The 57,671-nt window shown below is 69.8% G+C and carries 38 protein-coding genes and 1 pseudogene (2 of these 39 cut by a window edge); 26 read left to right on the top strand and 13 right to left on the bottom strand.

Annotated elements, in window-relative coordinates; translation table 11 throughout:
- The 4 genes from LUX31_RS09200 to LUX31_RS09185 all read left to right on the top strand — a co-directional run.
- Positions 1-419, top strand: the final stretch of a protein-coding gene (locus LUX31_RS09200; RefSeq protein WP_235474294.1) for a dihydrodipicolinate synthase family protein. It extends 481 nt beyond the left edge of the window; the window shows 419 of its 900 coding nt (coding positions 482-900); its start codon lies beyond the left edge, outside the window; it ends in the stop codon at positions 417-419.
- Between the two features lie 41 nt (positions 420-460).
- Positions 461-1,462: a proline racemase family protein gene (locus LUX31_RS09195; RefSeq protein WP_235474293.1), complete on the top strand. Its 1,002-nt coding sequence runs from the start codon at positions 461-463 to the stop codon at positions 1,460-1,462.
- Between the two features lie 68 nt (positions 1,463-1,530).
- A complete protein-coding gene (locus tag LUX31_RS09190; protein ID WP_235474292.1) occupies positions 1,531-2,202 on the top strand; it encodes a GntR family transcriptional regulator in 672 nt (223 codons plus the stop codon).
- Between the two features lie 101 nt (positions 2,203-2,303).
- Entirely contained in the window at positions 2,304-4,397 is a 2,094-nt protein-coding gene (locus LUX31_RS09185; RefSeq protein ID WP_235474291.1) for an ATP-binding SpoIIE family protein phosphatase, read from the top strand.
- Between the two features lie 16 nt (positions 4,398-4,413).
- Here LUX31_RS09185 and LUX31_RS09180 read toward each other — a convergent pair whose 3' ends face one another.
- The gene (locus LUX31_RS09180; RefSeq protein WP_235474290.1) at positions 4,414-5,781 is read right to left on the bottom strand and encodes a lanthionine synthetase LanC family protein; all 1,368 of its coding nucleotides are present in this window, start codon (positions 5,779-5,781) and stop codon (positions 4,414-4,416) included.
- Positions 5,782-5,916: 135 nt separating this feature from the next.
- On the opposite strand from LUX31_RS09180, the gene LUX31_RS09175 reads away from it, so the two are divergent.
- Positions 5,917-6,441: a MarR family winged helix-turn-helix transcriptional regulator gene (locus tag LUX31_RS09175; protein WP_235474289.1), complete on the top strand. Its 525-nt coding sequence runs from the start codon at positions 5,917-5,919 to the stop codon at positions 6,439-6,441.
- A gap of 38 nt (positions 6,442-6,479) precedes the next feature.
- On the opposite strand, the gene LUX31_RS09170 is transcribed toward LUX31_RS09175, so the two are convergent.
- On the bottom strand, positions 6,480-7,238 hold the full coding sequence (locus LUX31_RS09170) for a DUF4142 domain-containing protein (RefSeq protein ID WP_235474288.1): 759 nt from the start codon (positions 7,236-7,238) through the stop codon (positions 6,480-6,482).
- Between the two features lie 569 nt (positions 7,239-7,807).
- Here LUX31_RS09170 and LUX31_RS09165 point away from each other — a divergent pair.
- Positions 7,808-10,615, top strand: a complete 2,808-nt coding sequence (locus LUX31_RS09165) for an ATP-binding protein (protein ID WP_235474287.1) — start codon at positions 7,808-7,810, stop codon at positions 10,613-10,615.
- A 45-nt stretch (positions 10,616-10,660) separates the two neighbouring features.
- Here LUX31_RS09165 and LUX31_RS37825 read toward each other — a convergent pair.
- From LUX31_RS37825 to LUX31_RS09155, 3 genes and pseudogenes are all read right to left on the bottom strand, one after another.
- Positions 10,661-10,882 (bottom strand): annotated as a pseudogene (locus LUX31_RS37825) (WhiB family transcriptional regulator); the annotation flags it as partial.
- Positions 10,879-12,312, bottom strand: a complete 1,434-nt coding sequence (locus LUX31_RS09160; RefSeq protein WP_235474286.1) for a sugar porter family MFS transporter — start codon at positions 12,310-12,312, stop codon at positions 10,879-10,881. The pseudogene LUX31_RS37825 and the gene LUX31_RS09160, both read right to left, overlap by 4 nt.
- A 219-nt stretch (positions 12,313-12,531) precedes the next feature.
- The gene (locus LUX31_RS09155) at positions 12,532-13,551 is read right to left on the bottom strand and encodes an ROK family glucokinase (RefSeq protein ID WP_235479849.1); all 1,020 of its coding nucleotides are present in this window, start codon (positions 13,549-13,551) and stop codon (positions 12,532-12,534) included.
- 249 nt (positions 13,552-13,800) lie between these two features.
- Between LUX31_RS09155 and LUX31_RS09150 the strand changes: the two genes are divergently transcribed.
- Positions 13,801-14,250, top strand: a complete 450-nt coding sequence (locus LUX31_RS09150) for an SsgA family sporulation/cell division regulator (protein ID WP_235474285.1) — start codon at positions 13,801-13,803, stop codon at positions 14,248-14,250.
- 66 nt (positions 14,251-14,316) lie between these two features.
- Here the strand turns inward: LUX31_RS09150 and LUX31_RS09145 are convergent, their stop codons facing one another.
- The 3 genes from LUX31_RS09145 to LUX31_RS09135 all read right to left on the bottom strand — a co-directional run bounded on the left by LUX31_RS09145 (position 14,317) and on the right by LUX31_RS09135 (position 17,008).
- Complete coding sequence (locus tag LUX31_RS09145; RefSeq protein ID WP_235474284.1) at positions 14,317-15,846, bottom strand: helix-turn-helix domain-containing protein; 1,530 nt, start codon at positions 15,844-15,846, stop codon at positions 14,317-14,319.
- Positions 15,847-15,938: 92 nt separating this feature from the next.
- The gene (locus tag LUX31_RS09140; RefSeq protein WP_235474283.1) at positions 15,939-16,136 is read right to left on the bottom strand and encodes a DUF4236 domain-containing protein; all 198 of its coding nucleotides are present in this window, start codon (positions 16,134-16,136) and stop codon (positions 15,939-15,941) included.
- 62 nt (positions 16,137-16,198) lie between these two features.
- Positions 16,199-17,008 carry an SDR family NAD(P)-dependent oxidoreductase gene (locus LUX31_RS09135; RefSeq protein WP_235474282.1) on the bottom strand — a complete coding sequence of 270 codons (810 nt, stop codon included), beginning with the start codon at positions 17,006-17,008 and terminating at the stop codon, positions 16,199-16,201.
- 85 nt (positions 17,009-17,093) lie between these two features.
- Between LUX31_RS09135 and LUX31_RS09130 the strand changes: the two genes are divergently transcribed.
- From LUX31_RS09130 to acnA, 4 genes are all read left to right on the top strand, one after another.
- Positions 17,094-17,945, top strand: coding sequence for a helix-turn-helix transcriptional regulator (locus tag LUX31_RS09130; RefSeq protein ID WP_235474281.1), 852 nt, complete (start codon positions 17,094-17,096; stop codon positions 17,943-17,945).
- 341 nt (positions 17,946-18,286) lie between these two features.
- Positions 18,287-19,771 (top strand): SWIM zinc finger family protein, encoded by a 1,485-nt coding sequence (locus LUX31_RS09125; RefSeq protein WP_235479848.1) that lies wholly within the window; start codon positions 18,287-18,289, stop codon positions 19,769-19,771.
- Positions 19,768-22,485, top strand: a complete 2,718-nt coding sequence (locus LUX31_RS09120; RefSeq protein WP_235474280.1) for a DUF6493 family protein — start codon at positions 19,768-19,770, stop codon at positions 22,483-22,485. Before LUX31_RS09125 ends, LUX31_RS09120 begins: the two co-directional genes overlap by 4 nt.
- 261 nt (positions 22,486-22,746) lie before the next feature.
- The gene (acnA, locus tag LUX31_RS09115; protein ID WP_328285646.1) at positions 22,747-25,461 is read left to right on the top strand and encodes an aconitate hydratase AcnA; all 2,715 of its coding nucleotides are present in this window, start codon (positions 22,747-22,749) and stop codon (positions 25,459-25,461) included.
- A gap of 87 nt (positions 25,462-25,548) precedes the next feature.
- Here acnA and LUX31_RS09110 read toward each other — a convergent pair whose 3' ends face one another.
- Both LUX31_RS09110 and LUX31_RS09105 read right to left on the bottom strand, forming a co-directional pair.
- Positions 25,549-26,550 (bottom strand): helix-turn-helix transcriptional regulator, encoded by a 1,002-nt coding sequence (locus LUX31_RS09110; RefSeq protein WP_235474278.1) that lies wholly within the window; start codon positions 26,548-26,550, stop codon positions 25,549-25,551.
- Positions 26,551-26,602: 52 nt separating this feature from the next.
- Positions 26,603-30,277: a S8 family peptidase gene (locus tag LUX31_RS09105; RefSeq protein WP_235474277.1), complete on the bottom strand. Its 3,675-nt coding sequence runs from the start codon at positions 30,275-30,277 to the stop codon at positions 26,603-26,605.
- Between the two features lie 242 nt (positions 30,278-30,519).
- Here LUX31_RS09105 and LUX31_RS09100 point away from each other — a divergent pair, with 242 nt between their 5' ends.
- The 5 genes from LUX31_RS09100 to LUX31_RS09080 all read left to right on the top strand — a co-directional run bounded on the left by LUX31_RS09100 (position 30,520) and on the right by LUX31_RS09080 (position 38,213).
- Complete coding sequence (locus LUX31_RS09100) at positions 30,520-31,245, top strand: response regulator transcription factor (protein ID WP_235474276.1); 726 nt, start codon at positions 30,520-30,522, stop codon at positions 31,243-31,245.
- Complete coding sequence (locus LUX31_RS09095; protein ID WP_235474275.1) at positions 31,242-32,750, top strand: sensor histidine kinase; 1,509 nt, start codon at positions 31,242-31,244, stop codon at positions 32,748-32,750. The genes LUX31_RS09100 and LUX31_RS09095 overlap by 4 nt, the downstream gene beginning before the upstream one ends.
- Before the next feature lie 299 nt (positions 32,751-33,049).
- Complete coding sequence (locus LUX31_RS09090; protein ID WP_235479847.1) at positions 33,050-34,150, top strand: lytic polysaccharide monooxygenase auxiliary activity family 9 protein; 1,101 nt, start codon at positions 33,050-33,052, stop codon at positions 34,148-34,150.
- A gap of 373 nt (positions 34,151-34,523) precedes the next feature.
- On the top strand, positions 34,524-37,811 hold the full coding sequence (locus tag LUX31_RS09085; protein WP_235474274.1) for a GH92 family glycosyl hydrolase: 3,288 nt from the start codon (positions 34,524-34,526) through the stop codon (positions 37,809-37,811).
- A 12-nt stretch (positions 37,812-37,823) separates the two neighbouring features.
- Positions 37,824-38,213: a hypothetical protein gene (locus LUX31_RS09080; protein ID WP_235474273.1), complete on the top strand. Its 390-nt coding sequence runs from the start codon at positions 37,824-37,826 to the stop codon at positions 38,211-38,213.
- A gap of 67 nt (positions 38,214-38,280) precedes the next feature.
- Here LUX31_RS09080 and LUX31_RS09075 read toward each other — a convergent pair whose 3' ends face one another.
- Positions 38,281-42,108 carry a GH92 family glycosyl hydrolase gene (locus LUX31_RS09075; RefSeq protein ID WP_235474272.1) on the bottom strand — a complete coding sequence of 1,276 codons (3,828 nt, stop codon included), beginning with the start codon at positions 42,106-42,108 and terminating at the stop codon, positions 38,281-38,283.
- Positions 42,109-42,564: 456 nt separating this feature from the next.
- Between LUX31_RS09075 and ngcE the strand changes: the two genes are divergently transcribed.
- The 9 genes from ngcE to LUX31_RS09030 all read left to right on the top strand — a co-directional run bounded on the left by ngcE (position 42,565) and on the right by LUX31_RS09030 (position 54,827).
- A complete protein-coding gene (ngcE, locus tag LUX31_RS09070) occupies positions 42,565-44,031 on the top strand; it encodes an N-acetylglucosamine/diacetylchitobiose ABC transporter substrate-binding protein (RefSeq protein WP_235474271.1) in 1,467 nt (488 codons plus the stop codon).
- A 69-nt stretch (positions 44,032-44,100) separates the two neighbouring features.
- Positions 44,101-45,027 (top strand): carbohydrate ABC transporter permease, encoded by a 927-nt coding sequence (locus LUX31_RS09065; protein ID WP_235479846.1) that lies wholly within the window; start codon positions 44,101-44,103, stop codon positions 45,025-45,027.
- A 5-nt stretch (positions 45,028-45,032) separates the two neighbouring features.
- The gene (locus tag LUX31_RS09060) at positions 45,033-45,959 is read left to right on the top strand and encodes a carbohydrate ABC transporter permease (protein ID WP_235474270.1); all 927 of its coding nucleotides are present in this window, start codon (positions 45,033-45,035) and stop codon (positions 45,957-45,959) included.
- 191 nt (positions 45,960-46,150) lie between these two features.
- Positions 46,151-47,350 (top strand): ROK family transcriptional regulator, encoded by a 1,200-nt coding sequence (locus LUX31_RS09055; RefSeq protein ID WP_235474269.1) that lies wholly within the window; start codon positions 46,151-46,153, stop codon positions 47,348-47,350.
- Positions 47,351-47,472: 122 nt separating this feature from the next.
- Entirely contained in the window at positions 47,473-48,573 is a 1,101-nt protein-coding gene (locus tag LUX31_RS09050) for a sugar ABC transporter substrate-binding protein (RefSeq protein ID WP_443045939.1), read from the top strand.
- A gap of 265 nt (positions 48,574-48,838) precedes the next feature.
- On the top strand, positions 48,839-49,630 hold the full coding sequence (locus LUX31_RS09045) for an ATP-binding cassette domain-containing protein (protein WP_235474268.1): 792 nt from the start codon (positions 48,839-48,841) through the stop codon (positions 49,628-49,630).
- The gene (locus LUX31_RS09040) at positions 49,627-50,946 is read left to right on the top strand and encodes a sugar ABC transporter permease (RefSeq protein WP_235474267.1); all 1,320 of its coding nucleotides are present in this window, start codon (positions 49,627-49,629) and stop codon (positions 50,944-50,946) included. The genes LUX31_RS09045 and LUX31_RS09040 overlap by 4 nt, the downstream gene beginning before the upstream one ends.
- A gap of 288 nt (positions 50,947-51,234) precedes the next feature.
- Positions 51,235-53,160: a 1-deoxy-D-xylulose-5-phosphate synthase gene (gene dxs, locus LUX31_RS09035; RefSeq protein WP_235474266.1), complete on the top strand. Its 1,926-nt coding sequence runs from the start codon at positions 51,235-51,237 to the stop codon at positions 53,158-53,160.
- A 146-nt stretch (positions 53,161-53,306) separates the two neighbouring features.
- Positions 53,307-54,827, top strand: a complete 1,521-nt coding sequence (locus LUX31_RS09030) for an amino acid permease (RefSeq protein WP_235474265.1) — start codon at positions 53,307-53,309, stop codon at positions 54,825-54,827.
- Positions 54,828-54,877: 50 nt separating this feature from the next.
- Here the strand turns inward: LUX31_RS09030 and LUX31_RS09025 are convergent, their stop codons facing one another.
- Positions 54,878-55,255 carry an NTP pyrophosphohydrolase gene (locus LUX31_RS09025; RefSeq protein WP_235474264.1) on the bottom strand — a complete coding sequence of 126 codons (378 nt, stop codon included), beginning with the start codon at positions 55,253-55,255 and terminating at the stop codon, positions 54,878-54,880.
- 133 nt (positions 55,256-55,388) lie between these two features.
- Here LUX31_RS09025 and LUX31_RS09020 point away from each other — a divergent pair, with 133 nt between their 5' ends.
- A complete protein-coding gene (locus tag LUX31_RS09020; protein ID WP_235474263.1) occupies positions 55,389-56,459 on the top strand; it encodes a hypothetical protein in 1,071 nt (356 codons plus the stop codon).
- Positions 56,460-56,706: 247 nt separating this feature from the next.
- On the opposite strand, the gene LUX31_RS09015 is transcribed toward LUX31_RS09020, so the two are convergent.
- A protein-coding gene (locus LUX31_RS09015) for a 3-hydroxyacyl-CoA dehydrogenase NAD-binding domain-containing protein (protein WP_235474262.1) crosses the window boundary here: on the bottom strand, positions 56,707-57,671 show its end. It continues 1,165 nt past the right edge of the window; the window shows 965 of its 2,130 coding nt (coding positions 1,166-2,130); the start codon falls outside the window, past its right edge; the stop codon is at positions 56,707-56,709.

Here is a 57,671-nt window from a genome sequence, read left to right as displayed (position 1 = left end):
GGCTCATCAAGGGAGTGAAGGAGTTCTCCGGAGACACCCGGCGCATCTACCAGATCCAGGAACTCGCCCCGGAACTCGATGTGTTGATCGGCGCTGACGACGTCCTGCTGGAGCTGGCGACCGCCGGAGCGGTCGGTTGGGTCGCCGGGTATCCCAACGCGCTGCCCCGGGCCACGGTCGAGCTGTACCGCGCCGCCGTCGCGGGCGACCTGGCCACCGCCCTGCCGCTCTACCAGCAGCTGCACGCACTCCACCGCTGGGACTCCAAGGTCGAGTTCGTGCAGGCGATCAAGCTGTCGATGGACATCGTCGGCCGGCATGGCGGTCCTGTCCGCCCGCCGCGCATGCCGCTGCTGCCCGAGCAGGAGAAGGCGGTCCGCGAAGCCACCGAGAAGGCCGTCGCCCTCGGTCTCGCCTGAGCCGCAACTCCGCCTGCCCGCCGACCTGAGAGGATCGCCCCATGCGCAGCAAGCTCGTCCTGCACGCCGTCGACTCGCACACCGAGGGCATGCCGACCCGGGTCGTCACCGGCGGGATCGGCACCATCCCCGGCGACACGATGAACGAACGCCGGCTGTGGTTCCGCGAACACCGGGACGACGTACGGAACTTCCTGATGAACGAGCCGCGCGGGCACGCCGCCATGAGCGGGGCGATCCTCCAGCCGCCGACCCGGCCCGACTGCGACTACGGCGTCGTCTACATCGAGGTCTCCGGCTATCTGCCGATGTGCGGCCACGGGACGATCGGTGTCGCGACCGTGCTCGTCGAGACCGGCATGGTCCCGGTCGTCGAGCCGGTCACCACCATCCGGCTCGACACCCCGGCCGGGCTCGTCGTCGCCGAGGTGTCCGTGGAGGGCGGTGCGGCCAAGGCGGTCACCATCCGCAACGTGCCTTCTTTCGCCGTGGAGTTGGGGCGCAAAGCCACCCTCGCCGACGGTCGCACGGTGACGTACGACCTCGCCTTCGGTGGCAACTTCTACGCCATCCTGCCCCTCGACGAGTTCGGCCTGCCCTTCGAGCGCGACCGTAAGGACGACATCCTCGCCGCCGGACTCGCCCTGATGGACGCGATCAACGCCGACAGTCCCCCCGTACATCCCGAGAACCCGACCATCAACGGTGTCCACCACGTCTACTTGGCCGCCCCCGGCTCGGACGCGACCCGGTCCCGGCACGCGATGGCCATCCACCCCGGCTGGTTCGACCGCTCGCCCTGCGGCACCGGCACCTCCGCGCGCATGGCCCAGCTGCACGCGCGCGGTGAACTCCCCTTGCACCAGGACTTCTTGAACGAGTCCTTCATCGGTACGTCGTTCACCGGGCGGCTCGTCGAGAGTGTCGAGGTCGCCGGGCGGCCCGCCGTGGTGCCCACGATCACCGGGCGGGCCTGGGTCACGGGCACCGCCCAGTATCTGCTGGACCCGGACGATCCGTTCCCGGCCGGCTTCGTACTCTGACACCGCCACGAATCAACAAGCAGCCACACGACAACCAGCGAGTTCCGAGAACCATCCAGGAGACACCCATGGCCGCTCAGCGCACCGGCCCCGCCCTGCCCAGCCTCGGCGGGCCGCGGCCCAGCTATCGGGCGAGCGTCGCCGACGCGCTGCGGGCCGCGCTCGTCGCCGGTGAACTGCGGCCCGGCGAGGTCTACTCGGCGCCCTCGCTCGCCGCCCGCTTCGGCGTCTCGGCCACCCCGGTGCGCGAGGCCATGCTCGACCTGGTGAAGGAGGGCATGGTCGATCCCGTACCCAACAAGGGGTTCCGGGTCACCACGGTCTCCGAGCGGCAGCTCGACGAGTACACCCACATCCGGTCGCTGATCGAGATCCCGACCACCGTCGGCCTCGCCGCGACCGCCGACCCGGCCGCCCTTGAGGCGCTGCGCAAGGACGCGGCGGACAGCGTGGCCGCGGCGGAGAGCGGCGACCTCATCGCCTATGTCGACAGCGACCGCCGCTTCCACCTCGGTCTGCTCGCCCTGGCCGGCAACGAGCATCTGGTCGAGGTCGTCGGTGACCTGCGCAAACGGTCCCGGCTGTACGGGCTGACCGCGCTGGCCGAGCGGGGGCTGCTGACGTCCAGCGCCGAGGAGCACCTGGAGATCCTCGACGCGCTCCTCGCCCGGGACGCGGCAGGTGTACGGACCGCGATGACCCGGCATCTGGGCCATGTCCGGGGCGACTGGGCCCACTGAATCACCCCGTACCCGTTGCGCGAATGGCGTACACGAACTCACCGTGCGCGTTCGGACGTGTTCGGTTGTTGCCCTCCGGGCGGCGGGAGGACACTGAATCCATGGCCTCCGAGCACGCGGACGACGAACATCAGGTCGGACCCGACCTGGCGGAACAGGCGTTCCAGCAGGCGTCGTACTCGATGTCCGTGTTCGACATCGAGCAGCGGTACCGGCGGCTCAACGACGTGGCCTGCCAGGTGATGGGCGTCGACGAGGACGTGTTGCTCGGTCAGGTCTTCCCGTACGGCGTGCCGGCGGACGTCGAGCAGCTCGGCATGCTGGCGGCCCTGCGGGAGGTGGCCGCGACGGGCAAGCCCACGCACTACGAGAGCTTCACGCGGGCGCCCTCCGGGATCCGCGAGCACGCCTGGAACCTGGAGTTGTGGCCCGTCCGGGACGCCTCGGGCGAGGTGTGCGCGGTCGGGATGGCCGCGTTCGACAGCAGCGAGCAGCACTGGGCGCGGCAGCGGCTCGCGGTGCTCGACGAGGCGGCCGTGTCGATCGGCACCAGCCTGGATCTCGACCGGACCGCCCAGGAACTCGCCGACCTGGTCGTGCCCCGGTTCGCCGACTTCGCCAGCGTCGACCTGCTGGAGGCGGTCATGCGCGGCGACGAGCCCGCCGAGGCCGGGCCGGACGGCGAGGTCGTCCTGCGCCGCCTCGCCCACGCCTCCGGCTCGGAGTGGGTGCCCGGCGCGGTGATGGGGCTGGGCGCCACCGACACGTATCCGCCGTACTCCCCGCCCGCGCGGGCGCTGCGCACCGGACAGACGGTGCTCAGCCGCAGCGGCGCCCCCGACTTCGACCACTGGATGGCGAGCGCGCCCGAACGGGCCGAGAGCCTGCGCGGAACCGTCGTCACCTCGCTGGTCGCGGTGCCGCTCATCGCGCGCGGTACGACGCTCGGGGTCGCCGTCCTGCTGCGCACCCGGGACGACGTCTTCAACGAGGACGACTTCGTCCTGGCGAAGGAGCTGGCGAGCCGCGCCGCCCTCTGCGTCGACAACGCCCGCCGCTACACCCGCGAGCGCACCACCGCCCTCGCCCTCCAGGAGAGCCTGCTGCCGCGCGGCCCGTCCCGGCAGTCGGCGGTGGACGTGGCCTCCCGCTATCTGCCGACCGACTCCCGCGCGGGCGTCGGCGGTGACTGGTTCGACGTCATCCCGCTGTCGGGGGCGCGCGTCGGCCTGGTCGTCGGCGACGTCGTCGGCCACGGCATCCAGGCTTCGGCGACCATGGGCAGACTGCGTACGGCGGTCCAGACCCTGGCCGACGTCGATCTGCCGCCCGACGAACTCCTGGCCCACCTCGACGACCTGGTCCTGCGCCTCGCCGCCGACGACGACAGTGACGCGAGCGACGCGCGGATCGGCGTCGGAGCCACCGGGGCGACCTGTCTGTACGCCGTCTACGACCCGGTCTCCCGCGAGTTGGCCGTTGCCAGTGCCGGCCATCCGCCACCCGTGCTGGTCCTGCCGGACGGGGACACCCGGGTCGTGGACGTCGCCGTCGGGCCGGTGCTCGGCGTCGGCGGCCTGCCCTTCGAGACCACCGAGAGCCTCCTGCCGGAAGGCACCCTCGTCGCCCTGTTCACGGACGGCCTGGTGGAGGCCACCGAGCGTGACGCCGACCTCGGGATCGCCCTGCTCGCCCGGACCCTGGCCGACGGCGACGACACCCGCCCGCTGGAGGACCGCTGCGACCAGGTCCTGTCCGCCCTGCTGCCGACCCACCCGAGCGACGACGTCGCCCTCGTGCTGGCCCGCACCCGCGCCCTGGACGCCGACCACGTCCGTGTCTGGGACCTGCCCGCCGACTTCGAGGTGGTCGCCGAGGCCCGCAGACGCGCCGTCGCACAGCTGACGGAATGGGGGCTCGACGAGGCCGCGTTCGTCACCGAACTGGTCGTCAGCGAACTGGTCACCAACGCGATCCGCTACGGCGCCGACCCGATCCAGCTCCGGCTGATCCACGACCGTACGCTCATCTGCGAGGTCTCCGACGGCAGTTCCACCTCACCGCATCTGCGCCGGGCCAGGATCTCCGACGAGGGCGGCCGGGGCCTCCTCCTCGTCGCCCAGCTCACCACCAGCTGGGGCACCCGGCACACCAGGAACGGCAAGACGATCTGGGCGGAACAGGCCCTGACCTGACCGTTCCCGCCGAGCCTCAGGAGACGGTCGTACGCAGCCGCTGCGGGACCGCCCACCACTGGTCCGGACGGTCGACCACCATGGCCTCGGGTCCCGTCTCGATGAACCGGGCGAGCCGGAAGAGGTACGCCGCGATTCCTGCCGCGCCCTGCATCCACGTGGTGTCCGGGGGCAGCAGCGGGTCCTCCTTGCGGTACTCGACGAAGCGCCAGCGGGCGCCCGCCCCGTCCCGGATCGCCCGCTCCACCAAGGCGTCGCCCATCACCCGGGCCGCCCGGACGAACGTGTCGGCGGCATCCGTGTCCTGACTGTCCTGGGCCGCGTCCAGGAGTACGTCGCCCACGCCCGCCGTGCCGCAGCAGCGGCCGTCGTTGTCCCAGAAGCCGGGGCGCAGACGCTGTGGGACGCCCGAGGTGAGGATCGAGGTCAGACAGCGCTGCCGCAGCTCGCCGACGCCGAGTCCCGACACCTCCGTGACGCCCGCGTGGGCCAGCGCCGAGAACAGGTGCGAGGTGCCCGCCGGGCCGTGGCACCAGGTGTACGTCAGTGGCTCGACCTCCCGCTTCGACGGCGGGATCGTGTGCGGGACGACGAAGCCGCCGTCGTCCAACAGGCCTACGGACAGCACGTGTTGGGCTCCCCGCACGGCCGCCTCGACGAAGTCCTTGCGGCCGAGCGCCGCCCCCGCCACGGCCAGCGCGGAGGCCACGCCGGCGGTGCCGTGGGAGTAGTTCGGCGCCCGCCACTCCGTGGTCGCCCCGATGCCCCAGTCCAGGCCGGACTCCGTACGGTCCGCGACCCGCAGCAGTGCCTCGCAGCCCGTCGTCGCGATCGACTCGGCGTGCTCGCCGCCCGCCCAGACGGCGGTCAGCACCACACCAGCGGTGCCCATGATGATGTCGTTGAGGGGCGCGTCGGAACCGGCTTCGAACCCGACGGTGGTCTTCCAGCCGTCGGGGGCCGCCAGTTCGGCCAGCCGTCGCAGCGCGACCGACTCCGAGCCCGGTTCGAGCAGCCTCAGCGCGGTGACGTCACCGGCCAGCCCCAGGTACAGCGAGGGTTCCGTACGGTCCCGGGCCGTCGCCGACAGCCTGTTGACGATCCCGGCCGCCAACGACCGCTCCCGCTCGGTGAGTTCGCGGTGCCGGGCGATCTCCGCCAGGACGGGGGCCAGGCCCGCGATACCCGCGTACAGGGAGTCCCGGTCCTCCGCGGGCGCCGTGTCCCGGCGGTCCTCCGCCCCGTCCTCGGACACCGTCTCCGGCAGCCAGGGTCCGTCGTCGTCGCGGATCCGGTCCAGCACCCACGACCAGGCGGCCTCGCCCAGGTCCCTAAAACCGTCGTACGAACCGCTTGTATCGCTCGAACTGTTCTTCTCCGGCACCCGGTCAAGCTACAACCGCGAGATTCCGGCCGGTAGACGCCGTGATGCTCCCGCCGCGCCGCCACGGTCATGGGTAGGGAAAATCTGTTCCCATCGGGTGCGGGGGCGGCAACTCCGGCACGGTAGAAAGGACACATGGCACAGCGCGAGACCCCCGCGGGGGACATGGACGATGTTGACGCGGTGACCCGTGCGGTGCTGACCGCGTCGCGGCTGCTGGTGGCGGTCTCCGCCCGTTCCCTCGCCGAGGTCGAGGAACGTGTGACGCTCCCGCAGTTCCGGATGCTGGTCGTTCTGTCCACCCGTGGGGACACCAAGCTGGTCACGCTCGCCGACCTGCTCCAGGTGGCCCCGTCCACCGCGATGCGCATGGTCGACCGGCTGATCGCGGCCGGCCTCGCCGAGCGCCACCTCAACCCCGACAACCGCCGTGAGACGCAGTTGGGCCTCAGCGAGGAGGGGCGTCGCACGGTCGAGGACGTCATGGCCCGGCGGCGGGCCGAGATCTCCGGGATCGTGGCCCGCCTCGCCCCGGAGCAGCGCGCGGCCCTCGTCGAGGCGCTCACCGCCTTCAGTGAGGCGGGCGGCGAGCCCCCGGCCCCGGCAGCGGACGACACGGAGCCGCACGCGCTGGGCTGGGCCGACACCATGATCGTATGACGTTGTTCACGGCACGCGGCATCGTCGGCCGGCGGCTCTCAGCCCGCTGACGATGCCGTACGGCCCGGACCTGTGGGGGCCGGAGCGGCCGTCCTGATGTTCAGGTCCGGGCGCGGGGTGAGCGCGACCATCGGCGCGCCCTGCGGAGGCGGCGGCGGGGTCGTGTCGTCCTTGGGCAGTTTCGGCGGCGTGCTCTGCTGGAAGTTGACCTGGTCGATGTTGACCAGGCCGGTGTTCTCCAGCACGGTGATGTGGTCGAGGACGGTGTCGTTGGCCAGATCGGCCAGGGCGCGGACCATGACGTTCTGGGTGGTGGCGCGGATCTTGGCGATGGTGGGGAAGATCTGGCCGTGGGTCACCCGCATGATGGTGACGGCCGTGGAGTCGAACTGCCTGCCGGCGGCCGCGTCCGCGGTGGCCACGAACTGCTGCTGTTGCGGCGACGCCAGATTGGGCAGGACGACCCCTAGTTCGGGGGCGATCTTGCGGCACATCTCGTCGAGTCCGGCGTGACCGACGATCAGGTGCTTGCCGGCTTCCCTCATCTCCGCGGTCGTGCCCCGCTCCATCGCCATCTCGCCCAACGGGTACTCCCAGAGCCCCGCCGCGCGCACCTTGACCACGAAGTCCCGGTCGGCCTCGGTCAGCGGTCCGTAGCGGGTGTTGGCGATGACGCGGTCCGGTGAACTCGTCGTCTTCTCCACGCCGACCACGGCCGGGTAGGCCAGCGCCACGAGGGTCAACCCCAGAGCGCCGAAAACGAACATGTTTCCTGCCATTTTGGCCGAGCTGGGCATGGGACCTCCTGGGGTGAGTGGCGCCTACGTCAGGAGGTACGGGAGAGAGGGGCTGTTCAATCATTGCTCAGGGTAAATTTTGCACTCTGCCAAATCCCGGGTCCCGGCTGCGCCGCGAGGGAGGCGTTCCGAGGGCGGTTCGTGATCCCGGCGCGACGTGGGACGTCGGCATCCGCGCAGACGGGTCGCTGACGAAGGCACTGGAACCTGGATGTCGGGTGACCGGCGCTCGGCCGATGCCTTCCGGGATCTAGGGCCAGCGGGTTCTCGACGGTCACAGCGGGCATGGTCGGGACCTCCTCGGGGCAGCGGGCTCGTGGCCGCTTTCACTCTTTGACAGACAACCCGCCCACGGTTCCCCCGCGTCGCCGCTGCTGCCGGGGCCGTCCCGGTTCCAGGTCGTGCCGCTTCGCGTAGTTGACGACGTGACAGCCGCCGAGTGGAATCGCCTTGCGCCAGGACACCGGGACCCAAGACCCGAGACGGACGTCACACCGGGCCTTCTGTCACGTATCGCTGTGCGGATCCGGTCAGTAGGGGTGAATCCGCAACATGACACGGAGTTCACCGTGGAATCGCTTCTCCACCATTACGGCAACCCACTCGCGGGGCAGAGCGGCAGCACCGGTATGCGCGCGATGATCGGCCGGGACGAGGAACTGCGAACCCTCCGTGGGGCGTTGGCGGACGCGGCGGCCGGGCGTGGCGGCGCGCTGCTGGTCCACGGCACCCCCGGCGTCGGCAAGTCGGCTCTGCTGCGCACGGTCGGCGCCGAAGCCGCCGGGAGCGGTTTCAGGGTGCTGAGCGCGTCCGGCGTGGAGTCCGAACTGTGGCTGCCGTTCGCCGCACTGCAACTGCTGCTGCAACCGGCCGCCGACGGCATCGACAAGCTGCCGGCCCCACACCGACTGGCGCTGAGCGGCGCGTTGAGTGCCACGGAGGCCGAGCCCCACATCTTCCAGGTCGGCATGGCCGTACTCGAACTACTCGCCGACGCAGCCGTACGGCAGCCGCTTCTGCTGCTTGTCGACGACCTGCAGTGGATCGACTCCTCGAGCCGGGACGTGCTCAGGTTCGTCGCCCGGCGCACCCGCGACCTCCCCATCCTGCTCATCGTCGCCTCCCGGGTCCACTACCCCGAAGCGAACAGCCTGAGTGCGCATCCGGACCTCCATCTGGAACCGCTCGGCCGGACGGCCGCCGCCGCACTGCTCGACGCCGGCGCACCCGGCCTGTCGGCGCCGGTGCGGGCACTCGTCCTGGAGCGCGCGGCGGGTAATCCACTGGCCCTGGTCGAGTTGCCCAAGGCGGTGAAGGGCATGCCCACGGAGCCGGACGATCTACCGCTGCCGCAGCGGCTGGAGGAGGCGTTCGCCGCGCGTACCGACTCGGCGAGCCGGGAGTGCCGTACGTTCCTGCTGGCTCTGGCCGCCGAGCCGAACGCCCCGCTGAACCGGCTGCTGGAAGTGTCGAGCCGCCTCTCCGGCTCGACGGCTTCCGTGGACACCCTGCAAGAGGCGGTCGACGCGGGCCTGGTGGCCCTGATCGGCCGTACCCTCGAATTCCGGCATCCGCTGATGCGCTCGGCGATCTACACCCGCGCCACGGTGACCGATCGGCTGGCCACCCACCGCGCCCTCGCGGCGGTGATGGACGACATGCCCGAGCGCCAGCTCATTCACCTGGCCGCCTCCACGCTCGGCCCGGACGAGGAACTGGCCGCCCGGCTCGAGCGTTTCGCCGACGCGGCGCAGGCCCGGGGAAAGCTGGTGGCCGCCGTCCCGGCCCTGCGCCGGGCGGCCGACCTCGTCCACGACGCGCACCGCCGGACCGGCATCCTGATCCGGGCGGTGGAGCTGGCCAGCGAGATCAACGACCGCATCCACACCCAGATGTTGCTGGACCGCGCCGACATGCGCGAGCTCGGCCCACTGGAGCGGGCCCGTCTCATGGTCGTGTCCGACAAAGCCGCGTTCGACGCGGGCGAACCGCATCGACGTATCCGGGAGATGGTCACCACGGCGGCCGGGGCGTTCGACGCGGGAGGCGCGGACATCGCCGAGAACCTGCTGTGGCGTGCGGCCGCACGATGTTTCTTCCAGGACGGCGACGCACAGGTGCGCGCCGGGACCGCGGCCGAACTGGCTCGCTGCGACCCCGACCCGGACGACCCCCACGCGCTGACGGTACGGGCGTACACCGAGCCGTACCGGCACGGTGCCGACGTGCTCGCGCGGCTCGACGACCTCGAACCGGACAGCCAGGACGGCCGGATCCTGCACTTCCTCGGCAGCGGCGCGATGGTCCTGGGGGATACCACCCGCGCCGTCCGCTACCTCTCGCTGGCGGCCGCCGCGTGGCGGTCGCAGGGCAGGCTCGGGCTGCTGGCCCGCTCGCTGGCCGGCAGTTGGCCGCGCGTGTACCTCGGTCAGCTCGACCGGGCTCGCGAGGAATCCGGTGAAGGGCTCGCCCTGGCCGAGGAGACCGGGGAATGGATCGTCTGGCTGGGCGTGAAGGCGACGGGGGGCCTGGTGGCGGCGCTGCGCGGCGAGACCGAGGCCGCGGCGCGCACGATCGGCGAACTGCGCGCCCACGCACTGTTCCCCGGCATGCCGTTCGCCACGGTGATGGCACAACAGGTCGACGGCCTGCTCGCCCTTTTCGACGGCCGCACGACCGAGGCGTACGACCTTCTCGCGCGCGCGTTCGATCCGGCCGACCCGCACTTCCACTCGGTGAGCCGCTGGCTGCTCGCGCCGGACCTGGCGGACGCCGCGGTGGCCGCGGGTACTGTCCCGCAGGCCCGGGAACTGCTGGCGGAACTACCGGAACTGGCCCGCCGGCTGCCTTCGGAGATGATGGTGGTCGCACACGCCTACACCGACGCCGTGCTGGCTCCCGACGACACGGCGGAGGAGCGCTACGCCGCCGCACTCGCCGCGCTGCCCGCCGGCTGGGGCCTTTCGCGGGCCCGGCTGCACCTGCACCACGGCCGCTGGCTGCGCCGCCAACGCCGCAACGTGGACGCCCGGAACCCGTTGCGCACCGCCCGCGACGAGTTCGACCAGGTCGGCGCCCAGCCCTGGGCCGAGATGGCCCGCGAGCAGCTGCGTGCCGCCGGCGAGTCGAGCCGCCGGCGGCACGCGAACACCGCCGAGCAGTTGTCGGCGCAGGAGATGCAGATAGCCGTACTGGCGTCACAAGGGCTGAGCAACCGGGAGATCGGCCGGCGCCTGTTCATCTCCCACCGCACCGTCGGGGCCCACCTGTACCGGATCTATCCCCGCCTGGGCATCACGAGCCGGGGCAAGCTCGCCGGCGTGCTCGCCGCTCTCCAGCCCGCTGGAGCGGGAGGGAACGGCCGGCTCCCTCTGTGATCCCCTGGTCGGTGCAGGTGGCCCGATGCGCATGAGTGTCGCGCGCGTCTCCTCCGTCAACCCGCCCCAGATGCCATGCCTTTCCCGGTGGCTCAGCGCGTACCGCCGACAGGGAATCCGCACCGGGCACCGGCCACAGATCGACAACGCCCGCTGGATGGTGACCTCGTCGCCCGGGAGCGGGAAGAAGGTCTCGATGGCGGCGCCGCGGCAGTACGCGGCCTGCCACCAGCTCACTGCCAAGTGGGTGCTCAGTGCCGTCGTCATCCCATCTCCTCCAGCTTCCTGCCGTTGGTCTCGCGCACCAGACCGGCGACGAAGACGAAGGAGAGCAGGGCGAAGCACGCGTAGAGGCCGTAGGTGGACGACAGGCTCCAGTCCGACATACGGGGGAAGCTCTCGGTGACGGCCCAGTTGGCGATCCAGTTGGCGGCGGTCGCCACCGACATCGCGGCGGCGCGGATCCGCAGCGGGAACATCTCGCCGACCATCACCCAGAGCACCACACCCCAGGAGACCGCGAAGAAGAAGACGAAGGCGTGGGCGGCGATCAGCGCCACGGTCCCCTGGGCGTCCGGGATGGACAGACTGCTGCCGCTGCCTGTCCGGTACGAGAAGGCCCAGGCGGCGAAGGCCAGCGAGACGGCCATGCCCAGCGAGCCGGTCAGCGCGAGCGGTTTGCGGCCGACCCGGTCGATCAGGAGCATGGCCACGACCGTCCCGACGATGTTGATGATCGACGTCGACAGGCTGATCAGCAGGGAGCTCGACTGGTCGATGCCCACCGACTGCCACAGCAGCGACGAGTAGTAGAAGATGACGTTGATTCCGACGAGTTGCTGAAAGACCGCGAGCCCGATGCCGGCCCACACGATCGGCAGCAGCCCGAAGCGGCCGTCGAGCAGATCGCGTACCCGCGGCTTGTGGCCGGTGCGGAGCGCGTGCTGGATCTCGGCGATCCGGTCGTCGGTGCCGTCCTGCGTTCCCCGCAGGTCGCGCAGTGCCGCGCGGGCCTGGACCAGACGGCCCGTGGCGACGAGGAAGTGCGGCGACTCCGGGATCCGGAGGGTGAGGAACCAGTAGGCGAGTGCCGGTACGACAGCGGCCATGAGCATCCACTGCCAGGCGTGCAGGGGCCCCAGCGGGTTCTCGCTCTTCCCGTCGGCGCCTTGGGCGATCGCCCAGTTGACGAGCTGGGAGGCGGTGATCCCCAGCACGATGGCCGCCTGCTGGAACGACGCGAGCCGGCCGCGGTGGTCGGCCGGCGCGACCTCGGCGATGTAGCTGGGCCCGATCAGCGAGGCGAGGCCGATCGCCATGCCGCCGACGACCCGCCAGGCGCCCAGGTCCCAGGCGGAGAAGGGCATCGACGAGCCGAGTGCGCTGATCGCGAAGAGGGCGGCGGCCAGGTGCATCACCCGCAGGCGGCCGACGCGGTCGGCGAGGCGCCCCGCGATGGCGGCTCCGAAGGCGGAACCGAGCAGCGCGGAGGCCACGATGGTGCCCGTCTGGCCGGCGCTGACGTCGAATCGGTGCTGGATTCCGGTGACGGCGCCGTTGATGACGGCACTGTCGTAGCCGAACAGGAAGCCGCCGAGGGACGCGGCTGCCGAGATGTAGGTGATGCGCCGGAGATCGGATGCGGGGGGCGTGGCCACGGGCGGGGCCGACCCCGCGGGAGTGGCGTTCGCGGTCATGGACAAGGCTCCTTCACAGGACCGGGTTCGCGGGGCGCGCGGGCGGGGGCTCCCGGGCCGGGCGGGTACACCGGTCGTACGGGCATGGATTCAAGTGGTACGGGAGTGGATTCACGGTGACGGCTGCCGGGCGCCTCGGCGCTGCCGTTCGGGCACGGCACGGCCGGGAACCCCGGCCGTCGGCCTTGACGGTGCGGGTGCCGCTGTCAGGCTCCGCTGTCAGCGGCTGACCGCCGGGAACGAGATGAGTTCGTGGAGACGGGCGAGGTTCGCCGCGCCGACGAGGCCCGCGTCCTGCCCGAGGGTGGCGGTGCGGACCTCGGCGTAGGCCCGGTACGCGCCGCCGCCCAGAGCCCGGCGGTAGGAGACCTCGGCCGGACGCCGGATCAGCTCCCCGGTGTCGCCGAGGCCGCCGCCGATGACGAGGACGGACGGGTCGAGGACGGAGGCGAGGTCGGCGAGGGCCTGGCCCAGCCAGCGACCCGATCGCGCGAACACGTCGAGGGAGAACGGGTCGCCGCGCCGGGCGGCCTCGGTCACATGGTGCCCGTGCAGACCGGACGGGGTGCCGTCGCCCAGCGCGAGCACCGCCGCCGCGTACGCCGGATCGGTGGCCGCCAGCTCGCGGGCACGGCGGGTGTGGGCCGCTCCGCTCGCGTACTGCTCCATGCAGCCGTGCTGACCGCAGGGGCACGGGAGACCGTCGGGGACCGCCCGGTAGTGGCCGATCTCGCCCGCCATGCCGAAGGAGCCGCGGAAGAGCCGGTCTCTGCTGATGATGCCTCCGCCGAAGCCGGTGCCCGCGGTGACCATCAGCATGTCCTCGTGCCCGGCACCGGCTCCGTGGACGAACTCGCCCCACGCGGCGGCGTTCGCGTCGTTCTCGACGACGACCGGAAGCCCCGTGGCCTCCTGGACGATGTCCCGGATCGCCTTGTCGTGCCGGCCCAGGTTGGGCGCGAAGCGCACCGTCGAGCGTTCCGCGTCCACATGTCCGGCGGCTCCGATTCCCACCGCCCGCACATCGTCCCGGCCCTGGCGGACCCGCTGGACCGCCTCGGCGATCGCCCCGGCGATCCGGTCCGGGTCCCGAGGGGTGGGGATACGCACCCGGGAGACGACCGCCCCGCCGGGGTCGACCGTTCCGGCGGCGATCTTCGTGCCGCCGAGGTCGACTCCCACGGTCAGACCACCGGTCTGCTCGGTGGATGGTTGTCGGCGGTACTCGCGGAGGGAGATCGTCACGGCGTTCCTTTCATCGTGTCGACGCCCCGGAGCCGACGCTCGCGACCGGTCCGGGGATCACCTCAGCCTCCTTGTTCCGGCGACGAGTTGCCTAAGTCGTTCGACTGCGTTTCGTACCGGCAGTCGAACCGTGAAGGCCGCCGAGTCGTTTGACTGATGACGGAGCTCTCCGCGCCTTCGAGGATCGTGAGGCGATGACTCGCGCAGCCCCTTGATCGCACCGGTTTACCGAGCGGTGATGTGATGAGAGAACATGACGGTCTCACTCTGGTGGTGTCCCGGATCCTTGTCCGCCTGGTCGTCGCCCAGGGCGTGGACCGGCCCGTGATGGTCGATCTCTGTTACAGGTGCACCGATCCGTACGCGGTGTCCTTGACGTTCCACGTGAGTCCTGAGGACAGCGTGCGATGGGTGTTCGGCCGCGATCTCCTCCTGGCCGGACAACAAGGACTCACCGGCGCCGGCGACGTCCAGGTCTGGCCGTCACGATGCTCCTGGGTCAGGAAGACGTGCATCGCGCTGCGCCAGTCCCCGGGGAAGGACGAGGTCGTCGTGGCGGCCTCGGCACGAGCCCTGGACGCCTTCCTCCTGCGAACCCTCGCGGTGGTACCCGCCGGCACCGAGGACCGCCACCTGGACATGGACGGAACTGTCCATCAACTCCTGGGCGGCCCTGGAGAGCCGCATCGATAGGCCGCATCGACAGGCCGCATCGATAGGCGCTGCCACACTCGGTGGCAGCGCCTTCTCGGGAAACCGTCAGATGTCCCGGAAGATCTCGATCTGCGCCCCCACCGAGTTCAACCGCTCCGCCAGATCCTCGTACCCCCGGTTGATGACGTACACGTTCCGCAGTACGGACGTGCCGTCGGCCGCCATCATCGCCAGCAGGACCACCACCGCCGGTCGCAGTGCGGGCGGGCACATCATCTCGGCCGCTCGCCAGCGGGTCGGGCCCTCCACCAGGACCCGGTGCGGGTCGAGGAGTTGGAGGCGTCCGCCGAGGCGGTTCAGGTCGGTGAGGTAGATCGCGCGGTTGTCGTAGACCCAGTCGTGGATGAGGGTCTTGCCCTGGGCCGATGCCGCGATGGCCGCGAAGAACGGCACGTTGTCGATGTTCAGGCCAGGGAACGGCATCGGGTGGATCTTGTCGATCGGCGCCTCCAGTTTGGAGGGCCGGACCGTCAGGTCGACCAGCCGCGTACGGCCGTTGTCGGCGACGTACTCGGGCGTACGGTCGTGGTCGAGCCCCATCTCCTCCAGGACCGCCAGCTCGATCTCCAGGAACTCGATCGGCACCCGGCACACGGTCAGTTCGGACTCGGTGACGACCGCCGCCGCGAGCAGGCTCATCGCCTCGACCGGGTCCTCGGAGGGCGAGTAGTCGACGTCCACGTCGATGGTCGGTACGCCGTGCACGGTGAGCGTCGTGGTGCCGATGCCCTCGACCCGTACGCCCAGCGCCTCCAGGAAGAAGCACAGGTCCTGGACCATGTAGTTGGAGGACGCGTTACGGATGACGGTCACGCCCTCGTGCCGGGCGGCGGCGAGCAGCGCGTTCTCGGTGACGGTGTCCCCGCGCTCGGTCAGCACGATCGGGCGGCCGGGGGAGACCGACCGGTCGACCTGGGCGTGGTAGAGCCCTTCGGTCGCCGCGATGTCTAGCCCGAACCGGCGCAGCGCGATCATGTGCGGCTCGATGGTCCGCGTACCGAGGTCGCAGCCACCGGCGTACGGCAGCTGGAAACGGTCCATACGGTGCAGCAGCGGGCCGAGGAACATGATGATCGAGCGCGTACGGCGGGCCGCCTCGGCGTCGATGGCCTCCATGTCCAGCTCGGCCGGCGGCACGATCTCCAGGTCGACGCCGTCGTTGATCCACCGCGTGCGTACGCCGATCGAGCCGAGTACCTCCAGGAGGCGGTACACCTCCTCGATGCGGGCGACCCGGCGCAGCACCGTGCGCCCCCTGTTGAGCAGCGAGGCGCACAGCAGCGCGACACACGCGTTCTTGCTGGTCTTGACGTCGATTGAGCCGGAGAGGCGGCGACCGCCGACCACCCGCAGATGCATCGGACCCGCGTACCCCAGGGAGACGATCTCGCTGTCGAGTGCTTCACCGATTCGGGCGATCATCTCAAGGCTGATGTTTTGATTGCCGCGTTCGATGCGATTGACGGCGCTCTGGCTGGTGCCGAGTGCGTCGGCGAGATGCGTCTGTGTCCAGCCCCGATGCTGCCTGGCGTCACGGATGAGCTTGCCGATACGTACGAGGTAGTCGTCTGCCATGGGGTTGAGGCTATCTCAGATATGAGATGGCGCCTCCTGGGGACTCCGTGCGGGTGACGGATCGTCAGTTGTTGCTGGTTCCCGAACGGTCGTCAGTGGCGCTTCTTGGTGCGCGTGCGGCGCCAGCCGAACGGTCCGGGCAGGTCCATCGAGGTCGTACGGCGTCCCGTGCTGCTGTGGGTGCGCCGCGGCCCGTGTTCGCCGCCGGACGTGAACGACCAGGAGCGCCTGTTGATGTTCAGCCGGAGGCCCGGGAGGATGCGGAAACTCTTTCGGAATGTGAGAGGCATAGGGGTCGGGTACCCCGGATCGGCGCGGTGATGGCCACAACGCCCCTTTCGGACGCCTGCCTTCAGGCACCCGCGCCGCCGTCGACCGGCACGATCGCGCCCGTCACCATCGAGGCGCGGTCGCTGAGCAGCCAGGTGGCGACCTCGGCCACCTCGCGGGGCTCGGCCATGCGGCCGAGCGGGATCGACGTGGTGATGCGCTCGACGATGCCCGGGGTGGCCGCCTCCCACGCGTCGATCATCTCCGTGGCGGTGCCGCCGGGGGTGATGCCGTTCACCCGGATGCCCTCAGGGCCCCAGGTCACGGCCGCGGTCTCGGTGATGCTGTTGAGCGCGCGCTTCATGGCGCCGTACGCGGGGAGGGCGGGGTTAGCTCGGCGGCTGCCGATGCTGGACGTGTTGACGATCGCTCCGCCACCGCCGCGTCGCATGAGTGCGGCCTCGGCGTTCATGGCCGTCCAGTGCGAGCGGAAGTTCACGGCGAACTGCTCGTCGATGTCGTCGTCGCTCGTGGTGTCGAGCGGGCCGGGCTGCTGGATTGTCGCGCCGTTGTTGAAGGCGCCGTCGAGCCGTCCGTGCAGTTCCTCCACGCGGTCGACGGCCGCGTGGACGCTCGTACGGTCGGCGAGGTCCAGGGGGACGGCGTCGGCGCGGCCGCCTTCGGCGCGGATCTCGGTGACGAGGTCGTCGAGGGCCTTGGTGCTGCGGGCGGCGAGTACGACGGCGGCGCCCTCGGCGGCGAAGAGCCGGGCCGCGGCCGCCCCGATGCCACGGCTGGCGCCGGTGATGAGCACGACCTTGCCGGTGAGCAGGCCGATCGGGGTGGAGGTGAAGGTGGGGGCGGGGCTGGTGTTGTTGTTGTCGGTTGTCATGCCAACAGCGTGCGCGGCCCGAGGCGCCGGATACAGGCACAAGCGGTACCAGGATCCGGCGCCGATCTGCGTGCAGACTCGGAGTATGGACAAGCAGGAACTCGGGGCGTTCCTCCGCAGCCGGCGCGAGCGGCTGCGGCCGGAGGACGTCGGCCTCCCCTCCGGACCGCGACGCCGGACACCGGGGTTGCGCCGTGAGGAGGCAGCGGTCCTCGCGCACATCTCCACGGAGTACTACGTCCGGCTCGAACAGGGCAGGGCGCCACGGCCGTCGGGCGAGGTCCTCGCCGGGATCGCGGGCGCGCTGCGGCTCACCGACGCCGAGTCCGACCACCTCCACGTCCTCGCGGGCACCGCGCCGATCCGCACCCGGCTGCACCGGCGCGACGTCCGCCCGAGCGTCCTCGCGCTCCTCGAACGGCTGCCGCAGACGGCCGGGTTCGTCGTCTCCGCGGCGTTCGAGGTGCTCGCGTGGAACGACCTCGCGGCCGCGCTCATGGAGGACTTCGCCCAACTCGCCCCCAGGGACCGCAATCTCGCGCGCCGGGCGTTCCTCGGACCGACGCGACCCGACACACCGCTGTACGGGATCTCCGACGCCGCCGAGTTCCGGCACAACGTCGTCATGGAACTCCGCACCACCCTCGCCCGGTACCCCTCCGATCCCGGGGTGACCGGCCTCGTCGACGAACTCCGCGACGGCAGCCCGGACTTCGCCCGGCTCTGGGAGCGGCACGACGTACAGGCCGTGCCGATGCTCACGAAGACCTTCCGTCACCCGGTCGTCGGGGAGGTCACCGTCGACTGCGACAGACTCGCGCTCACGGACCGCGACCAGCATCTCGTGCTCTACAGCGCGCCGTTGGGTTCCCCTGGCGCGGAGGCGCTGGCGCTGCTGAACGTGCTGGGAGCCGAGGCGGGCGAATACCGGCGCTGAGCGCTCCGCCGGATGTGCCGTGACGGGTTGTCTTTCGGCTGCGGCACCGTCGTGGCTGGTCGCGCCCACGCGGCGGTAGCCGCAAGTTCAACCGCAAATTCAACACAGCCCCGGGCCCCTTGGCCGCGTCGCCGGACCGCAGTCGACTTCACCGGGTCCGCTCAGCACCGCGGTCGGATGTCCGGCCACGGCGAACACCGTCGCAGGCCGGGGCGACTTGCTGATCCGGTCGCCGGGGTGCCCCTCCGGACACGGCCGGTTGCCCGAGTGGCCGGAGGCAGGGGGCTTCCCCGCGGCCCGGTGTCAGTACCCGGCCGTAGCGTGTGCGCGTGACCCAACTCATGCAGACCTACTCCTACTTACGGCCCTCGGCCGTGCGCGAGACCACGGCCGGACGCACCCTCGCGTTGGAGACCTCCGGTGGTGCCACCCCGGCAGGAGAGGCGGCCAACCCCCGGTTCTTCAGCGGGTTCCTGACCGCGCCGATCGCCGCGGCGACGGCGCTGCTCGCGGTCGCCGACGTGGCCGCCGCCCGCTACTACCGGCCGGGCGCCAACAACTCGCTCGACCCGGTGGTGACGGCCGACGGCGACCGGCTGCGGCTCGAGTCCTTCTCCGGCTGCTGCGGTGTGTACGCCCGCCTCGACGTCCTCGCCCCCGGCCTCGACGGTGACGACGTCGGCCACGGCACCACGAACGTGGACGTCAACCTGCCGCTGCGGCGGGCGCTGGCCGGGCTCGGTGGGCTCGACCCCCTCCATCTGGCCGTCGGGCCCGAGGAGTTGACCGTCAAGACCTTCGACGGCGAGTTCGTGGAGAAGAAGGTCCCGCTGCCGGAGCGCTGGCTGCGCGGGTTCGCCGAGGCCCAGGTGCTTGCGGCGGGCTTCGCGCTTCGCGCCGAGGTGCCCGCCGTGGAGGCGGCCGCCCTGCTGCGGGCGCTGCCCCGGCCGACCCAGCGGTCGGACGCCCGTACGACCCGCTGGGTCGTGCCCGCGGGCCGCACCCTGCGCCCCACGACCAGGCCGGCGCCCGGTGCGGTGTGCCTGCCCGGCCCCGAGCGGCTGCTGACCCTCCGTACGGTCCTGCGGCACGCGACGACCGTACGGGTGTACGCCCCGGACGCCGTCGACTCCCCGGACGGGACGACCGCCGCCGCCTGGGAGGTCGAACTGCCGGGCATGCGGCTGACGTTGATGCTCTCCCAGAGCGCCTCGCGCGGCTTCTCCGGCGAGGGCGGAGTGCTGAACGACCTCGCCACCGGACCCTCGACGGCGGACGCGGAACGGGTTGCCGAACTGCTGGCCTGGGAGCCGAGGATCGACGTCACCGAACTGTCGGCGCAGGCAGGCCTGCCCGCCGACCGGGTACGCGCCGCGCTCACGATGCTGGGCACATCCGGCCAGATCGGCTACGACCTCGCCGACGAGGCGTACTTCCACCGCCACCTCCCCTACCGCGCGGCCGCCGCCGAGACCCGCAACCCCCGGCTGCGCGGCGCACGAGCGCTGGTCGCGGACGGCGCGGTACGGCTCGAAGGCCCCCTGACCCGCGTAGGAAGGGGCGACGACGCCCACGTGGTCCGCACCGACGACGAGTCGGGCCAACTGAGCTGCACCTGCTTCTGGTGGGCGAAGTACCGGGGCGGACGCGGCCCGTGCAAGCACGTGCTCGCGGCGGGCATCGCGCGGGGCCGGGCGGCGGACACGGAAGCGGAAGCTGCCGTGGAAGCCGTGGGGTCGGTTTCCGCCGTGGGGTCGGCTTCCGGCCCACCCTCACCTTCGCCAACAGCCACAACGACCCCCGCACGATCGGAGACCCCCCGATGAACCTCGTCCACCTCGCCGAAACAGGTGACGTCGAGGCCGTGCTCCGCGAGCTCGCCGCTCTGACCCCGGACGAGCGCGCGGCGCAGGCCGAGGCGTTGGAGGCGCGGCGTGCGGCGCTGCGGGCCGGCTGGTTCCATGGCGTCACGGAGGAGGGGAAGGCCGCTCAGCTCGCCGCCGAGTTCGGCTGCCGGACCGACCCTGCGGACGCGGCCGACTGGATCGTGCTGCCCGAGAACGACAGGCACGCGGTTCGGCTGCCCCTCGACGGCGTCTGGGTGCTCGACGTCGTGAATCTTTACCCCGTCGCCTGGCGGGCCGAGCTGGCCGCACAACTCGCCGAGCGGTTGACCCCTGGGCAGGGCCTCAGGTCCGACCTCGTCGAACACCTCGTCCTCGACACGGGCTGCCCCGTCCCGACCACCGACGGGTTCATCGACAACTGGCTGCGCTGGCGCGACAGCACCTGGACGCATCCCGAACATCTGCGCGGCGGGCCCCGGCCCGGCGCCACCTTCCTGGAGCGGCTGCGCGCGGACGATCTGACGCCGCTGCTCCTCCCCCTGGTGCTGGAGCGACCGGGCGTGCGCTTCGGCGCGGGCTCGTTCCGCCACATGCTCAACCGCAGAGGCCTGGCGTACATCATGGAGGACACCAGGCTGGGCGTGTTCATCACCTTCTCCAAGGAGGGCCTGGTGGACCGTGCCGCGCTGGTCCGGCGCGTCTTCACCGACCTGGCCCCTTCCGCCGCCTGGGGGCGGGACGCCGCTGTCGCGCTCACCCAACTCGCCCTCACCCCGGCGGAACACGCCTCCACAACCCGCGAACGCGTCGCGCTCGCCGAGCCGTTGGTCGCCCAACTGCTCCAGGACGGCACGCGCGACGAGACCGCGCCGCCGATCGAGTACCTCCGCGCCCTCGCCCTCACCCCGGCCGAGAACGCCCCCGCCCTCCGGGACCACGTGGCACTGCTCGACCTGTCGATGCCGGTGGCCACCTACGCCCATGAAGTCCTGCTCGGCCTGGACGAGGCCGGGCTGCTGGAGCCCGACGTACTCACCGAGATGTGCGAACGGGTCCTGCTCCGCCCGGAGAAGAAACTGGTCCGCGCCCAGCTCACCCGGCTCGACCGCGCGGCCCGGAAGGACCCCGCGCGCGCCGCGCGTACCGTGCTCGACGCGGCGACGGCCCTCGACCACCGGGAGGTCGACCTCCAGGAGCGTGCCCTCGCCGTGATCGCCCGGCACCTCAAGGCCGCGGGCGACTCCGTCCTGCCCGAGCTGCGTACGGCCGCCGCACGGATCAACCCCGCCCTCGCGGGCCGCGCCGCCGAACTCCTCGGCACCGCACCGGACCGCCTCACCGACCAGTACGCCGACACGCTGCCCGTCGTGCCCGAGCCCCGCCCGGTGCCCGGGCCCATCGAGACCGCCGTCGAGGTCGCCGAGGAACTCGCGGCGGCCGTCGCGAACCCCAAGGACGTGGTGACGTTCGAGCGGGTCCTGGACGGCCTGGTCCGCCACGCCCACCTCGACCGGGCCACGCTGGCCCAGGCGCTGAAGCCGGTCATGCGCAAGGAACCCCGCGACGCCGTCGACGTCACTCAGGCCGACGCGTACGACGTTGCCAGGGCGCTGCGGGGCGACGAGCCGAGGCAGCGCCACTTCGCCTCCCGCTACAGGTCCGGCCACTCCTCCCCGGCCGGGGAACTGTTGCGGGCGCGTCTGGCCGAGGTGATCGACATCATCGAGGCCGGCACACAGCCCTTCCTGCTGGCCGTGCCGACCGACGCCACGGGAGCGCTGGACGCCGCCGAACTCGTCCGGCGGATCTCGGCGCTCGACGGGCTCGGCATCACACCCGAGCCCGTCGACCTGGCCCAGGCGCTGCTGCGCGTCACCCCGACCGCCGACGAGAAGGTGCTGGACGCGGCCGGGAAGCTGGGATCCGACGCCGGGCGGCGGCTCGCCCAGTGGCTGCGCGAGGGCGGGCTGCCGCACCGGGACTCCGCCCCCGAGGACGACGCCGACTCGGGCAAGCACCCGTCGGAGCTGGTGAAGCACATCCACCCCGAGCCGGTCCCCGGCCCCCCGCTGCTCCCGGCAGCCGAGGCCCTGATCGGGCCACACGAGAACAACGGCCTCTACGACCCGATGGTCCCCTTCTGGCTCGCCCAGCTGCCCCACCACCGCGAACTCGTCCTGGCCCGCGACTACTTCAGGTACCGCGCGTCCATGCGGGGCTGGGCCCGCGCCCTGCCGTTCGCCGCGGAGTCCGGCGGCCCGGCGGGATTCGCGCTGCACACGGCCCTGGCGTCCACCCTCGCGTACGACCAGCAGGGCGAGCGCGACGCGGCGGTGGACGCGCTCCTCGTGCTCGCCGGACGGGGCCAGCTGGACACCGGCCTGCTCGGCCGCCGACTGGGCGACATGCTGCGCGCCACGTGGGTCGAGGCGAACCGGGTGACCGCGTCCCTGCGCACGGCTGCCGAGACCGGCGCGTACGCCACGATCTGGTCGGTCCTCGAAGCCGCCCTGCCCCTCCTGCTGCGCGACCCCGTCGTCCGGGGCACCGGAGCCCTGCTCGCCCTCGGCATCGACTGCGCCTCCCGCTGCGCGGCGAAGGGCGAGATACCCGAGGTCACGACGGCCGCCGCACGCACCGGATCGAGCCAGGTGGTGAAGAACGCGCGGTTGCTGCGCGACGTACTGGGCTGACCGGCCCGGCCACCGCGCGGGACATCACCGCGCGGTGGCCGCCGTACGGTCGGGCACATCACACGGCGGCCGGGCATGACCATCCGCCACCCATGTACTAGAGTTATCTCGACATCGAGATATCTGCCGGGCGTACCGCGGCCCACTCCACTGTCGGTCCAGCGGTAAGGCTTACCTAACTTAGCCTTACTTTAGCGGATCGGCCAAGTAGGCGTGGCGGCAGGATGCGGTGGAACGCGCACATCAATGAAGGAGACTGTCGTGTCGGCGAACAGCTTCGACGCCCGTAGCACGCTCAGCGTGGGCGACGAGTCGTACGAGATCTTCCGGCTGGACAAGGTGGAAGGCTCGGCTCGCCTTCCGTACAGCCTGAAGGTGCTGCTGGAGAACCTGCTCCGTACCGAGGACGGCGCGAACATCACCGCCGACCACATCCGGGCCCTCGGTGGCTGGGACTCGCAGGCGCAGCCCAGCCAGGAGATCCAGTTCACGCCGGCCCGCGTGATCATGCAGGACTTCACCGGCGTGCCCTGTGTCGTGGACCTCGCCACCATGCGTGAGGCTGTCAAGGAGCTCGGCGGCGACCCGGCGAAGATCAACCCCCTCGCCCCCGCCGAGCTGGTCATCGACCACTCCGTCATCGCCGACAAGTTCGGCACCAACGACGCCTTCGCGCAGAACGTCGAGCTGGAGTACGGCCGCAACAAGGAGCGCTACCAGTTCCTGCGCTGGGGCCAGACCGCCTTCGACGAGTTCAAGGTCGTCCCGCCCGGCACCGGCATCGTCCACCAGGTCAACATCGAGCACCTCGCCCGGACCGTCATGGTCCGTAACGGGCAGGCGTACCCCGACACCCTGGTCGGCACCGACTCCCACACCACCATGGTCAACGGCCTCGGTGTTCTGGGATGGGGCGTCGGCGGTATCGAGGCCGAGGCCGCGATGCTGGGCCAGCCCGTCTCGATGCTCATCCCGCGCGTCGTCGGCTTCAAGCTCACCGGTGAGCTGACCCCCGGCACCACCGCCACCGACCTCGTGCTCACGATCACCGAGATGCTCCGCAAGCACGGTGTCGTCGGCAAGTTCGTCGAGTTCTACGGCGAGGGCGTGGCCGCCACCTCCCTCGCGAACCGCGCCACCATCGGCAACATGTCGCCGGAGTTCGGCTCCACCGCCGCGATCTTCCCGATCGACGGCGAGACCATCAAGTACCTGAAGCTGACGGGCCGCGACGCCCAGCAGCTCGCGCTCGTCGAGGCGTACGCCAAGGCGCAGGGCCTCTGGCTGGACCCGGCCGCCGAGCCCGACTTCTCCGAGAAGCTGGAGCTGGACCTGTCGACGGTCGTCCCGTCGATCGCCGGCCCGAAGCGCCCGCAGGACCGGATCGTCCTCGCGAACGCCGCCGAGCAGTTCAAGTCCGACGTACGCAACTACGTCGCCGACGACGACGAGGCGGGCAAGGAGTCCTTCCCGGCCTCCGACTCCCCGGCCACCAGCAACGGCGTGCCGACCAACCCGGTCACCGTGACCGCCGCCGACGGCTCGACCTACGAGATCGACCACGGCGCGGTGACGGTCGCGGCCATCACCTCCTGCACCAACACCTCGAACCCGTACGTCATGGTCGCCGCCGCGCTCGTCGCGAAGAAGGCCGTGGAGAAGGGGCTGACCCGCAAGCCGTGGGTCAAGACCACCCTCGCCCCGGGCTCCAAGGTCGTCACCGACTACTTCGACAAGGCGGGGCTCACCCCCTACCTCGACAAGGTCGGCTTCAACCTCGTCGGCTACGGCTGCACCACCTGCATCGGCAACTCAGGACCGCTGCCGGAGGAGGTCTCCAAGGCCGTCAACGACCACGACCTGGCCGTGACCTCGGTGCTCTCCGGCAACCGCAACTTCGAGGGCAGGATCAACCCCGACGTCAAGATGAACTACCTGGCGTCCCCGCCGCTGGTCGTCGCGTACGCCCTCGCGGGTTCCATGAAGGTCGACATCACGCGTGACGCGCTCGGTGTGGACCAGGAGGGCAAGCCGGTCTTCCTGGCCGACATCTGGCCCTCCGAGGCCGAGGTCAACGACGTCGTGGCGAACGCCATCGGCGAGGACATGTTCAACAAGTCCTACCAGGACGTCTTCGCGGGCGACGCCCAGTGGCAGGCGCTGCCGATCCCCGAGGGCAACACCTTCGAGTGGGACGCGCAGTCGACGTACGTCCGCAAGCCCCCGTACTTCGAGGGCATGACGATGGAGACCACCCCGGTCTCGGACATCGCCGGCGCCCGCGTCCTCGCCAAGCTCGGCGACTCGGTCACCACCGACCACATCTCCCCGGCCGGCGCGATCAAGGCCGACACCCCCGGTGGCAAGTACCTCACCGAGCACGGTGTCGAGCGTCGTGACTTCAACAGCTACGGCTCGCGCCGTGGCAACCACGAAGTCATGATCCGCGGTACGTTCGCCAACATCCGCCTGCGCAACCAGATCGCGCCCGGCACCGAGGGCGGCTACACCCGCGACTTCACGCAGGACGGCGGGCCGGTCTCCTTCATCTACGACGCCTCCCGCAACTACATCGAGCAGGGCGTCCCGCTGGTCATCCTGGCCGGCAAGGAGTACGGCTCCGGCTCGTCCCGCGACTGGGCCGCCAAGGGCACCGCGCTCCTCGGCGTCAAGGCCGTCGTCGCCGAGTCGTACGAGCGCATCCACCGCTCGAACCTCATCGGCATGGGCGTCATCCCGCTCCAGTACCCGGCGGGCCAGTCCGCCGAGTCCCTCGGGCTGACCGGCGAGGAGACCTTCTCCATCGCCGGCATCACCGAGCTGAACGACGGCACCACCCCGAGCACGGTCAAGGTCACCACCGACACCGGTGTGGAGTTCGACGCGGTCGTCCGCATCGACACCCCCGGTGAGGCCGACTACTACCGCAACGGCGGCATCCTGCAGTACGTGCTGCGCAGCCTGATCACCAAGTAGCCGATCCGGTACGGCAGTTGGGCCGCACTCCCCGCCAAGGAACAAGGGGGGTGCGGCCCTTCGCATGTGCGCGTACCCCTACACCCGTTACACCCAGCCCCGCTGTGCCGCCCGTACCCCCAGCTGGAACCGGCTCGCCGCACCCAGCCGGTCCTGCAGGTCACTCACCCGGCGCCGCAGGGTCCTGAGGCTCACCCCCAGATGGCGGGCCACCGCCTCGTCCTTCATGCCGGCCGCCAGCAGCCGGGTCAACGTCCGCTCGCCCTCGGAGAGTTCACCCTCGCCGACCCCCTGGCCGAGTGGTGTCGCCTGCTGCCAGGCCAGGTCGAAGAGCTTCTGCAGGGCCTCGGTCACCGCCGAGTGCCGTACGACCGCCGCGCAGTAGCCGCCCGAGTCGGACGCGGTCAGCGGAAGCATCGCCCGACGCCCGTCGACCACCAGCATCTTGACCGGCACCGAGGGCAACACCCGGGCCTGCTCGCCGAGTTCGACCATCTTCCAGGCGTGGAAGAGGACGTCGGGATCCTCCAGGGCGGTCGCCGCGTACACCGTGCGGTACACGATCCCCCGGCTGAGGAGATCGGACTGGAGGTCCAACTGCGGGGTGCGCGGGGCCAGATACGGGGGAGTGTCGAAGACGCACACCTCGTGCTCGGCGCGCGCGTACAGCTCCTCCAGGCGGGCCGCGTTGGCGCCCTCCCCGGAGACCACCTCGACCAGGCGGGACGGCTCCTCCCGCAGCAGCCCGGCCTCGTAGGAGGCGGCCATCTCCTCGGCGGTGGCGGCGAGCAGTTCGGACTCCGTCTCCCGCTGCCGGATCAGCGCGCGGATCGCCACCCTCGGGTCGACCGCGCGTAACCCGCCCATGGAGTCCGGCGGCTGGAGCAGACCGAGCGCGAGCAGCCGGTTGCAGGACTCGCGGACCCGGCCCGGAGAGGCGCCGGTCAGCAGCGCCCAGCCGGCCGCGCCCGCGTCGGGCTGATGGAGGACCGACTGGTACACCCGCTCGTCGAAGGCGGAGACCCCCACCGCGGACCATGGGCTCGCGGCAGGGGTCTGTCTTGCCGTGTCATATGCCGTGTTCACCATGACTCGGCACGCTAGAGGATCCTTGTTAAGGCTGATGCACAGGCGACGGGAGTTACTTCAGGCCGAACGCCCGCAGCACGGTCTGGTCGATGCCGTTGCCTGCCCGGTCGGCGGCCCGTACCCGCAGCGACACCGACTCGGCGCCCTTCGCGGCCCTGAACCGTGCCTTGCCGCCGCTGACCTTCACTTCCTTCCAGGAGGTGCCGTCGTCAAAGGAGACCCAGGCCTTCAGACTGCTCGCCTGCACGCTTCCCAGCTGGTTGGCGACGGGCAGCGCGACCTCCAACTCCCCCTTGCGCTCAGCCCGGTTGAGGAGGTCGAGGCCCTTCGGGGCGATACCGACCGTGAGCAGCGGCAGTGCCGTCGCGGCCTCGGTGTGCGCCGAGGCGAAGGTCCACTCGGTGTGCGTGCTCGTGGAGTACTTGGCCCACTCCGCCCGCCGCTGCACATCCAGCTCGAAGCGGTAGGAGGCCTTGTCCGCCGGGACGTCGAAGATGCCGTACCCGCCGAACGTCGAGTCGCCGACCAACTGCCCGTCCGCGTAGAGCTTGCCCTTCGCGGTGCTGTCGGTGCCGTCGATGTAGCCGTAGTGGCCCGGCGTGGAGTCGGTCAACTCCGCCACCGACATGGTGAGTTTGTCGCCGGTGCGCTCGGAGTGGCCGTACTCCTCACTGGTGCCCGGGCGGATGACCTGCCGCAGCCAGTTCTCGGTGCCCTTCTCCGTACCCGGCTCGGTGAAGGTCCGCAGCGGGCTCCACTGGCCCCTGTACGTGTTCCAGTTGGGATAGACGACGTGCCAGGTACGGGTGTCCGGGTCGACGTAGTAGTACTCGTCGCGTTCCGTGCCCAGCTCCGTGTACACGCTGCTCTCGATGCCGAAGAGCTGCCAGGGGCGGAAGGTGTACAGGGCGTCCGCGCCGATCTCGCCGGCCGTCGCCCCGTAGTAACGGGCGTGCCGCTTCACCGTGTTGGACTTGTCCAGGCTGTACGTCTGGTCCGCGGAGATGGAACCGCTCTGCGCGACGAGCACGTTGTAGACGTACGGGCTGACCGGTGTGCCGCTCAGCTTGAGCGTGACCTTCTTGCCGGTCTTCAGCAGGGAGGTGAGCTTGGCGCCCTCCTCGCCGGTGGCGATCATCAGCGGGACGGTGGTCGCGCGGTCCACGGCCTCGATCCAGAAACCGGGCTTGTCGCGGTACACGATGAGGTAACCGGCGCCCGCCTTGGTCGCGTTGTCCAGGGCACTCTGTGCGCGGTCCGTGGCGCCGATCCTGACCACCGCCACCTTGCCCTTGACGTCGAGCCCCGCGAAGTCGGCCTCGGTACCGCCGCCCGCGTCCACCGCCCGGACCTTGTGGTCACCGCTGATCTTCAACGGGAAGTCCTCGTACGTCTGGGAGTAGTAGAGCGAGGACAGCTCGGTCTTCTCCGGGCTGGTGACGCTCGCCGTCAACTCCTTCTCGTACAGCCGGAACTTGGCGGAGAACTCCAGGCTTCCGATGGTGACCTCGGGGGTCGGCGCCACATAGACGTGGTCGGTCCAGAAGCCCTGGCTGTAGGTGAGGCCCCAGCCGTTGCCCGGCCCCTCGCGGTGCACATTGGTGCTGAAGCCCTTGAACTCGGAGTTCTGCTTGGTCTTCGGCTTGATCTCCACCGCCTTGCGGGCGTCGAGGACGACCTCCGTGTCCCCGCCCACCTTGATCTCGGGGCTGGAGACGACCGAGGTGCCGACGGCCGTCCCGCCCGCGTCACGGTCGGGGATCCAGGTCGAGATGGCGTAGGTGCCGGCCGGGACCTGCCAGGTCCAGCCGCTTCCGAGGAAGCCGTACTCGTCGGGGTAGGCGCGGTTCAGCTCCATGAGCGTGTAGATCGAGCCCCCGGTGGGCGCCTTGCCGTCGCGGGCCAGGAGGGAGACCTTGAGGTCGTACGTCTTCGGCGCCTTCTCGAAGCCGACGGCCGTGGTGACCTCGATGCCGTCGGCGGTCGCCGTGACGTGGCCCGTGTACCGGCCCTGGGCCTGCGCGGCCGGGTCGACCGAGACCGGGACCGTGGCGGTGCCCTTGGCGGGGACGGTGACCGTACCGACGCCAGGGGCGGCTGCGGCGAGGCTGGACGAGACCGTCAACTCCACCGCCTTGTCAGTGGTGTTGGTGTACGTGATGTCCTTGCCGACGACTCCCGTGTCGCCGTCCTCGAACTTGCCGAAGCTCAGCGCCGACGTCGCGAACACGCCCTGCCCGGCCGCCCGTGCGACATCGACCCGGCCGTCGCCCTGCTCGAACACGGAGTTGACGTCGTTCGTCTTCGCCGTGCTGGCCAGGGACTGCTTGAGCTGCTCGCCCGTCCAGTCCGGATGGGCCTGCGCGACCAGTGCCGCCGCACCCGCGACATGCGGGGTCGCCATCGACGTACCGTTCGCCGCCGTGTAGTCGGCGTCGACCGGCGTACCCATGGTGGTGCCTGCCGCACGGGCCGCCACGATGCCCACGCCCGGCGCGGTGATCTCCGGCTTGACCGCGAAGTCACCGAGGCGCGGGCCACGGCTGGAGAACGACGCGAGCTTGTCGGACTTGTCGACCGCGCCCACCGTCAGCGCCGAGTCGGCGATGCCCGGGGTGCCGACCGACTGCTCGTAGGGGCCCGCGTTGCCCGACGCGACCACGAAGAGGGCGCCGGTGGAGGCGGACAGCTCGTCGACGGTCTCACTGAGCACGTCGGACGCGCCGGTCGCCGTACCGCCCAGCGACATGGAGACGATCTTCGCACCGGAGTGCGCCGCCCACTCCATGCCCGCGATGATCCAGGAGGACTGGCCGCGACCGTCGTTGCCCAGCACCTTGCCGACCAGCAGCTCCGCGCCCGGGGCGACACCCTTGAGCCTGCCGTCCGAGGCCGCGCCCGAACCGACGATCGTGGACGCCACATGAGTGCCGTGACCGTGGCCGTCCTGCACCGCCTGGTCCGGCACGAAACTCGTCGACTCCGCGATCTTCCCCGCGAGGTCCGGGTGTCCGGTGTCCACGCCCGTGTCCAGGACGGCGACCTTGACGCCCTTCCCGTCGTAGCCCGCCTGCCACACCTCGGGCGCGCCGATCTGCGGGACACTCACATCGAGGGACGCCTTCACCTGGGCGTCCAGCCAGAGCTTGTCGATGCCCTCGCCGAGCTGCTTCGCGGCCTTCGCGGTGGGCTCGGTGCCGAGGGCCGGGGCGATGTCCGTCCAGAAGGCGCTGGACTTCTTCGCGCTCAGCGCGGCGCCGTCGATCCCGGGCAGCGCGAGCGTCCGGCGCGCGCCCTCGGGGGTCGCGCTGCCCTTGCTGTACGTCGCGATGACAGGGGTGGCGCCGGTCCTCGCGTCCGAGTAGCCCTGCTTGACGAGCTGGGTGACGTTGAACAGGGCCGGGTCGAGACGGCCCGCCTGGATCAGCGGGATCGCATCCGTCGGCAGGACGCTGACCTCGCCGTTCTTCTCGCTGGACAGGAAGGTGGCGGCCTCGCGGCCCGTGCCGCGCCGGACGTCGACGGCGTTCTTGCCGTCCGCTCCCGTGGTGAGGGAGACGGTGTCGCCGGTGATGAGGGTGACCGTCTGCGCCGGGACGGCAACGGTGCCGGTGCTCTTGGGCGTGGTGGTGACCGGAGACACCGGTCCGGCCGCCGCGGGCGCGATCGCACCCGCGACCAGCCCGGCCGCGCCTGCCACGGCCCAGAGGGCATGGAGTCTTCGCATGGGTGGAGGTCCTCCCCTGAACGCTCGAACTCTGAGAACGCTTCCGGCCTGGTGAGCGGAAGCCAGTGATCAGAGTGGTCGCCGCAGACAAAGGGGCTCAAGGGATTCGGGTGGCCGGGGAGTGCCAATGCCGCCTTCGGTCAAGGCAGTTGACCGCATCCGATGCCACCGGGAGGGCGTCCCACGGCCGTCGCCCAGGTTGAACACAGGATTCCCCCAGGAAACCGGGACACGATCAGGACATGTCTGGCACTTCTGGGGTTCGCGGCGGTCATGTCCGTGTGCTGATCGTCGACGACGAACCGGCGCTCACGGAACTGCTGTGCGTCGCCGCCACCGAGGCGGGCTGGCGGCCCTACCCGGCCTTCGACGGCGAGAGCGCGCTGCGCGTCGCCCGCTCCTCGGCCCCGCATGCCGTCGTCCTCGACGGCATGCTGCCGGACCTCGACGGCCTCCAGGTGCTGCGCAGGCTGCGCTACGAGAGCCCGCGCCTGCCCGTGCTCATGCTCACCGCCCGCGACGCTCTCGAACACCGGCTCGACGGCCTGGAGGCGGGCGCCGACGACTACGTCACCAAGCCGTTCTCCCTGGAGGAGGTAGTCCTGCGGCTGCGTGGACTGCTCCGCCGCTGCGGCGCCGAACAGACCCGCACCGACGACTCCGTACGCGTCCTCGGCGACCTCGTGATCACCGAGGAGACCCGCGAGGTGCACCGCGACGGCACGCCCGTCCAGCTCACCGCCAAGGAGTTCGACCTGCTCAGCCTGCTGATGGGCCATCCGCGCCAGGTGCTCAGCAAGAGCCAGATCCTCGACCACGTCTGGACCAGCTGCTTCGACAGCGGCGACAACCTCGTCGAGGTCTACATCTCCAGCCTGCGCCGCAAGATCGACAAGGGCAGGGCCCCGATGATCCACACCGTGCGCGGACTCGGGTACGCGATCCGGGCGGGGGAGGACGGGAGATGACCGTACGACTGCGCGGGCGCTCACTGCGGACCCGCCTGCTGTTCTTCATCGGCGTCACCCTGGCCGCCGTGTGCGGCGCCATGGCGGTCACGACCATCTTCGCCCAGCAGAGATACCTGCTGGGCAGCCTCGACGACCGCGTCGCCAACGCCGTCGCCCGCAGCCAGGGCGGCGCCGCGCTCCACCCCGAGACGGACACCGACCTCGGCTTCCTCAACGAGAACGGCCAGCCCGCCGGAACCCTGGCCGCCCGCCTCTCCGCCGACGGCAAGCTGCTCACCGCCCAGGTCGTCGCCCAGGACGCGGCGCCGCAGGACCTCGACTCCGCCCAGCGGAAGGCGTTGGCCGGCATCAGGGCCGACGGCAGGATGCACACCCGTACCGTGCCGGGCCTCGGCACCTACCGGATCACGGCGATCGGCGGCACCTCGGACAACGGCGTCCGGGTGCTGACCGGGCTGCCCATGGACGACGTCCAGAACATGATCCGGGGCCTGGTCGTCGTCGAGGCCGTGGTGGCGGCGGTCGGACTGACGATCGCGGGCTGCCTCTGCGCGGTCGTCATACGACGTCAACTGCGGCCCCTGGGCCGGGTCGCGGCCACCGCGGTCGAGGTCTCGCGGGCGCCGCTGGGCCGGGGCGCGGTCGTCGGCCTCACCCGCGTCCCGGAACGCGACACCGACCCGGGCAGCGAGGCGGGCCAGGTCGGCGCCGCCCTCAACCGGATGATCGACCACGTCGAGTCGTCCCTCGCCGAACGCCAGGCCGGCGAGGAACGCATGCGGCGCTTCCTGGCCGACGCCAGCCATGAACTCCGTACCCCGCTCGCCTCGATCGCCGGATACGCCGAACTCATGAACCGGGGTACGCAGCGGATCGAGCCCGCGATGGCCTGGCGGCGGGTGTCGGCGGAGTCGGCGCGGATGACCGGGCTGGTGGAGGACCTGCTGCTGCTCGCCCGGCTCGACGAGGGGCGGCCGTTGCAGTCGGCCGAGGTGGACCTCGCGGCGGTGGTCGCCGAGTCGGTGTGGGACGCGCGGGCCGCCGGCGAGCACCACAACTGGCAGCTGGCGCTGCTCCTCGACTCCCCGGCGCTGGTCTCCGGCGACGAGGCCAGGCTGCACCAGGTGGTCGCCAACCTGCTGGCCAACGCCCGGGTGCACACACCCGCCGGTACGACGGTGATGGCCTCGATCGAGGTCGTGGACGAGCGCTGCGTCATCCGCGTACGCGACGACGGCCCCGGCATCCCGCCGCACCTGCTCCCGTCGGTCTTCGAACGCTTCACCCGCGCCGACGCCTCCCGCGCCCGTACGAGCCCCCAGGACGGCGGTTCGGGCCTCGGCCTCGCCATCGTGACGGCGATCGTGACGGCCCACGGAGGCAGCATCGACGTCCAAAGCGCCCCAGGGCACACCGAGTTCACGATCGAACTGCCCACCGCGACACCGGCACCGCAGCCGACCCCGACCCGCCCTGACCTCCGTACAACCATCAGGAGTTGATCACGAGAGCCGCATCCACCCGGATGCGGCTCTCGTGCGTCAAGGCACCTTGTGCGTCAGCCGTTTACAACCGCCCCGCGCAGCGCTAGCTTCGAAGGAGAGTGGGGTGGGAGCGCTCCCACACCGAGCGGACCGGAACCCGCACAACCGGGACCCGCTCCCACCCCACCACTCCCCACGCACACGCATCGCACCTCTCGCGCACCCCCCGCCGGGCGCGCCCCTTCACCCGCACGTTCCGTACGGACCGCACGACGTACGGCGTACCGCGTACGACTGAAGGAGATCATGACATGGCCATGACATCCACCTCGCTACCCCCACCCTCCCCCCGCACCCCACCCCGCTTACCCCTCCCCACCCGGGGCAGAGCCCTCCTCCTCGTCCTCCTGGCCCTGCTCACCGCGATCCCGGCCCTCGGCCTGGTCGTCACGGCGGGCGGTGACGCGGAGGCGCACGGCACCCCGATGAAACCCGGCAGCCGTACCTTCCTGTGCTGGCAGGACGCCCTCACCGACACCGGTGAGATCCAGGCGGTCAACCCGGCCTGCAAGACGGCCCAACAGGTCAGCGGCACCACGCCGTTCTACAATTGGTTCTCGGTGCTCCGCTCGGACGGCGCCGGCCGCACCCGGGGCTTCGTCCCGGACGGCGAACTGTGCAGCGGCGGCAACACCAACTTCACCGGGTTCAACACCCCCAGCGCCGACTGGCCGTTGACCCATCTCACCTCGGGCGCCACCGTCGACTTCTCGTACAACGCGTGGGCGGCGCACCCGGGTTGGTTCTACGTCTACATCACCAAGGACGGCTTCGACCCGACCCAGACGCTCACCTGGGACGCGATCGAGTCCCAGCCGTTCCTGAGCGTCGACCACCCGCCGCTCAACGGCACCCCGGGCAACGTCGAGGCCAACTACTCCTGGACCGGCCAGCTTCCGGCGAACAAGTCGGGCCGCCACCTCATCTACATGGTGTGGCAGCGCTCCGACAGCGCGGAGACCTTCTACTCCTGCTCCGACGTCGTCTTCGACGGCGGCAACGGCGAGGTGACCGGTATCAAGGACCCGGGCAACCCGCCCACCGAGCCCCCGCCCGGCGCGTGCACCGCCTCCCGTCGTACGACGGGCAGTTGGAGCGGCGGCTACCAGTCCGAGGTGACCGTCACCAACTCCGGCACGGTGCCGATGCTCGGCTGGATGGTCGACTGGACCCTCCCGGCCGGCCAGTCGGTCGCCAGCCTCTGGAACGGCAACCCCACCTACAACGGCCAGGCGGTGATGGTCCACAACGCCAACTGGAACGGCTCACTGGATCCGGGCGGGACCGCGACCTTCGGGTACGTCGTCCAGGGCTCCGGCGGTGATACGTCAACCACCCTGCCCTGTCGGGTCGGTTAGACCTGTCGGGCTTCGGCCTGCTCAGGGCGGACCCGGTGGTCGATACCCACCGGGTCCGCGAGCCGGGCCGGCACGGGGGATGAGGCCCGGGTGGAGCGGTTCTCGGGACGGGACCAAGCACTGGAGACGACGCTGGAGACAACGTTGTCCAGTGGTCCGAAGATCACTCTATCGCCCCAATGGACAACACCGTCAAGCCGGTTGGCTCCCCGGCGGTTCCTGCAGGAGAGCACGCGATCGCCCGTACGCATGACCCGCCCCCGTGCCTTCTCGGCGGCGCCGGCCCTCCCGTGGTACCGCTGGCGGACGTCACTGTCCCCGCGGCTTGTGCGACCTGTGTGCGCGACCCGTCCGAAGAAGGAGGGTCCGCGTCATGCGTGTCCGCCCCACGTCCCTGCTGCCGTCCCTGCTGCTCGCTGCCGCGTTGGCGCTGGGCGCCCCCACTCCGGCGGACGCGTCCGCAAGCCCGCTCGTGGAGGACCCCACCCCGTACGTCGATCCGCTCATCGGCACCAGGAACGGCGGCGATGTCTTCCCGGGCGCGGTCGTCCCGTTCGGCATGCTCTCCTGGAGCCCCGAGAACACCCGCGGCGACGCCACCCGCACAGCAGCCCCCGGCGGCTACCACTACGACGCCACCCGCATCCGGGGCTTCAGCCTCACCCACATGTCCGGCACGGGCTGCGCGGGCGGCAGCGGCGACATCCCGTTCTTCCCGTACGCCGGACAGGTCACCTCCTCCCCGGCGAGCGACACCCGGGACGCGGTGTACGCGGCCGACTTCAACCACGCCGACGAGACGGCGGAGCCGGGCCACTACCGGGTAGGCATGGCATCCGGGGTCACCGCCGACCTCACGGCGACCACCCGCACCGGCTCGGCCCGCTTCACCTACCCACCCGACAGACCGGCCTCGTTGCTGATCCGCACCGCCAACTCCGAGGTGGGCTCGACGGATTCGACGGTCACGATCGACCCCGCCGCCCGCACGGTCTCCGGCTCGGTCACCTCCGGCAACTTCTGCGGCCACCTCGACCCGGAGGGCCGACGCCCGTACTACACCCTCCACTTCACGGCCCGCTTCGACCGAGCCTTCAAGTCGACGGGCACCTGGCAGGACGACCGCCTGAGCCCGGGGTCGACATCCACGTCCGGCGGCACGGGCGGCTTCACCGCCGACAACGGCCGTCCCGTGACGGGCAAAGGGGCAGGCGGCTATGTGGAGTTCGAGCCCGGCACGGGCCCGGTGGGCGTCAAGGTCGGTATCTCGTACGTCAGCAGGGCAGGCGCCGAGGCGAACCTGGCTGCCGAGAACCCACCGACCCGCACCTTCACCTCGGTCCAGTCGACAGCCCAACTGGCCTGGCGGGAAAAGCTGGCCGCGATCCGGATCGGCGGCGGCACGGAAGCCGAACGCACCACCTTCTACACCGCCCTCTACCACTCCCTCCTCCACCCGAACGTCATCAGCGACGCCGATCGCCGATACCGGGGCGCCGACGGCAGGGTCCACCGGGTCCGGGTGAGCCACGACAACCAGTACGGCACCTTCTCCGGCTGGGACGTCTACCGCTCCCAGGTCCAGCTGCTGACCCTCCTCGACCCCGACACGGGCTCGGACATCGCCCAGTCCCTGTACGAACTCGCCCGCCAGAACGGCGGGTTGTGGGACCGCTGGCTGCACGGCGCGAGCGGCACCCACGTCATGAACGGCGACCCGTCGCCCGCCGCCCTCGCCGGCATCCACGCCTTCGGCGGCAGGCACTTCGACCTCCGAGGCGCGCTGGACTCCCTGGTCCGGGCGGCGACGACACCGACACGGCAGGACCTGTCCCCGACGGGCAGACCGGTCCTGTCGGTCGGCCAACGCCCGTCCCTGGACAAGTACTTGGCCCACCGCTACATGCCGTCGGTGTCCAACGCCTGGGCCGGCGCGGCGGAGACCCTGGAGATGTCGGGCGCGGACTTCGCACTGTCCCAACTGGCGCACGCGGCAGGGCGGAAGGGAACGGCGGCCGAGTTCATGAAACGCGCCCAGTGGTGGCAGAACAGCTTCAACATCGCGGCACACCGCAGCGGCGGCTACATCACCGACCGCAGGGCGGACGGCAGTTGGGCCACCGGCTTCACCCCGGCCACCGGCAGAGGATTCGTCGAGGGTACGGCGGCCCAGTACACCTGGATGGTCCCGCACAACCTGGCAGGCCTGTTCGCAGCAATGGGAGGCAAGGCCAAGGCGATCGACCGCCTGGACGCCTTCTTCCACCACGCCGACGGCACCTGGGCCCTCACCGGCAGCGGCGGAGAGAAGTCCGAGCTGGACAACGAACCCTCGGTCAACGTCCCCTACCTGTACGCCTACGCGGGCGCCCCGCACAAAACGCAGGAGACGGTACGCGCGGCGATGACGAGCCTCTGGTCCACCCGCCCCGGCGGCATCCCCGGCAACGACGACCTGGGCGCGATGTCCTCCTGGTACGTCTTCGCCGCGCTCGGCATGTACCTCCAGGTCCCGTCCCGAGCCGAACTGGTCCTGGCCTCACCCCTGTTCCCGAGGATCGAGATCACCCGCCCGTACGTCAACGACATCTCGATCCACGCGGAGGGAGCGGCGGCGAACGCCCCGTACGTCCACTCCCTCGCGGTCAACGGCCGTACGAGCACCCGCCCTTGGCTCCCGGCGTCCTTCGTCCGACAGGGCGGCACCTTGAACTACACCCTGGCCACCACCCCGCACCCCACCTGGGGCAGTGCTCGATCGGACGCCCCGCCGTCCTTCCGCTCGGGCGAGCAGCCATACCAGATCGGCGTAGGTCCGACCACGGTGACGCTCGCACCGGGAGGCGGCGCGGGGGTGGACATCCGCGCGCTGTCCCTTACGGGAGCCGACGGCAAGTCCCCGGAGGTGCGCTTCGAGGTGGAGACTCCGCCGGGTGTAACGGCAACACCGGCGTCCGGCAGGGTAGTTGATGGCACCCGGCGGATCACGCTCGCCGCACCGGCCACGACCGACCAGGGCTTCTACGAGGCGAGGATCAAGGTCACGTCGACGAACACGGCGTACGAGCAGCCGATCGCCCTCACGGTGGCGGCCCCCGGCTCCCTCCTCGCCGCCTACAACAACACGGGCACCTCCGACGACACCGGCGACCACACCGAGGCCGACTACGACGGCGCCGGCTGGAGCTACTCCCGCCAGGCCCTGGCAGCGGCGGGCCTGTTCCCGGGAACACGGGGGAGCCTCCCGACAGGCCTGTCCTTCACCTGGCCGGCCTCACCGCCGGGCCGCCCGGACAACGCGTCGGCGACGGCCCAGACACTCCAACTCGCGACTCCCGCAACCCGGTTGTCGTTCATCGGCAGCGCGGCCTTCGGCAACCAGCGAACACAGGCGACCGTCACGTACACCGACGGCACCACCGACACGATTGACCTCGCCCTCACCGACTGGACCCTCGGCGGCGGCACGGGAACCGTCCAGTACGGCAACGAGGTCGTGGCGAGGGTCGAGTACCGGAACGTCTCGGGAGCGGGCCGGGACCCGGTCCCGACGTACGTCTTCGCGACGCGGCCGTTCACGGCTCAGGCCGGCCGGAGCATCGCGAGCGTACGGTTGCCGGCCAATACGAACGTGCACGTTTTCACCCTCGCCGTTGGCTGACACCATCGACGGATGGGGCAACGGCCGAACCTTCCCGAGGAGTTCAGGTCCGAGGCGCGCATCGCCTTCGCGTTCCTCGTCGAGACCGAGGGCTTCGCCGAGCCGGAGGACCACGACCTCGGGCTCAGGTACTGCCGCGTTGACCTGGAAGTGCGCCTCTGCTGCCATCTGGGACGACCTGAGCCCTGCGTGTGGACGCGTCTGAGCCCGATCGCGCCGGACGGTACACGAGGGTGGGGTGCGTATCTGGACGACCTCTACACAGCCGTCGGCTGCGGCCCACCCCAGGACGTCCCTGGCACCGTCCACAACCGACGCTCTCTGCTCAAGCGCGTTCACCAACACGCGGAAGCACTACGCCGGTTACTGCCCCGTCTCCCCGCCCGCTTCCCCGACCCCTGAACAGCGAAGCGGGCCCGGGGCAAAACCCCGAGCCCGCTCCACCATGCACCGACAGCCGATCGGCCGATCAGCCCAGCAACTCCACCTCCGCCAACGTCGACTCCCCGTCGAACACCAGCCGGTACTGCGCATACGACCCCGCCGACGTCACCGAGAACGCCCGGGTCTGCCGGTCCCACCGGAACGACTCACCCGAACGCCGGTCCAGTGTCCGCCAGTTGGTGCCGTCCGAGGAGCCCTGCAGCACCCAGCCCGTCGGGGCCGCAGCCCGATCCGCCGACGTCAGCGTGTACTGGACCGCCTTCGTGCGACCGCCGAGCGGTAGCTCCACGGACGTCATCGTCGCGTTGGTCGCCGACGTGTTGTCGAACAACTCCTCGTTCAACGCGCCCTCACCCACCACCACATCCGCCCGAGGCGTCGGCACCTTGTCGTCCTTGGTGATCGACACCGGCGCTGCGCTCTTGGACGTTCCCCATGTCGAGGGCTTGGCGCCCATGTCGAACTCCAGGGTTCCGCCCCGGGAGACGATCGAGTGGTGGAGTGAAGTCGACGTCCAGGACTTGCCGTTGACCTTCAAGCCTTGGACGTACACGTTCCGCGCGCTGTTCTTCGGGGCCTTGATCACCAGGTCCCGTCCGTTCTCCAAGTGCACCGTCGCCTTCGTGAACAGCGGGGAGCCGATGGCGTATTCGCCGCTGCCCATGACCAGCGGGTAGAAGCCGAGCGCCGAGAACAGGTACCAGGCCGACTGCTCGCCGTTGTCCTCGTCGCCGTGGTAGCCCTGCCCGATCTCGCTGCCCGTGTAGAGCCGCGAGAGGACCTCGCGGACGTTCTTCTGCGTCTTCCAGGGCCGGCCCGCCGCGTCGTACATGTAGTTCACGTGGTGGGCCACCTGGTTGGAGTGGCCGTACATGCCCATCCGGACGTCCCGGGCCTCCGTCATCTCGTGGATGACCCCGGTATAGGAGCCGATGAAGTCCGGCGAGGCCGTCTCCGGCGTCGAGAAGTACGCGTCCAGCTTCTCAGCCAACCCCGCGCGCCCGCCGTACAGGTTGGCCAGACCCCGGCTGTCCTGCGGGGCGGTGAAGGCGTAGCCCCAGCCGTTGGTCTCGGTGTAGTCGTGGCCCCACACCCTCGGGTCGTACTTCGAGGACTCGACGCGCCACTCGCCCGTCTCGGTGCGCCCCTGGAAGAAGCCGGCCTGGGAGTCGAAGAGGTTCACGTAGTCCTGGGCGCGGTCGAGGAAGTACTCCGACTCCTCCTTGTAGCGCTTCTCGCCGGTCTTCTTGTAGAGCGCCTGGCCCATCCGCGCGATGCCGTAGTCGTTGAGATAGCCCTCCAGCGCCCACGACAGGCCCTCGTGGGTGTCGGTGCTCGTGTAGCCGAGGAACGGCGAGGTGGCCATGCCCTTGCGGCCGACGCCCGCGGACGGGGGCACGACCGTGGCGTTCTTCAGGGCCGCGTCGTAGGCCGACCTCGCGTCGAAGTCGACGCCCTTCACGTACGCGTCCGCGAAGGCCACGTCCGAGGAGGTGCCGGTCATCAGGTCGGCGTACCCGGGGGAGGACCAGCGCGAGGTCCAGCCGCCGTCCTTGTACTGCTGGACGAACCCGTCGACCATCTCACCTGCTTGACGGGGCGTCAGAAGCGAGTAGGCGGGCCAGGTCGTCCGATACGTGTCCCAGAAGCCGTTGTTGACGTACACCTTGCCGTCCACGATCTTCGCCCCGGTGTGCGTCGGGGTGTCGGGACCCGGCATCGGGGAGAACGGCGACGCGTACTGGTACTTCGAACCGACCTTCTCGAAGCCGGAGTTGGGGTACAGATACAGCCGGTACAGGCTGGAGTACAGCGTCGTCAGCTGGTCCGGCGTCGCCCCCTCCACCTCGACCTTCCCCAGCAGCGCGTCCCACTGCCGCTGCGCACCGGCCTTCACCGCCTCGAAGGACGTGCCGTCCGGGATCTCCTGGCGCAGGTTGTCCTTGGCCTGGTCGATGCTGATGAGCGAGGTCGCGATGCGCAGGGTGACCGTCCGGTCCTCGCCCGCGTCGAAGCGTAGATGGCCCTTGACCCCGCTCGACGAGCCCTCCGTCACCGGCGCGTCGAACACCCCGTACACGAACAGTCGGGTCGCCCCCGTCGACAGCCCCGACTTCACGTCGGAGTAGCCGGTGAAGGTGCCGGTCGCCTTGTCGAGGGTCAGGCCCGCCTGGTCCGTCACGTTGTCGAACAGGACGCTCGCGTCGTTACCCGGGTAGGTGAAGCGCAGGGCCGCCGCGTGGTCGGTCGGCGCGATCTCCGACTTCATGCCGTTCTCGAAGGTCACCCCGTAGTAGTACGGCCGCGCGGTCTCGTTCTCGTGCCGGAAGGCCAGCGCCCGTGCCGTACGCCCGGTGTCCGGGGTGCCCGCGGCGGCCGACGGCATCACCTGGAAGGTCTGCCGGTCACCCATCCAGGGGCTGGGCTCATGGCTGGCGCTGAACGCCTGGATCGTCGGCAGGTTGTCGTCGTTGTTGGCCCGCGCGTAGTCGTACAGCCAGCTCAGCGAGCCCGCGTTGGTCACCGGCGTCCAGAAGTTGAACCCGTGCGGCACCGCCGTCGCGGGGAAGTTGTTGCCGCGCGAGAAGCCGCCGCTGGAGTTGGTGCCACGGGTCGTCGACGCGTAGTCCGACAGATGCGCCTTGGGCTTCTCCTGCGGTACGGCCTTCAGCGCCACGTCGTCCAGCCAGCCCCGGAACTTCGCCGGCCCCTTGGGGGAGTCGTACGCCACCAGGATCCGGTCGACGGTCTTGCCGGCCGCGACCGACCCGATCCGCGAGGCCACGTTGTTCCACTGGTTGACGTAGAGGACCTTGGCCGCCCCCTGCCCCTGCGGGGTGAGCGCGAACCCGTGCTGGTCGGTCGCCTTCAGGTCGCTCAGATACGTCCCGTCCGTGAAGGCGAGGTCCACGGAGACGTTGGTGGCGTCGTAGTCCAGGTCGCCGTCCGCCATCGACGGGAAGATCCGGTACGACAGCCGCGTGTCGCGTCCCACGGCCACATCGACGTCGAAGACCTTGTTGTACGAGTACGCCCGCCCGTCGGTGGTGTGCCGCCCGGCGTAGCGCAGCGCCCGCTTGCCGGTGAAGCCGGCGCCCGACTTCGCCGTCGGCGAGCCGCTGGGGCCCTTGTCGACCAGCGAGAGCATGTCCTGAGGCAGCGGGTCGGCGCCGCCGCCCTTGGAGAACTGGACGTCGGCGAGCTGGAGGATGCCGCCGCCGTTGTTCTTGGAGATCTCCAGCCGGAAGTGCCGGTACTCGGCCGGGCTCGCGATGTCGTAGGTCTTCGTCTGGAACGGCTCGGAGAAGGACTCGCCGGTGCGGGCGTCCACCGTGGTCCAGTTCGTGCCGTCCGCGGAGCCCCGCAGGGTCCAGTCCTGCGGGTTGCGTTCGTCGTGGTCGTTGGCCGACGTGAGCGCGTAGGTGACCACCTCGACCGGTGCGGCCAGGTCGAACTCCACCCAGCCGGTGGGGGCGAACGTCAGCCACTTGGTGCTGGGCTCGACGTCGACGAGGTTCTCCTTCACCTCCCGCGCGCCGGCGTTCTCGCCGCTGGCCCGGACGTCCGTGACCTGGTCGGTCACATTGCCCGGAATTCCGGTGCTGTATCCGCCGTCCACGCCCGCGGCGCGTTCGGTGCCGTCGGCCGCCGTGTCGACGGTGTTCAGCCAGTCGGGCGCCGGTTCACCCGCCTCGAACGAGGAGGCGAACTCCCCGTCGGCGGCCGGTGCGGCGGTGGACAGCGCGGTTGCCGCGCCCTGACCGCCGATCACCAGTGCGAACACCGCCGTAATGGCCGAAATTGATCTGAACTCCCATCCGTACCGAGCCCTGTGCCGAACTCCATACCGCATGCGAGAGCACCCTCCCTGCCACCTGGACAACGTTGTCACCTTGGCTGCGCAGGAACCAGTAGGGAGTCAAGTGGTCAGTGGTGTCAAGGGTGTTGGGTGCGGCATTCGGGCCCAATATCGCGAATTTCCCGCTCAAAGGGATGTGTGCGGTCCACATATTTCCGCGAGGTCTCAACTCGGAAAAGACCCGCGGCCAACCCTGCATTCGATCTTGCCCCTTTGACGGGAAGTGGACTATACCTGTCGGCGTCTGACTACTGTTCGACCGGTCGACGACAGGTGCGGGGAGAGCCGGAAGGGTGGTTTGACGTGCTGAACGCGCGGCCCGCCGGGTATTCCCTCTGATCAGGGCACATCACGCACTAAGTACTTCCTGCACGACCCAGTACGACCCGACCGCGGTGCCGGGAGGATCCGGTTCACCGCCTGAGTCCTGGAGAAGGCGAGGACTTGAGCATGGGATCCACCTCCGACGAGAGCCGCACCACCGGTACCACCCCTGTGAACGGTGTGGGGCGCCGCGACCTGATCAAACGATCTGCTGCGCTCGGCCTGATCTCCGTCCCCACGATGAGCTTCCTGTCCGCGTGTGCGAGCAGCGGCGGAGACGACGAGGACAAGGCCGCCGCGGGCGAGAAGACCGCGAAGAACCCCCTAGCAGTCAACGACACGGCACAGATGGAGTTCGTGCTGTTCGACGGCGGTTTCGGCAAGGAGTACGCCGAGGACGCGGTCAAGATCTACGAGACGAACTTCCCCAAGGCGAAGGTCAAGTTCTCCGCCACCCAGAAGATCCAGTCCACGCTCCAGCCCCGCTTCAACCAGGGCACCCCGCCGGACCTGATCGACAACTCCGGCGCCGAGCAGATGGACATGGGCGTCCTGGCCGGCAAGAGCCAGCTCGCCGACCTCACCCCGCTGCTGGACGCCCCGTCCTACGACGACCCGAACAAGAAGGTCCGCGACACCCTGCGGCCGGGCATCGTCGAGATGGGCCAGCTCGACGGCGACCCGGTCTGGATCATGTACTACGCCTACACGGTGTACGGCGTCTGGTACTCCCAGAAGGCCCTGGACTCGCTCGACGCCACCTACCCGGAGACGTGGGACGAGATGCTCGCCGTGTGCGAGAAGGCCAAGAAAAAGGGCATGGCCGGCTGGACCTACGCGGGCAAGTACCCGTACTACCTCCCCTTCTCGCTCTACCCGATGATCGGCAAGGTCGGCGGTGTCGAGGTCCTCGACGCGATCGACAACCTGGAGCCCAACGCCTGGAAGAACCCGGCTGTCAAGGCCTGTTTCGAGGCGTACTACGAGCTGTACAAGAAGGGGTACGTCCTTCAGGGCACCCCTGGTCTCGACCACATCCAGTCGCAGACCGCGTGGGCCAAGGGCAAGGCGCTGTTCATCCCGAACGGCTCCTGGGTGGAGAACGAGTCGGCGAACGTCATGCCGGCCGACTTCGACCTCGCCGTCTCCGCGCCGACCGGCATCGACAGCTCCGACAAGCTGCCGTTCGGCACGATCTGGGCCTCCGGCGGCGAGCCGTTCATCGTCCCGTCCAAGGCGAAGAACACGGCGGGCGGCATGGAACAGCTGCGCATCATGCTCAGCGAGGCGTCCTCGAAGAACTTCACCACCAAGGTCAAGTCGCTGACCGCGTACAACGGCGGCACCGACGGCATCACCCTCACCCCGGGCCTGAAGTCCGGTGTGGCGGCGCTGGAGAAGGCCGGCGACAACGTCGTCAACCCGCGTATGCAGGACTGGTACGTACAGCTCCAGAAGGAGCAGATCGGGGTCTCGGGACTCGGCGAGATGATGGCCGGGCGGCTCACCCCGGCCGAGGCCATCAAGAAGATCCAGGCCTTCGCCGACGCGACCGCGAAGGACACGTCGATCAAGCACTACAAGCACCAGTGATCGAAGCGGTCGAGAACTGATGATGAGTCACCGGCGGCGGCACCCGCGTACGGAACGGGGTCTGTGGTAATGCAGCACGGCAAGTACCGCTTCATCGTGGGATTCCTGGCGGTCCCTCTGGGGCTGTACGCACTATTCGTCGTCTGGCCGTTCATCCAGTCCATCTATTACTCGTTCACGGACTGGACCGGACTGAGCCCGGAATTCAAGATGGTCGGCTTCGACAACTACAAGAGGATGTTCGACGACGAGATCTTCTGGAAGTCGTTGCAGCACAGCCTCCTGTTCGCGTTGCTGCTGCCGCTGGTGACGATCGGTCTGGCGCTGTTCTTCGCCTTCATGATCAATGTGGGCGGGAAGCGGCGCCGCGGCGGACCGGTGATTTCCGGGGTCCGCGGCTCCTCGTTCTACAAAATCGTCTACTTCTTTCCGCAGGTCCTGTCGATCGCGATCGTCGCGCTGCTGTTCGCGTTCGCGTACAACCCGGAGAGCGGTGCGATCAATTCGCTGCTGCGCGGAATCGGGCTCGGCAGCATCCAGCCGCTCTGGCTGGGCGACCCGGACCTCGCCCTGTGGTGTGTGATGGCGGTGCTGGTCTGGTCGACGGTCGGCTTCTTCGTGGTGCTGTTCTCCGCGGGCATGGCCTCAATCCCGGCCGACCTGTACGAGGCCGCGCTGCTCGACGGCGCGAACCGGGTCACCACGTTCTTCCGGATCACCCTGCCGCTGCTGTGGGACACCGTGCAGTCCGGCTGGGTCTACATGGGCATCCTCGCGCTGGGCGCCGAGTCGTTCGCGGTCGTACAGATCATGACGACCGGGCCCGGCGGTCCGGACTACTCGACGACCGTCATGGTCCTGTACGTCTACCAGAAGGCCTTCCGCGACGGTCAGGCCGCCTACGCAACCACCATCGGGGTCGCCCTGCTCGTCGTCACGCTGGCCTTCGCGGCCCTCGTGATGCGGCTGGGCCGACGCGAGCGGCTGGAGTACTGACACCTATGAAGACGACCGACAGCACACCGTCGGACACGGTCCCCCAGCAGGCCGGAGGGCCCGTGCGGAAGGCGGACGCGCCCGCGAAGGGCGACCGGGGGAAGCGTGAGGGCAGGGTCCTCAACGTGTTCTCGCACGGCATGCTCATCCTGTGGGCGTTCATGGTCGTGATGCCGCTCCTGTGGGCGGTGATGACGTCCTTCAAGGACGACAACGCCATCTTCAGCTCACCCTGGTCCCTGCCGGACGAGCTGCACTTCGACAACTGGGCGCGGGCCTGGACCGACGCCAACATGAGCGACTACTTTCTCAACACCATCCTGGTGGTGGCAGGTTCGCTCATCGGCACCCTGGTGCTGGGCTCGATGGCGGCGTACGTCCTGGCCCGTTTCGAGTTCCCGGGCAACCGGTTCATCTACTACCTGTTCATCGGCGGCATGAGCTTCCCGATCATGCTGGCCCTGGTCCCGCTGTTCTACGTCGTGGACAACATGGGCCTGCTGAACACGCTCCACGGGCTGATCCTGGTCTACATCGCCTATTCGCTGCCGTTCACGGTCTTCTTCCTGACCGCGTTCTTCCGGACCCTGCCGTCCTCGGTGGCGGAGGCGGCCTTCGTCGACGGCGCCTCGCACTCCCGGACCTTCTTCCAGATCATGCTGCCGATGGCCAAGCCCGGGCTGATCAGCGTGGGGATCTTCAACTTCCTTGGCCAGTGGAACCAGTACATGCTGCCGACAGTGCTCAACACCGACCCCGACAAGCGGGTCCTCACCCAGGGCCTGGTGCAACTGGCCGCCAGCCAGGGCTACAAGGGCGACTGGTCGGGTCTCTTCGCCGGCCTGGTGATGGCGATGCTGCCGGTGCTGGCCGCGTACATCATCTTCCAGCGACAGGTGGTGACGGGTCTGACCGCCGGCGCGCTGAAATAACCGGAACCTTTCGTTCGGCCGCCGTACGCGCGCGTGCATACCGCAAACGGTGCACGCGCGCTGCTTTGAGTACAAGACCCCGGATGCAGTTCAACCTCTTGACGGGAGGCGACCCTAACGGCTCAGCTTAGAGTTCACTAGTTGGACATAGACGGGCCTCATCGAAGCGGTCCCGTGCGCAGGAGGTCGTCGTGGAGACTCCGGGGTCGCAGTCGTCACTGCACCGAGCCAACCTGGAACGGGTCGTACGGGCCGTACGCCTCGCCGGGTCGCTCACGCAGGCCGAGATCGCCAGGACCACCGGCCTGTCCGCGGCCACGGTGTCCAACATCGTGCGCGAGCTGAAGGACGGCGGAACGGTCGAGGTCACGCCCACCTCGGCGGGTGGCCGCCGGGCCCGGGCCGTCTCGCTGAGCGGCGACGCCGGCATCGTGATCGGCATCGACTTCGGGCACACCCACCTGCGCGTCGCGATCGGCAACCTCGCCCACCAGGTGCTGGCCGAGGAGTCCGAGCCGCTGGACGTGGACGCCTCCGCCGCGCAGGGCTTCGACCGGGCGGAAGAGCTGGTCAGTCGCCTGATCGCAGCAACGGGCGTCGACCGTTCCAAGATCGCCGGCGTGGGCCTGGGCGTACCGGGTCCGATCGACGTCGAGTCGGGCACGCTGGGCTCCAGCGCGATCCTGCCCGGGTGGATCGGCACCAGACCCGGCGAGGAGATGCGGGGCCGCCTCGGCGTGCCGGTGCACGTGGACAACGACGCCAATCTCGGGGCCCTCGGCGAGCTGGTCTGGGGCAGCGGCCGGGGGGTGCGCGACCTGGCGTACATCAAGGTCGCGAGCGGCGTTGGCGCCGGGCTGGTGATCAGTGGCAAGATCTACCGGGGCCCGGGTGGCACAGCGGGAGAAATCGGGCATATTACTCTTGATGAATCCGGCCCTGTCTGCCGTTGCGGAAACCGGGGCTGCCTGGAGACCTTCACGGCGGCGCGCTACGTGCTTCCGCTCCTCCAGTCCAGCCACGGAACCGACCTGACCATGGAAGGTGTCGTGCGGCTGGCGCGGGACGGTGACCCGGGCTGCCGTCGCGTGATCGCCGACGTCGGCCGACACATCGGCAGTGGAGTCGCCAATCTCTGCAACCTGTTGAACCCGAGCCGGGTGGTCCTCGGTGGTGATCTCGCCGAGGCCGGTGAGCTGGTGCTCGGTCCCATCAGAGAGTCCGTAGGCCGCTACGCGATCCCCAGTGCGGCACGTCAACTGTCCGTTCTTCCGGGGGCACTTGGAGGTCGTGCGGAGGTGCTCGGAGCACTCGCTCTCGCGCTGAGCGAGATGGGTGATTCGACCCTTTTGGACGGCACGCTGACCACAGCCACTCCTGTCTTCACCTAGAGAACGAACAAAGCCGTTGCCAACCCGTTAAGGATTTACTTCTTGACGTCGCACGTGTGGCCGAGTTGACTTCCAGCCACCTCGGTCGCAGTGTTGCGGCCCTGTCAGGGAGGCACCCCCAAATGAACGCGTTGATGCGTAGAGTCGTGATCGGCACCACAGCAATCTCCATGGCTCTCGCTGTGGCCGCCTGTGGCAAGGCCGGAGACGACGACTCGGACAGCGGCAGCACCGGCTCCGGCGGCGACAAGTCGATCGGCCTGCTTCTGCCCGACAGCGTCACCACCCGTTACGCCAAGTTCGACAAGCCGTACTTCGACGCCAAGGTCAAGGAGCTGTGCTCCGACTGCACGCTGGAGTACGCCAACGCGGCCGGCAGCGCCGCGACCCAGGCCCAGCAGGTCAGCAGCATGATCACCAAGGGCGTCAAGGTCATCGCGATCAGCGCCGTCGACTCCGCCGCGATCAAGTCCTCGATCCAGGCCGCCGTCGACAAGGGCATCAAGGTCGTCGCGTACGACCGTCTGGCCCAGGGCCCGGTCTCCGCGTACATCTCCTTCGACAACGAGAAGGTCGGCGAGCTCCAGGGCCAGTCCCTGCTCGACGCGCTGGGCGCCAAGGCCACCCCGAAGGCCAAGGTCGTCATGATCAACGGCCTGGCCTCGGACCCGAACGCCGGGCTGTTCAAGAAGGGCGCCCACAGCGTCCTCGACGGCAAGGTCGACATCGCCTACGAGCAGGCCGGCGACTGGGACGACAAGGTCGCCGCCCAGAAGATGTCCGCCGCCATCACCCAGCTGGGCGCCAAGAACATCGCGGGCGTCTACTCGGCCAACGACGGCATGGCCGGTGGTATCGCCACCGTCCTCAAGGGCGCGGGCATCAGCACCGTCCCGCTGACCGGTCAGGACGCCGAGCTGAGCAGCATCCAGCGGATCCTCGCCGGCACGCAGGCCAGCACGATCTACAAGGCGTACAAGCCGGAGGCCGACGGCGCCGCCGAACTGGCCGTCGCCCTGCTGGAGGGCAAGAGCATCGACTCGCTCGCCAGCACGACGCAGACCAGCGGTTCCGGTGACAAGGTGCCTTCGAACCTGCTGACCCCGGTCACGCTGACGAAGGACAACATCGAGGACACCGTGATCAAGGACAAGCTGTACACGGTCGCCGAGATCTGCACCGGCGAGTTCGCCGCCGCCTGCAAGACCGCCGGTCTGCAGTAAGCGCCACCGGCGCACAAAGGAGTCCGCCGGCACCGGGTGGGCGCTCTCACGGGCGTCCACCCGGACATGACCGCCCGGCGGTCCCGCGAGACCTGTCCGACGCCCGCCCCGGCCTTCAGACCCCGCTGCCGGGACGGGCGTCGGACGGAACCCGTTGCCTTCGGCAGCGGAATCGCGCATGTTCACCTTGTAAACCAGTGCCTCGCGCACAACCCTCCGCGCCTTTTGACAGCGCGGCATCCCCGCCGGTCAGGCGGCGAAGGAGATGGTTCACGTGTCCGCTACGCCCGTGTTGGCGTTGCGCGGAGTCTCCAAGCGATTCGGTGCGGTGCAGGCCCTCACCGATGTCGAACTGGAGGTCCACGCCGGAGAAGTGGTCGCGCTCGTCGGCGACAACGGCGCAGGAAAGTCCACCCTGGTCAAGACGATCGCGGGTGTGCATCCCATCGATGACGGCGTCATCGAGTGGGAGGGCAAGCCGGTCAGCATCAACAGGCCGCACGACGCCCAGGGACTCGGCGTCGCGACGGTCTACCAGGACCTCGCGCTGTGCGACAACCTCGATGTGGTCGGCAACCTCTACCTCGGACGCGAGCTGCTGCGCCGCGGCGTCATCGACGAGGTCACGATGGAGAAGAACTCGCGTGAACTGCTGAGCACGCTCTCCATCCGCATCCCCAGCGTGCGCATCCCGATCGCGAGCCTCTCCGGCGGCCAGCGCCAGGTCGTCGCCATCGCCCGCGCGCTGATCGGCGACCCCAAGGTCGTCATCCTCGACGAGCCCACCGCCGCCCTCGGTGTCGAGCAGACCGCACAGGTCCTCGACCTCGTCGAGCGGCTGCGTGAGCGCAACCTCGGCGTCATCCTCATCAGCCACAACATGGCCGATGTGAAGGCGGTCGCCGACACCGTCGCCGTGCTGCGCCTGGGCAAGAACAACGGTTCCTTCTCCGTGAAGGACACCAGTCAGGAAGAGATCATCTCCGCCATCACCGGGGCCACGGAAAACGCCGTGACCCGTCGTGCGGGGCGTCGCAGCACGGAGGCCGCGAAGTGAGCGACACGTCGAAGACAGCGAAGAAGGACGGCGTGGTCGAGACTCAGGCCACCGTGGCCCCCGCCGACGACCCCACGGCCGCGGCCGTACAGGTCGTCGACCCGCGGCTGCTGGTCCGCGAAGAGGGCCTGAAGGGCTACTGGACCGAGTTCAAGCGCAAGGTGAAGGGCGGCGAGATCGGCTCCCTGCCGGTCGTCATCGGCCTGATCGTCATCTGGACCATCTTCCAGCTGAAGAACGACCGGTTCCTCAGCGCCGAGAACCTGTCCAACATCAGCTTCTACCTGTCGGCCACCGGCATGATCGCCATCGGCCTGGTGTTCGTGCTGCTGCTCGGCGAGATCGACCTGTCCGTCGCCTCCGTCAGCGGCCTGGCGTCCACACTGTTCGCCGTGTTCGTGGTCAACCACGGGGTGAACGCCTGGCTCGCCCTGCTGCTGACCATCGTGGTCGGCATCGGTATCGGAAGCCTGCACGGCTGGTTCTTCGCCAAACTCGGCGTACCCGCCTTCGTGGTCACCCTGGCCGGCTTCCTCGGCTGGAACGGCCTCATGCTGTGGCTGCTCGGCTCGACCGGCACCATCAACATCCCCGACGAGGGCCCGGTGCACCTCCTCGGGCAGCGGTCCTTCTTCATGGACCAGGCCATCATCGGCGCCTACCTGCTGGCCGGCCTCGGAGTCGTCTCCCTGCTCGCCGGATCGATCATCGAGCAGCGCCGCCGCAAGGCCGCGGGAGTGCCCTACCGGACCAACGCCGAGATCGCGCTGCGCGTCGGTGCGCTCGCGGTGGCCGCGTTCGTCGCGGCGGCCGTGCTGAACTCCGCCTCCGGTGTGTCCAACGCGCTGGTGATCTTCCTCGCGTGCCTGGTGATCGTGGACTTCGTGCTGCGGCGTACGACGTTCGGCCGCAAGGTCTTCGCGGTCGGCGGTGGCATCGAGGCGGCTCGGCGTGCGGGTATCAACGTTCCGCTGATCCGGATCGCGGTCTTCGCGATCGCCGGTGGGTTCGCGGCGGTCGGCGGTATGTTCTTCGCCGGTCAGACGCAGAGTGCTTCGCTGACGTCGGGTGGCGGTAACACGCTGATGCTGGCGATCGCGGCGGCGGTCATTGGTGGCACCAGCCTGTTTGGTGGGCGGGGGACCGTGTGGTCGGCGCTGCTGGGTATGTTGGTGATCCAGTCGATCCAGACGGGTCTGGATCTGCTGAACATGAACACGTCGATCCAGTACATGATCACTGGTGCGGTGCTGTTGGGTGCGGTTGTCATCGACTCGGTGTCCCGCAAGAGCCAGAAGGCTGCGGGGCGGGCTTAGCGGGGGAGCGCTGTGGGGGTTGCGGTGGTTGTCCGACTGCGGCCCGTGCGTGGCTTGTCGCGCAGTTCCCCGCGCCCCTGAAAGTTGCGCCTGCGGCGCACTTTCATACAAATGTGCCCGGCACCGTTTCTTGGTGCCGGGCACAGGTGTGTCATAGATAACCCGTTTCTTGGGTACGGCCGATCGCGTGACGTATCACGCACAGGCCGGGCGTTGTTCGCGAAGGCGGAACACTAGACTCGACACGCCCGGCGAAAGCTCGATCAGCTCTACTGCAAGGAGGCACGGGTGCCGCTGCTGACCCGCATCAGGGGACCGCGTGATCTTGACCGGCTCAGCCTGGAGCAGCTGGACCAGCTGGCCGAGGAGATCCGGACCTTCCTCGTCGACGCGGTCTCCAAGACCGGCGGCCACCTCGGCCCCAACCTCGGTGTCGTCGAGCTGACCATCGCGCTGCACCGGGTCTTCGACTCGCCGAAGGACAAGGTGCTGTGGGACACGGGCCACCAGTCCTACGTCCACAAGCTGCTCACCGGCCGCCAGGACTTCTCCAAGCTGAAGATGAAGGGCGGCCTCTCCGGCTACCCCTCGCAGGCCGAGTCCGAGCACGACGTCATCGAGAACTCGCACGCCTCGACGGTCCTGGGCTGGGCCGACGGCCTCGCGAAGGCCAACCAGGTCCAGAAACGCGACGACCACCACGTGGTCGCCGTCATCGGTGACGGCGCGCTCACCGGCGGGATGGCCTGGGAGGCGCTGAACAACATCGCCGACGCCAAGGACCGCCCGCTGGTCATCGTCGTCAACGACAACGAGCGCTCGTACGCGCCCACCATCGGCGGCCTCGCCAACCACCTGGCCACCCTGCGCACGACGGACGGCTACGAGCGGTTCCTCGCCAAGGGCAAGGACCTGCTGGAGCGGACCCCAGTCGTCGGCAGGCCGCTCTACGAGACCCTGCACGGCGCCAAGAAGGGCCTCAAGGACTTCATCGCCCCGCAGGGCATGTTCGAGGACCTCGGACTCAAGTACGTCGGCCCCATCGACGGCCACGACATCGAGGCCCTGGAGTCCGCGCTGGCGCGGGCGAAGCGCTTCGGCGGGCCCGTCATCGTGCACTGCCTCACCGAGAAGGGCCGTGGCTATCAGCCCGCCCTCCAGGACGAGGCCGACCGCTTCCACGGCATCGGCCCCATCCACCCCGACACCGGCCTGCCGGTCAAGGCATCCGGCGCCGACTGGACCTCCGTCTTCGGCGACGAGATGGTCAAGCTGGGCCAGGAGCGCGAGGACATCGTCGCCATCACGGCCGCGATGCTCCAGCCGGTCGGCCTGAAGAAGTTCGCCGACGCCTTCCCCGACCGCATCTACGACGTCGGCATCGCCGAGCAGCACGGCGCCGTCTCCGCGGCCGGCCTCGCCACCGGGGGAGTGCACCCCGTCTTCGCGGTGTACGCCACCTTCCTGAACCGGGCCTTCGACCAGGTCCTCATGGACGTGGCGCTGCACAAGTGCGGCGTGACGTTCGTGCTCGACCGGGCCGGCGTCACCGGCACCGACGGCGCCTCCCACAACGGCATGTGGGACATGTCGATCCTCCAGGTCGTACCGGGCCTCCGGCTCGCCGCCCCGCGCGACGCCGACCAGGTCCGCGCCCAGCTCCGCGAGGCAGTCGAGGTCGACGACGCGCCGACCGTCGTCCGCTTCTCGAAGGGCGCCGTCGGCCCCGCCGTACCCGCCGTGGGACGCGTCGGCGGCATGGACGTACTGCGGGAGCCGGGTACGGACACGCCGGACGTGCTCCTCGTCTCCGTGGGCGCGCTGGCCCCCATGTGCCTGGAGATCGCCGGGCTGTTGGAGCAGCAGGGCATCTCCACCACCGTCGTCGACCCGCGCTGGGTCAAGCCCGTCGACGAGGCCATGGCCCCGCTCGCCGAGCGGCACCGCGTGGTCGTCACCGTCGAGGACAACTCCCGTGTGGGCGGCGTCGGTTCGGCCGTCGCACAGGCCCTGCGGGACGCGGGGGTCGACGTACCGCTGCGTGACTTCGGTATCCCGCCGCGCTTCCTCGACCACGCCTCGCGGGCCGAGGTCATGGCGGAGATCGGTCTGACCGCGCCGGACATCGCCCGCCAGGTCACCGGGCTGGTCTCGAAGATCGACGGACGGTTCGAGCAGTCGGAAGTCGACTCGGTGGAGCCCGCGCGCGACTGACCCACACCTGAGTCCCAATGGGCCGCTTTCACCACCCTTTACGGTGGGGAAAGCGGCCCATTAGCGTGACATCCCTGGTGTCAGGGCATACGCACCACGCCCCCTCTCGATCATGTCCGGGACGACACAGCGTGGGAGGTACGCCCGTGAGCAGCACCCTCTTCAGGACGAAGAAGGTCGAACAGTCCATCCTCGACACCGAAGAACCAGAGCACGCGCTCAAGAAATCCCTGTCCGCGCTGGATCTGACGGTCTTCGGCGTCGGTGTCATCATCGGCACCGGCATCTTCGTCCTCACCGGCACGGTCGCCAAGAACAACGCGGGCCCCGCCGTCGCCCTGGCCTTCGTGGTCGCCGGTGTCGTCTGCGCGCTCGCCGCGCTCTGCTACGCCGAGTTCGCCTCCACGGTCCCGGTGGCCGGGTCCGCGTACACGTTCTCGTACGCCTCGCTCGGCGAACTGCCCGCCTGGATCATCGGCTGGGACCTCGTGCTGGAGTTCGCGCTCGGTACGGCGGTGGTCGCCGTCGGCTGGTCCGGCTACATCGACTCGCTCCTCGACAACGCGGGCTGGCATCTGCCGGAGGCGCTCAGCGGCCGGGACGGCGCCGACGGCTTCGGCTTCGACATCCTCGCCGCCGCACTGGTCCTGGTGCTTACGGCCATCCTCGTACTCGGTACGAAGCTCTCCGCGCGCGTCACCTCGATCGTCGTCGCCATCAAGGTGACCGTCGTCCTGACCGTGATCATCGCGGGCGCCTTCTTCATCAAGAGCGACAACTACGACCCGTTCGTCCCGAAGGCGCAGGAGGTCCCGGCCGGCGACAGTCTCCAATCGCCGCTCATCCAGCTGATGTTCGGCTGGGCGCCCTCCAACTTCGGCGTGATGGGCATCTTCACCGCCGCCTCCGTCGTCTTCTTCGCCTTCATCGGCTTCGACGTGGTGGCCACGGCCGCCGAGGAGACCAGGAACCCGCAGCGGGACATGCCCCGGGGCATCATCGGCTCCCTCATCATCTGCACCACTCTCTACGTCCTGGTGTCGGTCGTGGTGACCGGCATGCAGCACTACACCGAGCTGTCGGTGACCGCGCCGCTCGCCGACGCCTTCAAGGCCACCGGGCACCCGTGGTTCGCGGGCTTCATCAGCTTCGGCGCGGCGGTGGGCCTGACAACGGTCTGCATGATCCTTCTCCTCGGCCAGACCCGGGTCTTCTTCGCGATGAGCCGAGACGGACTGCTGCCCCGCTTCTTCTCCCACGTCCACCCGCGCTTCCGGACCCCGCACCGCCCGACGATCCTGCTGGGCGTGATCATCGCGATCGTCGCCGGCTTCACCCCGCTGAGCGAACTCGCCGAACTGGTCAACATCGGCACGCTGTTCGCCTTCGTGGTCGTGGCGATCGGTGTGGTCATCCTCCGCAGGTCCCGCCCCGACCTGCACCGGGCCTTCCGCACCCCGTGGGTGCCGTTCATCCCGATCCTGTCGGTGCTCGCCTCGCTCTGGCTGATGCTGAACCTGCCCGCCGAGACCTGGCTGCGGTTCGCGGGCTGGATGGCGCTCGGCTTCCTCGTGTACTTCCTGTACGGCCGCTCCCACAGCCTCCTGGGACGCCGGCAGGAGACGACGGTGGGCCAGGTGCTCAAGCCCCCGACCGACACCAACTGACCTGAACGGTCGGCGAGTTGACCATCGGGCCCCGTTCGGCACGGCGTGCGCTAGTTGCTCCGTACCGAACGGGGCCCGGCGACGTCGGCGCCCAACTCCGCGACCCTGCGCCGCAGTTCACGATCGGCGGTGACGACGAGGATGTCCCGCCCCTGAGCCTCGGCGACCAGCTCGACCATCCGGTCGTCCCCGCTGCCGGCCGCCGAGTCGACCCGTACACCGGGAACGGACTCGACTCCACGGGCAGCGCCCTCGACGACGAGGACGATCTCCAGAGGCCCGGCGTGCCCGGGCAAACCGCTCTCCCCATACGCGACCAGCCGGTCCCGCAGTCGCTCCGCCGCCCCGCGCCGGTCCCGCCACCAGCCGTCGGGAACCGAGCCGACGACATTGGCGGCATCGACGATGAGGAGGCGTGGGGTGTCCATGGGGCCAGGGTCGCACGCGGCACCGAAATGGCCGTCAATGGCAGGTAAGGGAACGGCGAGTACCGGAATCGTCTGTACCGGATGAGGGGGGCCGGGAGGCGCGGCAAAGGTAAGAGCACACTAAAGTAGTCCAGTGCCCATTGTTCCTCCTTCCGCGCCCACGGCCGTGGGGCGTCCCGAGTCGGTCAACGGTGACTGGCTGATACGGGGTCGCGACGGCCGGCTGAGCGCGTACGACGCCGTGGGGGACGCGATCGTCTGCCGTGCGGAGTCCCGGCCCGGCGGGCCCTGGCTCGAACCCAGGCGCATCGGCGGCGACCAGCGCGTGCACCCCATGCTCGGCGTCGGTCAAGGCGCCGACCAGTACGCCCACTTGGCGACCTGGCGCCCCACGGTCAAGGGCGAGGCGGGCCTCGTCCACACCACCCACTTCCGCCCCGCTCTCGCCGCCCTCGACTGGACGCCCCTCGGCCACCCGAACCAGAAGGGCGACCGGACGGGCGTACCGGCGGTCGCCGTCGACGCGGAGGGCCGCGCCCATGTCTTCGTACGGAACGCGGTGGGCGGGGTCAGCATGCGCGGCCAGAAGGAGCGCGGTGGGTGGGGTCCCTGGCGCGACCTCAAAGGCGAAGGTGTGGAAGAGCAGTTGACGGCGGTCACGCGCACCTCGGGCCGCGTGGAGCTGTACGGCAACTCGCCCCACGGCATCGTCCGGTGGACGCAGGGCGGCCCCGGCTGGATCCCCGAACTCGACGAGACCCCGCTCAAGGTGACGGCCCGTCCGGGCACCCTGCGGGCGCTGGTCACGTCCGACGAGCACGTGACGCTCTTCTACACGGACGAGACGGACACGGTGTGCGCGTGGCGGGCGGGGAGCGAGCCGGTGGAGGTTCTCCCGGGCGCGGGGCCCGGCCCGGTGGCGGTGATCCGCTGCACCCTGGACGAGATCGACTGCACGTTGCTCGCGCAGCGCTCGGCGAGCGGGCGGGTGGCGTTCGCGGCGTATCCGACGGAGCAGGAGTCGGCGGGGGCGTGGTGGACGGAGTCGGGCCCCCAACTCCCGCTGGACGCACGGGTGTCGCTGACGGAGGACGCGGACGGCAGGGTGGTCGCGGCGACGGTGGTACCCGGGGGCGGGGACCTGAGGGTGGCACGGAGGAAGCGGGAACCGGGGTTGGCGCTGGAGGCGTGGGCGACGGTGTGAGGGCTGTCTCTCGCCCCCGCCGCCCCTACCCGTTCCCATCCTCGGGGGCTCCGCCCCCGAACCCCGGAGGGGCTGGATCTTTCAGCCCGTCCGGCGTTTGAGGACGAGGCCGTTCAGGCCGAAAAAGGGGGGTCTGGGGGCGCAGCCCCCAGGGATGGGAATGGGTAGGGGCGGCGGGGGCGAAAAAACCAAGTGCCCCGCACACCACACACGGCATGCAGGGCACCCAGCGACCACCAACGAACCGTTACGCCGGTACGGAAGCCACCCCGGCCTCCAGGAACCGCTTCCCGTTCACCCGCTCGGAGACACCCTCACGGTCCAGGTAAGGCGTGATCCCACCCAGGTGGAACGGCCACCCGGCGCCCGTGATCAGGCACAGGTCGATGTCCTGAGCCTCAGCCACGACACCCTCGTCGAGCATCAGCCCGATCTCCTGGGCGACAGCGTCGAGCACCCGGTCCCGCACCTGCTCCTCGCTCAGGGCGACATCCCCCTGCTTCAGCAGCGCGGCAACCTCGGGGTCCAACTCCGGCTTCCCACTGTCGTACACGTAGAAGCCGCGCTTCCCCGCCTTGACGACAGCAGCCAGGTTCGGCGACACCGTGAACCGCTCCGGGAACGCCCGGTTCAGCGTCTCCGACACGTGCAGCCCGATAGCGGGACCGACCAGCTCCAGCAGCACCAGCGGAGACATCGGCAGCCCCAGCGGCTCCACCGCCTTCTCCGCGACCTCGACCGACGTACCCTCGTCGATCACGTTCTGGATCTCACCCATGAAGCGGGTGAGGATACGGTTCACGACGAACGCCGGAGCGTCCTTCACCAGCACCGCGGTCTTCTTCAGCTTCTTGGCGACACCGAACGCCGTGGCCAGCGAGGCGTCGTCCGTCTGCTCGCCGCGCACGATCTCGAGCAGCGGCAGGATCGCGACCGGGTTGAAGAAGTGGAAGCCGACGACCCGCTCGGGGTTCTTCAGCTTCGACGCCATCTCCGTCACCGACAGCGAGGACGTGTTCGTCGCGAGGATCGCGTGCGCCGGAGCGACCGCCTCGACCTCCGCGAACACCTGCTGCTTGACGCCGATCTCCTCGAAGACGGCCTCGATGATGAAGTCCGCGTCGGAGAAGCCCTCCGCCTTGTCCAGGACACCCGTCACCAGCGCCTTGAGGCGGTTGGCCTTGTCCTGGTTGATCCGGCCCTTGCCGAGCA

The organism is Streptomyces sp. GQFP, assembly GCF_021545335.1.
In the GTDB taxonomy this organism is placed as follows: domain Bacteria; phylum Actinomycetota; class Actinomycetes; order Streptomycetales; family Streptomycetaceae; genus Streptomyces.
The sequence above is the reverse complement of the archived record's forward strand: the minus strand, read 5'-3'. Positions and strand labels throughout refer to the sequence as shown.

Bases quoted from the DNA above. Each gene is read 5' to 3' on its own strand.
- LUX31_RS09190 (WP_235474292.1), top strand. From the start codon at position 1,531: ATGGCCGCTCAGCGCACCGGCCCCGCCCTGCCCAGCCTCGGCGGGCCG.
- LUX31_RS09125 (WP_235479848.1), top strand. From the start codon at position 18,287: ATGCAGACCTACTCCTACTTACGGCCCTCGGCCGTGCGCGAGACCACG.
- LUX31_RS09105 (WP_235474277.1), bottom strand. From the start codon at position 30,277: ATGCGAAGACTCCATGCCCTCTGGGCCGTGGCAGGCGCGGCCGGGCTG.
- LUX31_RS09120 (WP_235474280.1), top strand. From the start codon at position 19,768: ATGAACCTCGTCCACCTCGCCGAAACAGGTGACGTCGAGGCCGTGCTC.
- LUX31_RS09075 (WP_235474272.1), bottom strand. From the start codon at position 42,108: ATGCGGTATGGAGTTCGGCACAGGGCTCGGTACGGATGGGAGTTCAGA.
- LUX31_RS09130 (WP_235474281.1), top strand. From the start codon at position 17,094: ATGGACAAGCAGGAACTCGGGGCGTTCCTCCGCAGCCGGCGCGAGCGG.
- LUX31_RS09145 (WP_235474284.1), bottom strand. From the start codon at position 15,846: ATGGCAGACGACTACCTCGTACGTATCGGCAAGCTCATCCGTGACGCC.
- LUX31_RS09140 (WP_235474283.1), bottom strand. From the start codon at position 16,136: ATGCCTCTCACATTCCGAAAGAGTTTCCGCATCCTCCCGGGCCTCCGG.
- LUX31_RS09100 (WP_235474276.1), top strand. From the start codon at position 30,520: ATGTCTGGCACTTCTGGGGTTCGCGGCGGTCATGTCCGTGTGCTGATC.
- LUX31_RS09110 (WP_235474278.1), bottom strand. From the start codon at position 26,550: ATGGTGAACACGGCATATGACACGGCAAGACAGACCCCTGCCGCGAGC.
- LUX31_RS09150 (WP_235474285.1), top strand. From the start codon at position 13,801: ATGAGAGAACATGACGGTCTCACTCTGGTGGTGTCCCGGATCCTTGTC.
- LUX31_RS09175 (WP_235474289.1), top strand. From the start codon at position 5,917: ATGGCACAGCGCGAGACCCCCGCGGGGGACATGGACGATGTTGACGCG.
- LUX31_RS09090 (WP_235479847.1), top strand. From the start codon at position 33,050: ATGACATCCACCTCGCTACCCCCACCCTCCCCCCGCACCCCACCCCGC.
- LUX31_RS09185 (WP_235474291.1), top strand. From the start codon at position 2,304: ATGGCCTCCGAGCACGCGGACGACGAACATCAGGTCGGACCCGACCTG.
- LUX31_RS09065 (WP_235479846.1), top strand. From the start codon at position 44,101: ATGCAGCACGGCAAGTACCGCTTCATCGTGGGATTCCTGGCGGTCCCT.
- LUX31_RS09135 (WP_235474282.1), bottom strand. From the start codon at position 17,008: ATGACAACCGACAACAACAACACCAGCCCCGCCCCCACCTTCACCTCC.
- LUX31_RS09085 (WP_235474274.1), top strand. From the start codon at position 34,524: ATGCGTGTCCGCCCCACGTCCCTGCTGCCGTCCCTGCTGCTCGCTGCC.
- LUX31_RS09060 (WP_235474270.1), top strand. From the start codon at position 45,033: ATGAAGACGACCGACAGCACACCGTCGGACACGGTCCCCCAGCAGGCC.
- LUX31_RS09045 (WP_235474268.1), top strand. From the start codon at position 48,839: ATGGTTCACGTGTCCGCTACGCCCGTGTTGGCGTTGCGCGGAGTCTCC.
- LUX31_RS09080 (WP_235474273.1), top strand. From the start codon at position 37,824: ATGGGGCAACGGCCGAACCTTCCCGAGGAGTTCAGGTCCGAGGCGCGC.
- LUX31_RS09095 (WP_235474275.1), top strand. From the start codon at position 31,242: ATGACCGTACGACTGCGCGGGCGCTCACTGCGGACCCGCCTGCTGTTC.
- LUX31_RS09025 (WP_235474264.1), bottom strand. From the start codon at position 55,255: ATGGACACCCCACGCCTCCTCATCGTCGATGCCGCCAATGTCGTCGGC.
- LUX31_RS09195 (WP_235474293.1), top strand. From the start codon at position 461: ATGCGCAGCAAGCTCGTCCTGCACGCCGTCGACTCGCACACCGAGGGC.
- LUX31_RS09160 (WP_235474286.1), bottom strand. From the start codon at position 12,312: ATGACCGCGAACGCCACTCCCGCGGGGTCGGCCCCGCCCGTGGCCACG.
- LUX31_RS09170 (WP_235474288.1), bottom strand. From the start codon at position 7,238: ATGCCCAGCTCGGCCAAAATGGCAGGAAACATGTTCGTTTTCGGCGCT.
- LUX31_RS09050 (WP_443045939.1), top strand. From the start codon at position 47,473: ATGAACGCGTTGATGCGTAGAGTCGTGATCGGCACCACAGCAATCTCC.
- ngcE (WP_235474271.1), top strand. From the start codon at position 42,565: ATGGGATCCACCTCCGACGAGAGCCGCACCACCGGTACCACCCCTGTG.